The organism is Paraburkholderia unamae (genome assembly GCF_003268775.1).
Classification (GTDB): domain Bacteria; phylum Pseudomonadota; class Gammaproteobacteria; order Burkholderiales; family Burkholderiaceae; genus Paraburkholderia; species Paraburkholderia unamae.
Genome location: NZ_QLSU01000029.1, coordinates 1 through 55101, shown reverse-complemented (window position 1 = coordinate 55101; position 55101 = coordinate 1). Strand labels below are relative to the sequence as shown.

Below are 55101 nucleotides of genomic sequence, written 5' to 3'. Positions count from 1 at the left end.
AAGGTGGCCGTGGCGATGCGCTACGTCGACCACCGCGGTCAGGCGACCGAAGGCTATCCGTTCAACCCGAACGGTTCGCCGCAAGGCATCACCTCGGTCACGACCGACGACGGCCGCTTCACGGTGCTCATGCCGCACACCGAGCGCGTGCAGCGCACCGTGACGATGAGCTGGCACCCCGAAGCCTGGGGCGAGGCGAGCCCGTGGATGCGTGCGTTCCAGAACGCGCGCAAGTGGGTGGGCTGATCGGCTAGCCACCACGCGGACGTTCGGCGCCAGGGCGGCTAGCTCTGGCGGAAAACCCCGGCCAAGCCTGTCATACGGGCGCTGGCCGGGGTTTTTTACATTGTGGCGCGGCGTCAGCGAGCCCATCCGGCCGGCGCAAACCGGGCCTTGCGGTGAATACCGACGTTAATCGCCGCATATTTTGCGGCGATTAACTTGTGCGTGCGGCGAATACGCCTCATAATCGCCGCATGAATAGCGGCGAATATACCTACATCTGGCAAGCCGGCGACTGGCCTCGATGGCGCGTCGATCTGACGGAGCTGGCCGAGCCCATGGCCGAGGTCAGTCGCGCCCAGGGCTTGCTGGCAGGCCGTCTGGCCGATGTCGGCATGGCGCTGCGCGATCAGGCCAGCCTCGCGGCCCTGACGGAGGACGTGCTCAAGACCAGCGAGATCGAGGGCGAGCAGCTCAATGTCGCCTCCGTGCGTTCGTCCATCGCGCGGCGCATGGGGGTGGACATCGGGGCGCTCGCGCCCGTGGATCGCCACGTCGAAGGCGTGGTCGAGATGGTGCTCGACGCCACCGCCAACAGTCAGGCGCCGGTCACGCGCGAGCGCCTGTTCGGCTGGCATGCCGCGCTCTTTCCCACCGGCTACGCGGGTCTGTCGCGTATCAACGTCGGGGCCTGGCGCGACGACGCGAGCGGGCCCATGCAGGTGATCTCGGGGCCGATCGGCCGTCAGCGCGTGCACTTCGAGGCGCCGCCCGCCGACCGCATCGAGGCCGAAACGCGCCGTTTTCTCGACTGGATCAACAGCCCGCCGAAAGAGCCGCCGCTCATTCGCGCGGCGCTCGGTCATTTGTGGTTCGTGACCTTGCACCCGTTCGACGACGGCAACGGCCGCGTGGCGCGCGCCATCGGCGATTTGCTGCTTGCGCGCGCGGATGGCGGCACGCAGCGCTTCTACAGCCTGTCCGCGCAGATCCAGCGCGAGCGCAAGGCTTACTACGACATTCTGGAGCGCACCCAGAAGGGCTCGATGGATGTCACGCCGTGGCTGGCCTGGTTCTTCGACGCGCTGCATCGCGCCGTCGATCAGGCGCAGGTCACGCTGGACGCGGTGCTCGCCAAGGCACGCTTCTGGCGCCACTGGGCCACGACGCCGTTCAACGAGCGCCAGGTGAAGCTGCTCAACAAGCTGCTCGACGGCTTCGAGGGCAAGCTCACGAGCGGCAAGTGGGCCGCCATCGCCAAATGCTCGTCCGATACCGCGCTGCGCGACATCAACGATCTGCTGGCGCGCGGCGTGCTGCGCAAAGCGGAGGGCGGCGGGCGCAGCACGGGCTACGAGCTCGACGCCTCGCCATTGCCGTGAGCCGCGCATGGCGGGGCGTTCGTTGTTGACGCAACGATCGAGCCAGAACGCAAAAAAGCCGCCCGAGGGCGGCTTTTTCATGTCGTGAGGCCTGGTCGTGAGGCCTGTTGGAGCCTTACTGAATCTTCGCTTGCTTGCGCAGATTTTCTTCGAACGCTTGCAGCTTTTCCTGCTGGATCTGCTGGACGATCTGCGGGCGCACCTGCTCGAGCGGCGGGGGCGTGACCGGGCGGATGTCGTCCACACGGATGATGTGCCAGCCGAACTGCGTGTGCACCGGCGTATCGGTGATCTGGCCTTTCTGGAGATGCGTGGCCGCAGCCGCGAATTCCGGCACATACGCCTTCGGATCCGACCAGTCGAGGTCGCCGCCGTTCTTGGCCGAGCCCGGGTCCTTCGAGAATTGCTTCGCGAGGTCTTCGAAGCTTGCGCCGGCCTTGATCTTGGCGATCAGGTCCTTGGCTTGCTGCTCGTTGTCCACGAGGATATGGTGCAGGTGGTACTCGCTGCCGCCCGCGTCCTTGATCAACTGGTCGTAGCGCGCCTTGACTTCGGCGTCGGTCGGCTGGTTGGTCTTCACGAAGTTCTCGATCAGCGCGCGCAGCACGACGGTCTGCTGCGCCACGGCGATTTGCGCCTTCACGTCCGGCTTGTTCGGAATGCCTTCGCGAATGGCTTCCTGCATGAGGATTTCGCGGTTCACGAGCTCTTCGCGCACGGCCATTTGCAGCTGCGGCGAATCCTGCTGGCCTTGATGCACGAGCTGGTCGACCAGCGCGTCGGCGCGCGCTTTGGGAATCGGCGTGCCGTTCACGACGGCGATGTTCTGCGCAAACGCGGGAGCCGCCGCGCACGCAGCCAGCAACACCCAGAGACGGGTTTTCTTCAAGGTCATCGGAAAGTCCTAACGGGGCGAACCAAAATGGCGAACAAAAAGGTCGAAATCTAACGTGGGCCTACCGGGGCAGCGCCGCGGCTTCTTCGGGCGTGAGCGCCGTGATCGCGAGTGCGTGAATGCCGCGCTGCATGGCCTCGGCCAGCGCATCATACACCATGCGATGCCTTGCCACGCGGGCTTTCCCCGCGAATGCGGGCGCAACGATCGTGACATGATAGTGACCGCCGGCAGCGGCGCCCGCGTGTCCGGCGTGCTGCGCGCTGTCGTCGCGTACGACGATCGACTCGACGGGCGCAAGCGCCGCGGTGAGGCGTGTTTCGATGAGCGCCATGCGCTCGGCCGGGCTCGCGTTGAGAAAAACGTCGCTCATTCTTCTTCCTTCATGTAACGCGAAAGCCACAGGCTCTGGCCGACGATGAACACCACGAGGATGCCCGTTGCGCCGAACAGCTTGAAATCGACCCACGCGTCGGTGGAGAAGTGAAACGCCACGAAGAGATTGAGGATGCCGAGCAGCGCGAAGAAGATCGACCAGACGAAGTTCAGTTGCGTCCAGATGCGCGGCGGCAGCGTGATCTGCTTGCCCATCATCGCTTCGATGAGGTTCTTGCCGAAAGCCACCTGCGAGACCAGCAGCACGACCGAGAACGCCCAGTAAAGCACGGTGGGCTTCCACTTGATGAAGGTTTCGTCGTGCAGCATGAGCGTCGCGCCGCCAAACACGACGACGATGCCAAGCGAGAGCCACAGCATGGGGTCGACCTTGCGGTGACGGAACGCCACCCACGCGATCTGCACGAGCGTCGCTCCGATCGCCACGGCCGTCGCCGTGAAGATGCCCCACAGCTTGAAGGCGACGAAAAAGAGGATGATCGGGAAGAGATCAAACAGGAATTTCATTATCGGCCTGAAGGTTTACGAAATGAGCCGCTACAAGACGGCGTGACGTTTTCAAGGCCGCATTGCGCCCCGCGCGGGGCGCGGGGCTGCCTTGCCAACGCTCACTTGGGCTCGAATTGTAGCGCAGCCGAATTGATGCAATACCGAAGTCCGGTTGGGGCCGGACCATCCTCGAACACGTGGCCGAGATGCGCGCCGCAGTTCTTGCAGCGCACCTCGATGCGCAGCATGCCGTGCGTGCGGTCGGTTTTCTCCTCGATCACCTCGCCGTTGATCGGCCGGAAGTAGCTCGGCCAGCCGCAGCCCGCGTCGAATTTCGTGTCGGACTCGAAAAGCGGGGTGCCGCAACACACGCAGTCGTAGACGCCCCGGTCGAAATGATCCCAGTACTTGCCGGTGAAGGCGCGCTCCGTGGCCGCGTGGCGCGTGACCTGGTACTGCGTGGAGTCGAGTTGCTCGCGCCATTGCTCGTCGGACTTGTAGCCTGGGTAAGCGGGGGAGTTGTTGTCGTCCTGGCTCATGTCGGGTTCCTGTCGGGTGGAAAACAAGGATCACGTAGATGGGGGCGCGCTCACGAAGAGCAACTGACTTCGAGCGAACTCGCCCAGTCGGGCGGCAGGCCCGCGTACGCCTCGTGTTCCGGTTGGTCGTCGTACGGGCGCTCCAGCACTTTCGCGAGGCGCTCGACTTCGCTGAAATCCTTTTGCGCGGCCCGCTCGATCGCGGTTTGCGCGAGGTGGTTGCGCAGCACGTACTTCGGGTTCACGCGGTTCATTGCCGCCGCGCGCGCGGCGTCGTCGCGCGGCTCGTGCGCGAGGCGCGCGCGGTAGTCGGCGGCCCAGGCGTCGAAGGCGGCGCGCTCGAGAAACAGATCGCGCACGGACGCGTCGCCGCTCGCGTCATGTTTCGAAACGCGCGCGAGATGGCGGTACGTGAGCGTGAAATCGGCCCGGTTGGCATGCATGATTTCGAAGAGCTTGTTCGCGAGCGCGTCGTCGCCTTCCCGCTCGTGTTCGAGGCCGAGCTTCGCGCGCATGCGCGCTTCGAGCGCGGGCGCGAAATGCCCCTTGAAGCGTTCGAGCACGCCTTGCGCATCCGCCACCACGCGCTCGCCGCGCTTCTTCTCGTCGGCGATGTCGTAGTGCGCGCCGAAGAGCGGCACGAGCGCCTGAGCGAGGCAGAAGAGATTCCAGTAGCCGATCTGCGGCTGCATGCGATACGCGTAGCGGCCCTGCGAATCGGAGTGGTTGCAGATGTGATTGGCGTCGAAGCCGTCCATGAAGCCGAACGGACCGTAGTCGATCGTGAGGCCGAGAATCGACATGTTGTCGGTGTTCATCACGCCGTGGCAAAACCCGACCGCCTGCCATTCGACCATCAGCGCCGCCGTGTTGCGCACCGCTTCGTCGAGCAGCGCGAGATACGGGTCGTCGGCTTCGCGCAGTTGCGGGTAGAAACGCGCGATCACGTGGTCGGCCAGGGTGCGCAGCGCGTCCACGTCGTCGTGCGAATAGAAGTGCTCGAAGTGGCCGAAGCGCACGAAGCTCGGCGACACGCGTGCGACCACGGCCGCCGTTTCGATGTCTTCGCGGCGCACCGGCTGGTCGGAGCCGATCACCGTGAGCGCGCGCGTGGTCGGAATGCCGAGGTGATGCATGGCTTCCGAGCACAGGAACTCGCGAATCGACGAGCGCAGCACGGCGCGGCCGTCACCCATGCGCGAGTAGGGCGTGCGGCCCGCGCCCTTGAGCTGCACTTCGTTGCGCGCGCCGTCATGCTCGACTTCGCCGAGCGTGAGCGCGCGGCCGTCGCCGAGCTGGCCCGCCCATACGCCGAATTGATGCCCCGAATAGACCGTGGCATGCGACATCGTCGAAGGTGAGCGCTCGCGCGTGAAGTTGCCGCTGAAGAACGCCGCGAACGCGGGATCGGCAACGGCCGACGGGTCGAGCCCGAGCTGCGCGGCCACGGCGTTCGAAAAGCCGACCACGTAAGGCGCGGGCAGCGGCGCGCCGGGCAGCCGCGTATAGAAGCGCGCGCCCAGCGCGGCGAAGGCGTCGTCGCGCTGGGCGGTCAAGGCGCGTTCGAAGTCGGCGAGCGGGCCCGAGGCGGGCATGGGCGAGGCGGCAGCGCCGCCTTGAGATTCGGTAGTGCCTGGTGAAAACGACATATTGAGGGCCTTTTGAATACTCGATATTGTAAGTCGGCACCCGCCGGCGTGCTGGGAGCCGCTTGAATACCCTTCGAATGCCGCGGGAAAGCTGCCGCCGCGCCTGCGCCGTACAAGAAGACACACGAACACACACAACGACAACGTCGATCAACGCGAGGAGACCGCTACCGATGAGTGCGCCGCTGCTGGGTCAAATGATGGATGTGCCGCTGCAAGTGTCGTCGTTGATCGCGCACGCGGCGCGCCATCACGGTAGCGCGCAGATCGTCTCGCGCCGCATCGAAGGCGATATCCATCGCTACACGTACCGCGAGTGCGAACTGCGCTCGAAGCAGCTTGCGCAGGCGCTCATGACGCTTGGCGTCGCGCCCGGCGAGCGCGTAGGCACGCTGGCCTGGAACGGCTACCGGCATCTCGAGGCCTATTTCGGCGTGACCGGCTTCGGCGCGGTCTGCCACACCATCAATCCGCGGCTCTTTCCCGAGCAGATCGCCTGGATCGTCAATCACGCGGACGACCGCTATGTGCTGTTCGACATTACGTTCGCCGCGCTCGTCGATACGCTCGCGCCGCAGTGCCCGAACGTGCGCGGCTGGATCGCGCTGTGCGACGAGTCGCATCGGCCGCAGATGCGCACCGAGGTGCTCTGCTACGAAGCGCTGCTCGCCGCGCAGGACGGCCACTTCGACTGGCCGATGCTCGACGAGCGCAGCGCGTCGAACCTTTGCTACACGTCCGGCACCACGGGCAACCCGAAAGGCGCGCTGTATACGCACCGTTCCTCCGTGCTGCACGCCTATGGCGCATCGCTGCCCGACGCCATGGGTCTTTCGGCGCGCGACGCGATTCTGCCCGTCGTGCCGATGTTCCATGTGAACGCCTGGGGAGTGCCGCACGCGTCGCCCCTCACGGGCGCGAAGCTCGTGCTGCCCGGCAAGGATCTGGACGGCAAGTCGCTCTATGAACTCATGGAAGCGGAACGCGTGACCTGCTCGGCCGGCGTGCCGACTGTCTGGCTCGGGTTGCTCTCGTACATGCGCGGCGCGCGCGTGCGGTTTTCCACCCTCAACCGCACGGTGATAGGCGGCTCGGCGTGCCCGCCCGCGATGCTGCGCAGCTTCGAAGACGACTACGGCGTGCAGGTGATCCACGCCTGGGGCATGACGGAGATGTCACCGCTCGGCACGCTCTCGAAGCTCAACTGGGAGCAGTCGCAGCGGCCGCGCGAGCAGCAGCAGGCGCTGCTCGAAAAGCAGGGGCGCGTGATTTTCGGCGTGGACATGAAGATCGTCGGCGACGACGGGCGCGAGTTGCCGTGGGACGGCGTGCAGTTCGGCGACCTGCACGTGCGCGGGCCGTGGGTGATCGACCGGTATTTCCGCCAGGAAAGCGGCTCGCCGCTCGTGGACGGCTGGTTCCCGACCGGCGACGTCGCCACGATCGACCCCGACGGCTTCCTCCATATCACCGACCGCAGCAAGGACGTGATCAAGTCGGGCGGCGAATGGATCAGCTCGATCGATCTGGAGAACATCGCGGTGGCGCATCCGGCCATCGCCGAGGCCGCCTGCATTGCGTGCGCGCACCCGCGCTGGACCGAGCGCCCGCTCATCGTCGCGGTGAAAAAGCCCGGCGCCGAAGTCACGCGCGAGGCGCTGCTGGCGTTCTTCGAGGGCAAGGTGGCGAAGTGGTGGCAACCCGACGACGCCGTCTTCGTCGACGCATTGCCGCACACGGCCACCGGCAAGCTACAAAAGCTCAAGCTGCGCGAGCAGTTCCGCTCGTACGTGCTGCCGACGGCGCTCGCGGTGGAAGGGTGTCCGCTCGATCCGGCGCATGACGCCGCGAGCGAGGGCATCGCGGAGGCTTCGAGCGCGAAGCACCAATAAGGCCCGAGGCGCAAACGCGCAGAAACACGCAGAAGGGCAAAGTTCTCCGGCGCAGCCAACTGGCTGCGTTTTTTTTCGTCTGATTTTTGGTAGTCGCCCGGGAAATCGAGGCGCTTGGTACAAACCCCGATGTCCGCAGTGCAGCAAAAAATTGAACGAACGTTCTTTTTTAGGTATTCTGCCTGCTGGCAGGGAATGTCGGACAATGAACCGGCCGGCGCATGAACGCGACGCGGCCCGCAAGCATGGAGGCAGGCAAATGGCAGTGGACTACACGACTCGCGACGGCGTCGCCGTCATCACGCTCAACAATCCGCCCGTCAACGGCCTTGGGCATTCGACCCGAGCCGGGATCGTCGACGGCCTCGCGCGCGCCGCGAGCGACGCGGCGGTCACGGCCATCGTCATCACGGGAGGCGGCAAGGCCTTTTCGGGCGGCGCGGACATCACCGAATTCAATACGCCCAAGGCGACGCAGGAGCCCACGCTCCACACCGTCATCAAGGAAGTCGAGAAGAGCGCGAAGCCGGTCGTGGCCGCGATCCACAGCGTCGCGATGGGCGGCGGTCTCGAACTCGCGCTCGGCGCGCACTACCGCATCGCCGCGCCGGGCGCGCAGATCGCGCTGCCCGAAGTGAAGCTCGGCATCCTGCCGGGCGCGGGCGGCACGCAGCGTCTGCCGCGCGCCATCGGTCTCGAAGCCGCGCTCAACATGATCGTCACGGGCGTGCCGGTGTTGAGCGAAAAGCTCGCGAATTCGGGCCTTTTCGACGCGATGGCCCAAGGCGACCTGCTCGAGGAAGCCATTGCCTTCGCGCGCAAGGCCGCTGACAAGCCCGGCCCGTATCCGCTCGTGCGCAACCGCAAGATCGAACATCCGAACGCTGAAGGCTTCCTCCAGTTCTCGCGCAACACGGTGGCCGCGATGTCGAAGCACTATCCGGCGCCGGTGAAGTGCGTGGACGCCGTTGCGGCGGGCGTGCAGCAGGGCTTCGACAAGGGCCTCGCGTACGAGCGCGAGTGCTTCCTCGAACTCGTGCAGACGCCCGAAAGCCACGCACTGCGCCATGCGTTCTTTGGCGAGCGCGCCGCGAGCAAGATTCCCGACGTGCCGTCCAGCACGCCCACGCGCGACATCCAGAAGGTGGCCGTGATCGGCGCGGGCACGATGGGCGGCGGCATCACCATGAACTTCCTCAACGCGGGCTTGCCGGTCACGCTGCTCGAAACGAAGCCGGAAGCGCTCGATCGCGGTCTCGCCACGATCCGCAAGAACTACGAAGCGCAGGTCAAGAAGGGCAAGCTCTCGGCGGAAAAGCTCGAAGCGCGCATGGCCCTGATCCGCCCGACGCTCACCTATGACGACCTGAAGGAAGCGGACCTCATCATCGAAGCCGTGTTCGAAGAGCTCGGCGTGAAGGAGCAGGTGTTCAAGCGGCTCGATGAAGTCGCGAAGCCGGGCGCGATTCTCGCCTCGAATACCTCGACGCTCGACGTCGACAAGATCGCGGCGTTCACGAAGCGGCCGCAGGACGTGGTGGGCTTGCACTTCTTCAGCCCCGCCAACGTGATGAAGCTGCTCGAAGTCGTGCGCGGCAAGGAAACGGGCAAGGACGTGCTGGCCACCGTCATGCAGGTCGCGAAGAAGATCCGCAAGACGGCCGTGGTCTCGGGCGTGTGCGACGGCTTCATCGGCAATCGCATGGTCGAGCAGTACATCCGGCAGGCGCTCAATATGCTCGAAGAGGGCGCGCTGCCCGCGCAGGTCGATCGCGCGATCGAGAAGTTCGGCTTCGCCATGGGCCCGTTCCGCATGAGCGATCTGGCCGGCAACGATATTGGCTGGGCGATCCGCAAGCGCCGCTATCAGGAGCAGCCGGATATGAAGTACTCGAAAGTCGCGGACCGCCTGTGCGAGACCGGCCGCTTCGGGCAGAAGACCGGCGCGGGCTGGTACGACTACAAGGCGGGCGAGCGCAGCGCGCTGCCTTCGAAGCTCGTGGACGAGATGATCGTTGCGTATTCGAAGGAAGCGGGCGTGGAGCGCCGCAAGATCGGCGACGAGGAGATCGTCGAGCGTCTCGTGTTCGCGCTCGTGAACGAAGGCGCGAAGATTCTCGAAGAGGGCATCGCCTCGAAGGCTTCGGACGTCGACATGGTTTATCTCACGGGCTACGGTTTCCCGCTGTGGCGCGGCGGCCCGATGCTGTACGCCGACACGGTCGGCCTCTACAACGTCGAGCGCGCCATTCGCCGCTACACGCAGCAGCCCAACGGCGACGCGTGGGAGATCGCGCCTTCGATCGTCGAACTGGCCGCGAAGGGCGGTACGTTCAACTAAGTTTCAGCTTCGGACGAACATCATGAGAAACGCGGACGACGTGCTTCTGCTGATCGACCTGCAATACGACTTCATGCCGGGCGGGGCGCTTGCCGTCGCGCGCGGCGATGAAGTCGTGCCGGTGGCGAACCGGCTCGCGCAGGGCTTTGGCCACGTGGTGCTCACGCAGGACTGGCACCCCGTGCGGCACGTTTCGTTTGCGGCCAACCACGCGGGGCGCACGCCGTTCGAGACGGTCGCGCTGCCGTACGGCGAGCAGGTGTTGTGGCCCGTGCACTGCGTGCAGGGCACGGAAGGCGCGGCGCTGCATCGCGACCTGGACGTGCCGCATGCGCGCGCGGTGATTCGCAAGGGCCATCACGCCGACGTGGACAGCTATTCCGCGTTTCTCGAAGCCGATCGCAAGACGCCCACGGGGCTCGCGGGCTACCTGCGCGAAGTGGGTGTGAAGCGCGTGTACTGCTGCGGGCTCGCGACCGACTACTGCGTGGCGTGGTCCGCGCTCGACGCGCGCGCCGCGGGCTTCGAGACCGTGCTGATCGAGGACGCTTCGCGCGCCATCGACCTCAACGGCTCGCTCGCCACCGCGTGGGACCAGTTGCGCGCCGCCGGTGTGAAGCGCGCGCAGTCGGCCGACGTGCTGGCGTTGTCCGTCTGAATCGTCCGTCTGAAGACTCAATCAAAGACATCCGCAGGATCCCAATTTCGTAGCAGGAGACACGCATGACCGACGCCGTAATCGTATCGACCGCCCGCACGGGCCTCGCCAAATCGTGGAAGGGCGCCTTCAACATGACGCACGGCGCCACCCTTGGCGGCCATGTGGTTCAAGCCGCCGTCGAACGCGCGAAGATCGACCCCGCGCGCGTGGAAGACGTGATCATGGGTTGTGCGAACCCCGAAGGCGCAACCGGCGCGAACATCGCGCGCCAGATCGCGCTGCGTGCGGGCCTGCCCGTGAGCGTGGCGGGCATGACGGTGAACCGTTTTTGTTCTTCCGGACTCCAGACGATTGCGCTCGCCGCGCAACGCGTGATCGCCGGCGAAGGCGACGTGTTCGTGGCAGGTGGCGTGGAGTCGATCTCGTGCGTGCAGAACGAGATGAACCGCCACATGGTGGCCGAAGGCTGGCTCAATCAGCACAAGCCGGAAATCTACTGGAGCATGCTGCAAACCGCCGAGAACGTCGCGAAGCGCTACGAAATCTCGAAGGATCGCCAGGACGAGTATGGCGTTCAGTCACAACTGCGCGCGGCCGCCGCACAGGCCGCGGGCCTCTTCAACGACGAAATCGTGCCGATGACGGTGCTCGCGGGCGTGGCCGACAAGGCCACGGGCCAGCTCGTCACCAAAGAAGTGACGATCGCCGCTGACGAGGGCATTCGCGCCGACACCACGCTCGAAGGCGTGGCGAAGATCCGCACGGCGATGCCGGGCGGCGTCATCACGGCGGGCAACGCGAGCCAGTTCTCGGACGGCGCGAGCGCCTGCGTCGTGATGAACGCGAAGGTCGCCGAGCGCGAGGGTTTGCAGCCGCTCGGCATCTTCCGCGGTTTCGCGGTGGCCGGTTGCGAGCCGGACGAAATGGGCATCGGCCCCGTGTTCGCCGTTCCCAAGCTGCTCAAGCAGACGGGCCTGAAGGTCGAGGACATCGGCCTGTGGGAACTGAACGAAGCCTTCGCCGTGCAGGTGCTGTACTGCCGCGACAAGCTTGGCATTCCCGCCGACCGCCTGAACGTGAACGGCGGCGCGATTGCCGTTGGCCACCCGTACGGCGTGTCGGGCGCGCGCCTCACGGGCCACGCGCTGATCGAAGGCAAGCGTCGCGGCGCGAAGTTCGTCGTGGTGACGATGTGCATCGGCGGCGGCCAGGGCGCGGCGGGCCTCTTCGAAGTCGTCTGACGCACGGGGCGGCGGACCGGCTCGTCCGCCGCCGTCACGACGCCCGCGCGCTGGCGCGGTTTTAGGCGCGTCGGGGCGCTCTCGCGCTCGCGCCGCTGCGGGTATCATGACGGCTGTCGGCGCGCGCGCGGCGCAGCGCCTGTTCCCATGCAGACAGAAAGAGGTGTATTCGTGATTCGTCATATCGTGATGTGGAAGCTCAAAGAGTCGGCCGAGGGTGCGACGCGTGCGGAAAATGTCGTGAAGTTCAAGGCGCTGCTCGAAGGCTGCCGCAATCTCGTGCCGGGCACGCTGCACCTGGAAGTTGGCGTGGCCGAGCCGGGCCCCGCATCCACGTATGACCTCGTGCTGGTTTCCGACTTCGCCGACCAGGCTGCGCTCGACGGCTATCAGGACCACCCCGAGCATCTCGTCGTGAAGCAGTTCGCGAAGCTCGTGGTCGAATCGCGCCAGTGCGTGGATTACGTGGTCTGAAGCGCATCATGATCGGTACCGCAGATCAATCCCAGGGCGACGGCACGCCGCAAGGCGAAAGCACGCAAGCCCCGCAAACGGCGCTCACGATCATCGAGAGTCCGTTCGTCGAGCATCTCGGCGCGCAACTCAAGAGCGCGCGTGACGGCGTGAGCGAAGTCGTGCTGCCGCTCGCGGAGCGGCACATGAACACGTGGGACGTCGCTCACGGCGGCGTGACGATGACGCTTTGCGACATCGCGCTCGCCATGGCGGCGCGCAGCGTGGCGGCCGATGGCGTGGGCGTCGTCACCGTCGAGATGAAAGTGAACTTCATGCAGCCTGGGCGCGGCGAATTGCGCGCCACCGGCCGCGTGCTGCACCGTTCCACCACGATGGCCTATTGCGAAGGCGAGATTCGCGACAGCGAAGGCCATTTCGTCGCCAAGGCGCTTGGCACGTTCAAGTACATGCGCCGTCTCGCAGTGGGCCGCGACGTGGCGCGCCAGCGCCTGCGCAGCGACCCCAACGCACGGCCGGGCCCGAGTGACGGCTGAAAACCCCATACGTGCGGCCGGGAGCGCGAGCGTAGGCGCGCGCTCCCGATCGCTCTTTTTCCTCGCGGCCGGCGAGCACCGCCAGAAGCACTGCCAGGCCGCGCCCAACGAAGCAACACGGACGCCATGACCCAGACCAATCGCCAGATCCTGCTCGCTTCGCGCCCGGAAGGCGCCGCGAGCGTCGATAACTTCCGTCTCGTCGAAACGCCGCTCGCCCCGCTCGAAGAGGGCCAGGTGCGCGTGCGCAATCACTTCCTCTCGCTCGACCCCTATATGCGCGGCCGCATGAACGACAGCAAGTCGTACGCGGCGCCGCAACCGCTCGACTCGGTGATGATCGGCGGCACGGTGGGCGAAGTGGTCGAGTCGCGCAACGCGAAGCTCAAGGCCGGCGACAAGGTGGTCGGCATGTTCGGCTGGCAGGAGTACGGCACCTCGGACGGCAGCGATCTGCATGTCGTCAATACGACGCATGTGCCGCTCTCCGCCTATCTCGGACCGGTGGGCATGCCGGGCGTCACGGCGTGGTACGGGCTGAACCGCATCATCGCGCCGAAGGCTGGGCAAACGGTGGTCGTGAGCGCGGCGAGCGGTGCGGTGGGCAGCGTGGTCGGTCAGCTCGCGAAACGCGCGGGCTGCCGCGCGGTGGGCATCGCGGGCGGCGCGGACAAGTGCCGCTACGTGGTCGAAACGCTGGGTTTCGACGCCTGCGTCGACTACAAGGCGGGCAATCTGTATCAGGACCTCAAGGCCGCGACGCCCGACGGCGTGGACGGCTACTTCGAGAACGTGGGCGGCGAAGTGCTCGACGCCACGCTCGCGCGCATGAACGCATTCGGGCGCATCGCGCTGTGCGGCATGATCGCGGGCTACGACGGCCAGCCGATGCCGCTCAAGTATCCGCAACTGCTGCTCACGCAACGCCTGCTCGTGCAGGGCTTCATCGTGAGCGAGCATATGGACGTGTGGCCGCAGGCGCTCACGGAACTCGGGACGCTCGTCGCCAGGCAGCAGCTTGCGTATCGCGAGACCGTGGCCGAAGGGCTCGAAAACGCGCCAGGCGCATTCCTCGGCATGCTCAAGGGCCAGAATTTCGGCAAGCAACTCGTCAAGCTGATCTGATCGCCTGACCGGCTCACGCAAGCGCCCGGAACGGGCGCTTCGTTTTTCCGCACGCAGCATTCACCGCAGGATTCGCAATGTCCGAACCGTTCGAGTTCGACGGCCGCGTGGCCGTCATCACCGGCGCGGCGAGCGGCTTTGGCCGCGCGTTCGCGCAGCACGCCGCCGCGCTCGGCATGAAGCTCGTGCTCGCCGATGTCGATCAGGCGCTGCTCGATGAAACCGTCGCCGCGTTGCGCGAAGGCGGTGCACAGGCGATTGGCGTGCGCACCGATGTGCGCGATCCCGCCCAGGTCGACGCGCTTGCGAAGGCGGCGCTCGACGCCTGGGGCAAGGTCCATCTGCTTTTCAACAACGCGGGCGTGGGCACCGGCGGCTTCGTGTGGGAAAGCAGCGCGAAGGACTGGGACTGGGTGTTCGGCGTGAACGTGATGGGCGTCGCCAACGGCGTGCGCAGCTTCACGCCGATCATGCTCGCGCAGGGCGAGCGCGCGCACATCGTCAACACGGCCTCGGTCGCGGGCCTGCTTTCGCCGCCCGCGATGGGCGTGTACAACGCGTCGAAGCATGCCGTGGTCTCGCTCACCGAAACGCTGTATCACGATCTCAAGAACGTGAGCGAGCAGGTGAGCTGCTCGCTGCTGTGCCCGGCCTTCGTGCCGACCGGCATCGCGAACGCCGAGCGCAGCCGCCCCGGCGACTTGCGCAACGATGTGCCGCTCACGCGCTCGCAGCAGGCCGCCGACCTGCAATTGCAGCGCGCGGTGCGCTCGGGCAAGCTCACACCGGCCGACGTCGCGAAGGCGACTTTCGACGCCGTGCGAGAAGGGCGCTTCTATATCCTGACGCATACGCAGATTCTCGCTTCGGTGAAGCTGCGTCATGAGGATATCGAAACATTGCGCAACCCGACCGATCCGCTCTCGCTCAAACCCGAAGTCAAGCAAGCGCCGCAATAAGCGGCGCACGGGGAACTGTGCCATGCCACTCACCGCGAAGATCGCTCTCGTGCTCGACATGGTGGCCCGCGCGGACCGCGCGCCTTATCACGAGCAGACGCCGCAGCAAGCACGCGCCGAGTACGAAAAGAGCGCCTCGGTGCTGGAGATTCCGGCCGCGCCGATGCATGCCGTGGAGGACCTTCAGGTGCCGGCGCGCGACGGCTCGACAATCCGCGCGCGTCTGTACTTGCCTGTCGAGCCCCAGTGGGCCGAGCCGCTGCCCGTGCTCGTCTACTATCACGGCGGCGGCTTCACGATAGGCAGCGTGGACACGCACGACGCGCTCTGCCGCATGTTCGCGCGCGACGCGCGCTGCGCGGTGTTCTCGGTGGACTATCGGCTCGCCCCCGAGCATCGCTTCCCGAGCGCCGTGCACGACGCCTTCGACGCCTATGCGTGGCTGCACGCGCACGCGGCCGGGTATGCGCTCGATGCGTCGCGCTTCGCCGTGGGCGGTGACAGCGCGGGCGGCACGCTCGCCACCGTTTGCGCCGTGCTCGCGCGCGACGCGGGCATCGCCCCCGTGCTGCAACTGCTGATCTATCCGGCGGTGAGCGCGCATCAGCAGACCGAATCGCACGCGCGTCTGGCCGACGGCTATCTGCTGACCGCCACGACCATTCAGTGGTTCTTCAATCAGTACGTACGCGACGTTTCAGACCGCGACGACTGGCGCTTCGCGCCGCTCGACGGCGCGCGCGACGCGCCGGATTTTCGCGGCGTCGCGCCCGCATGGATCGCCGTGGCCGAATTCGATCCGCTCGTGGACGAGGGCGAGGCTTACGCGCGGAAGCTGCGCGAGGCCGGCAATGAAGTGACGCTCGTGCGCTACGCGGGCGTGATCCACGAGTTCATCAAGATGGGGTCGTTCGTCGACGAGGCGCGTCTCGCGCAGCAGCAGGCTGCCCAGGCGTTGCGCGTGGCGCTGGGAACCGGCGACTGAGCCAGCGCTGTCAGCCCGCCGCAACCGTGAACGCTTCCTCACGCTCGAACGCGCCCGGGCGGACGATGCGGTGCGAGCCGTCGTCGTCGCTGCGCTCCAGCGCTTCCACATCCAGTTGCGCGCCGCGCACGCTCACGCGCAGCGCCGTCGTGCCGCGCGTGCCGTAGTCGGGCGTTTCGATGAACGCCGCCGAGAGCGCGCGTTCGCGTTCGAGGGGAATGCCCGTGGCGGGCAACTCGCGGTCGGGTGCGACGCGCGGGTCGCGCATCATCTCCACGAGCCGCGTGAGCGGCGCCTGCGTTGCGCTCGCCGCCAGTTCGGCGAGTTCCGCGCGCTTGCGCACGAGCTTGGGCCACGGCGTGTCGAGCACGGCGTTCGAAATGCCGTGCGTGCCTTCGGGCAGCAGGGCGGGTGCGCGATCCGCACGGTTGCAGTACCAGGCGAGTTCGCGCCGCGCCCAGTCGCCGACGATCAGATTGAAGCCGTTGTACAGATCGCCCGAGCGCGCCACCTCGTCGAGATAGCCGAGCGGCGTCGTGGGCAGACCCTGTGCGCCGGTGAGCCAGCGCGAGACGAGCGTGCCGCGCGTGGGCGCGTCCGGGCGCATGTCGTTGGGCGCGCGATAGTTCGTGAGCGCCGCGAAGCGGCCGCCGCGCGTCATGCCGAGCCAGGTGCCACCGCCCACGAGATCGCGGCCCGCCAGCACGCCCTCGGGGGAGCTGCCCGGCGACGTGATGTCGTCCGTGGCGCGCCACCAGTGCAGCGGCTCGGCCGTGCGGCGCAGGAATTCGTCGCGGTTGGCCGCAAGCGTGAAGAGCGCGCCCGCGCTCGCGTGCGGGCGCCAGTCGAAGACGATCAGGCACATGGGATGGGCCCTTGCAGGGTCGGGGGTGGCGCCGCGCCAGCACCGCGCGGGACGCGAGGCGCCGCGTGCGCGGACAGCGCGGCGAGTATCGTCAAACTTCGGTTGGCAGTGCGTACGGCAGCGGCAGCATGCGCAGCGCGGGGCCGTCTGCGGCGCCCAGGTGCACGGTGCCGGTTTCGAGCGCGGCAAGCTTGATCTCGGCAAGCAGATCGACCCCGCCTTCGGGGGCGGCCGCCGCGTTCACGACCATGCCACACGGCTGGCCCGGATCGTCGGAATGGAACAGCTCGACGCCCGGATGCACGACGTCAAGCCCGGCCGCGACGTTGGCGAGCGCGGTGCGGCGCTTGATCGTTCCGCGGTACTGGCTGCGCGCCACGATTTCCTGGCCCGGATAGCAGCCCTTGCGGAAGTTCACGCCGCCCAGCACGTCGTAGTTGACCATTTGCGGCACGAACTGCTCGCTCACCGCCTGGGTGATGCGCGGCTCGCCCGCGCGGATGTCGAGCCAGTCCCACACGGCGGGAGACACGCGCGTGAGCGCCCCGTCGAGCTTCGCGAGGCGCGCCTCGACGGCATCTTTGGGGCCGACCCACAGGTAGCGCAGGCTGCCGGCCGCGTCGGGCATGCGGATCAGCGTGCCAGAGGGGTCGTCCACCTTCACGTGCACGCCGTCGGGCAGCGCGTCGAATTCGGCCGCGAGCGCGCCGCGCACGTCGCCGGCAAGGCCTACCACGAGCAGCTTGTCGCTGTCGTCCGTGAGTTTCGCCTTGGCGCGCAGCACGAACATCGAGAGGCGCTTTTGCACGGCCGGCTGCACGTCCTTCGAAATCAGCAGGCGGATCGTGTCGCCGGTCTTCCAGGTGAGGAACGAGGCGAGCAGGCGGCCCTTGGGCGAGCAGTAGCCCGCGAGGCGCGCGCCGGTCACGTCGAGATGCTGGATGTCGTTGGTGAGCTGGCTATGCAGGAAGCTCGCGGCGTCGTCGCCATTGGCGTCGATCACGCCGAACTGCGGCAGGATCGCGTAAGCGCCGCCCTTCAGGGCGGCATCGAAGTTCGCCGCGGCGTGGGTCGCGGATTCGGGGGCGGAAAGCGTGGATGCGGGATCGAGCGATGAGTTCATGGATTCGGGGAACAGTCAATCCTGACTTTAGCGAAGGCAAGCAGTTATTATATGAGGTCCCCCTGAGTCGTGTTTCCATGTCCCTCCTGAAGAAATGCCTTGTTGCCGGCGCCGCGCTAGTCGTGATTGGCGCCGCCGCGGCGGGCGGCGTCTGGCGCTGGGCCACCACGCCGCTCGAGCTTGCCACTCCACAGCTCGACGTCACCATCAAGCCGCACAGCACCGTGCGCAGTGTCACCTTGCAGTTGCGGCGCGGCGGCGTGCCCGTGCAAACGCAGCTTTTCGTGCTCATGACACGCGCGCTCGGGCTGCAAAGCCAGCTCAAATCGGGCAACTACGAATTCAAGGCCGGGATCACGCCCTATGACGTGCTCCAGAAGATGGCGCTCGGCGACGTGAACGAGTCGGTGGCCACCATCATCGAAGGCTGGACCTTCAAGCACATGCGCGCCGAACTCGACGCGAATCCGGCGCTGAAACACGACACGGCGGACATGAGCGACGCCCAGCTGCTCGCCGCGATCGGTGCGCCGAGCGCGCCGAACGGCAACGGCGAGGGCCTGTTCTTTCCCGACACCTATCTGTTCGACAAGGGTTCGAGCGATCTGGGGGTGTATCGGCGCGCTTACAAGCTGATGCAGACGCGTCTCGCCGAGGCGTGGGCCGCGCGCGCGCCGGGCCTGCCGCTCAAGTCGCCCTACGAGGCGCTGACGCTCGCCTCGCTCGTCGAGAAGGAAACCGGGCGGGCGGGCGACCGTGCGCTCGTGGCGGCGGTATTCTCGAACCGTCTGAAGGTTGGCATGCCCTTGCAGACCGATCCGGCCGTGATCTATGGCCTTGGCGACAGCTACGCCGGGCATTTGCGCAAGCGCGATTTGCAGTCGGACACTCTTTACAATACTTACCTGCGCCTCGGTTTGCCGCCGACTCCGATCGCGCTGCCCGGCGTGGCGGCGCTTCAGGCGGCGCTCAATCCGGCATCGACGGCGGCGCTGTACTTCGTGGCGCGCGGCGATGGCAGCAGCGTTTTTTCTGACAATCTCGTCGACCACAACAAGGCCGTCGACAAATACATCCGGGGTAACTAAATGGCGCGGGGCCGATTCATCACGTTCGAGGGCATCGACGGCGCGGGCAAGACCACGCATCTCGCCTGGTTTCGCGACCAGCTCGCCCAGAAGCTGGCGCCCTCGGGCCGCACGGTCGTCATGACGCGCGAGCCGGGCGGCACGCCGCTTGGCGAGGCGGTGCGCGAGATCGTCCTGCATCAGCCGATGGACCTCGAAACCGAGGCGCTCCTGATGTTCGCGGCGCGCCGCGAGCACCTCGCCAAGGTGATCGAGCCGGCGCTCGCGCGTGGCGACTGGGTGCTCTCCGACCGCTTCACCGACGCCACCTTTGCCTATCAGGGTGGCGGCCGGGGCCTGCCGCGCGACAAGCTCGAAACGCTGGAGCGCTGGGTGCAGGGCGGTTTCCAGCCCGACCTCACGGTGCTGTTCGACCTGCCGCCCGACACGGCGAGCGAGCGGCGCGGCGCCGCGCGCGAGCCGGACCGCTTCGAGAGCGAAACCGACGCGTTCTTCGTGCGCACGCGCGCCGAGTACCTGCGCCGCGCGGAAGAGGCGCCGTACCGTTTCGCGATCGTCGATTCGTCGCAAGGCATCGAGGCGATTCGCAAAAAGCTCGAACACGTGATTGCAGACCTTTGATTGCAAAGCGGCATCGCGTTCTCCTATAGGTCGCGCGAGCTTCGCCCAAACGCTCGCGAAGCTCGCCTAACCGGTTGATTCAAAAGATGATCTATCCCTGGCAAACCGACGACTGGCAACGCTTGCAGCAATTGCGCAGCCATTGGCCGCACGCGCTCCTGCTGCACGGTCAGGCGGGCATCGGCAAGCTCCAGTTCGCGCAGCATCTGGCGAAGGGCCTGTTGTGCGAATCGCCGCAGGCCAACGGCGAGCCCTGCGGCGCGTGCGCGGCGTGCCACTGGTTCGAGCAGGGCAATCATCCCGACTACCGGATCGTCGTGCCCGAGGCGCTGGCCGGTGAGATCGGCCCGGCCGGCGAGGACGACGCCAAAGCCGAAAAAGCCGACAAGGGCGAGGGCGAGGAAGGCAAAAAAGGCCGCGCGCCGAGCAAGGAAATCCGCATCGAGCAGGTGCGCGCGCTGCTCGATTTCACGAGTGTGGGCTCGCACCGGGGCGGGCTGCGCGTGGTCGTGCTGTACCCGGCCGAGGCGCTCAACGTCGCCGCCGCCAACGCACTCCTGAAAACGCTCGAAGAGCCGCCCGCGGGCGTGGTGTTCCTCGTGGTGTCGGCGCGCATCGACCGGCTGCTGCCCACCATCATCAGCCGTTGCCGCCAGTGGCCCATGGGCACGCCCGCGCCCGAGGCCGCCACGGCGTGGCTCGCGCAGCAGGGCGTGGACGACGCGCCGGCGCTGCTGGCCGAATCCGGCGGCGCGCCGCTCGCGGCGCTCGCGCTCGCCAGCGACGCCAACCGCACGCTGCGCGACTGGACGCTCGCCCAGCTCGCGGCGGGCCCTTCCTGCGACGCTTTCGCGTGCGGCGAGACGCTCCAGAAGCTGCCGGTGCCGCTCGTGCTCGGCTGGCTGCAACGCTGGGTCTACGACCTGCTGGCCGAGCGCACGGCGGGCCGCCCGCGCTATTTCCCGCAGGCGGGCGCGGGGCTCGCGCGCTGCGCCGCGAAGCTCGACGCGGCGGCGCTCGCGCGCTACATGAAGACCGTCACGCGCCAGCGCGCCGTGGAGAACCACCCGCTGAATGCGCGCCTCGTGTTCGAGGAACTCTTTCTCGGCTATCGTGAGCTCTTTGCCTGAGCCGACTCATCCATCGCAGGACCACCCATGTTTGTCGATTCGCATTGCCACATCAACTTCGAAGGCCTCGGCGACCGCTTGCCGCAGGTGCTCGAGAACATGCGCGAGAACGCCGTCACGCACGCGCTCTGCGTCTCGGTCGATCTCGAAACGCTGCCTTCGGTGCTCGATATCGCGAGCCGCTATGAGAACGTCTATGCCTCGGTGGGCGTGCACCCCGACCACGAGCACATGCGCGAGCCGAGCGTGACCGAACTGGTCGAGCTGGCCGCGCACCCGAAGGTGGTGGCGATCGGCGAAACGGGGCTCGATTACTTTCGCCTGGGCGAGCGCACGATCGCCGACATGGAGTGGCAGCGCGAGCGCTTTCGCACGCATATCCGCGCCGCGCACGCCACGGGCAAGCCGCTCATCGTGCACACGCGCGCAGCCTCGGACGACACCCTGCGCATCATGGAAGAGGAGCGCGCGGGCGAGCCCGGCGGCGTGATGCACTGCTTCACGGAGCCGTGGGCGATTGCCGAGCGCGCGCTCGCGCAGAACTTCTACATTTCGCTTTCGGGCATCGTCACGTTCAAGAGCGCGACCGATGTGCAGGAGGTCGCGCGGCGCGTGCCGATCGAGCGCCTTTTGATCGAAACCGATTCGCCTTACCTTGCGCCCGTTCCATTTCGTGGCAAACCCAATGAACCTGCGTACGTCAGCCATGTCGGAAGATTCATTGCGCAGCAACGCGGATTGCCGGACGCCGAACTCGGCGCTGTCACCACGCAGAATTTTTTCCGGCTCTTCAAGATCCCGCCGCAGGCCTGAGCACCGGTCGCATGCTGTCAATTTTGTTAGATATCAACGAGATAGCAGATAACGTTAAGGCTTGACATGAACTCAAAACCGCTTTCGCACACCAATCCCGCCAGGAACGCCGTTCGCCGCACCGCCGCCGCGCTTGCGCTCGGTGTCGCCGCCACGCTGTTCGGCGCGGCCGCGGCACATGCCGCGCCGATCGACTCGCTCGTGAAGAGCGTCAAGTTCGACGACGACAAGGGTGTCCAGAAAGCGCTCGCGAACGGCATGGACCCGAACGCCACCGACGACCAGGGCATGCCGCTCCTCGTGCTGGCCGCGCGTGAAAAATCAGACAAGGTCGGCGCGATCCTGCTCGATAACCCGAAAACGAACATCGCTGCCGAAGACCGCGCGGGCGAAAACGCGCTGATGCTGGCCGCGCTCAACGGCGACGTCGACTTCGTGAAGCTGCTCATCACCAAGGGCGCCGAGGTCAACAAGAAGGGCTGGACGCCGCTGCATTACGCGAGCGCGAACGGCAACGACGACGTCGTGAAACTGCTGATTGGCTATTCGGCCGACGTCAATTCGCTCTCGCCCAACGGCACGACGCCGCTCATGATGGCGGCGCGCGGCGACCATCTCACGACGATCCAGATGCTGCTCGAACGCGGCGCGACGCTCGGGGCCAAGAACCAGATCGGCATGACCGCGCTCGATTTCGCGCGCCAGTACAAGGCGCCGGACGCGATCAAGGACCTCACGGCGCGCATGACCCAGGCCGGCTTGCCCACGGCGAGTACGGCAGCGCCGCAAAACAGTGCAAAATAATGGGGTTAAAGGCGGCCGCGCCGAAGAGGCGCGGCCGCCTTGCGGCGCGCGAAGCGCCGCTCCCCACGACAATTCAAGGAGAACCATGCTGCGGGTTCTGATCTGTGCGGGCGCGATGGCGTTGCCGCTCTCCGCTTTTGCATTCACGGCAAGCGACCTCAATCGCCTTTGCACGAAGACCGACGTGGCTTCGCGCAGCGCGTGCGCGGCGTATATCGAAGGCGCCGCCGACGGCATCTTCAACACCATCGACGCGATCGGCGGGACCACCGGGCCGCGCGTCGGGCAGTACTTCTGCCTGCCGCCGGACGCCCGTTCCGCGCAGCTCACCGACGCGGTGCGCAAGTACATCGCCGACAACCCCAACGTGGCCGGCTACAACGCGAGCACGGCCATTTCGCTCGGGCTCGGCAAGGCGTTTCCCTGCAAGACCGGCAACGGGAGCTGATGCCGCCCCGTTCGCCATCACGCTGTCACTAGCTGCACGTAGCAAGCGCGGCGCGGCGGATTGCCTTGCCGCGCCGCAATCTTCGAGGCCACGCTGCCACCGGTTCCCGGCGGGCGGCGGCGGCCAGGGCGCACAAGGACGCTCGTCTTCCGAAAGAGGCGAGCCGCGCCGCTTCCGTCCGCGGGCCTGCGCCCGTGCCGTTTCCAGGAGTTGCCGTATCGCTCAGGAGGAACAGGCCGCAGATGCCGACACTCGACGACTTCTCCCGTCTCGCCGACGGTCCGCTGCAAAACTGGTTCGGTACGCTGATCGTGAGCGGCTTCGCGCTCGTCTTCGCGGTCGCCGTGCACTGGCTCGGCAAACGCGTCATGCGGCGCATCGCGCGCCCGTATCCGCGTGTGAATGCGTTCGTGCGCTACGTGCAAAAGCCCGCGCTGGCCGTGCTGGTTGTCCTCGCGCTGGAGTTCGTCTGGTGGCAGGCGCCCGATACGCTACGCTTCATCGGCAGCCTGCGTGAGCTCTGCGCGTTCGCATTGATTGCGGCGATGACGTGGTTCTCCGTGCGCTGCGCGGCCGCCATTGGCGAGGCGATCATTGCCGCGCATCCGCTCGACATCGCCGACAACCTCCAGGCCCGCCGCATCCACACCCAGGCCCGCGTGCTCGCGCGCACGGTGATGGTACTCATCATCATCGTCGGGCTCGGGTCGGCGCTCATGACCTTCCCGAACGTGCGGCAGATCGGCGCGAGCTTGCTGGCCTCGGCGGGCGTGGCCGGTCTCGTCGCCGGTATCGCGGCACGCCCCGTGCTAGGGAACATGATCGCCGGTTTGCAGATCGCGCTTTCGCAACCCATCCGGCTCGACGACGTGGTCGTGATCCAGGGCGAATGGGGGCGCATCGAGGAAATCACGGGCACCTATGTATCGGTACGGATCTGGGACCAGCGGCGGCTCATCGTGCCGCTGCAATGGTTCATCGAGAATCCGTTCGCGAACTGGACGCGCAGCAGTTCGCAGATCATCGGCACGGTCTTTTTGTGGCTCGACTACCGTATGCCGCTCGCGCCGCTGCGCGAGGCGCTGGCGCGTATCGTCGATGGCGCCCCCGAATGGGACCGCCGCGTGCAGGTTTTACAGGTCACCGACGCCAACGAGCGCGCCATGCAGGTGCGCGTGCTGGTGAGTTCGCGCGATTCGGGCCTGAACTTCGATTTGCGCTGCCGCGTGCGCGAAGGGCTGCTGGACTTCGTGAACGAGCACTATCCGCAATTTCTGCCACGGGCGCGCGCCGAGGTTTCGGCGGAGCTCGAAAGCAGCGCGGACGAACTGCCGGCCTTTGCGCGACGCCCGGCGCGTCAGGCGGCCTCCAGCACGGCGGCGCATACCGAGGCCGATCCGGTCACGGGTACGCGCGTGCCGGGCGCGGGCGAACACGATGGTCCGGTGGGGCAGCCCGCCGCCGCTCCGAAGCACGCGCAGGCTGAATCCGGCGCGCGTGAGCCGGTGGCGGAGAGCCGCCGCGGGGACGGTTGAGATGTCGTTGCATGAACAACGATAAGGGAACACCAAACGACAGCGCCGCACGCTGCCGGGGCAGACGATGCGGCGCGCGCAAGACTGGAGGAGGAACCGCAAGATGGGCAGACTGATAGTCGTCTCGAACCGCGTGGCCACGCCGACGGAAACCAAAGGCTCTGCGGGCGGACTCGCGGTCGGCGTGTTTGGCGCGCTCAAGGACGCGGGCGGCGTATGGTTCGGCTGGAGCGGCGACGTGGTGAGCGAGACGGTGGCGAACGCGGGACCGACGCTCGTCGAAGACGGCCATGTCACCTTCGCGACGGTCGGCCTCACGCGCAAGGACTACGATCAGTACTACCGGGGTTTTTCTAACGCCACGCTCTGGCCGGTGTTCCATTACCGCAACGACCTCGCGCGCTACGAGCGCGACGAATACGCGGGCTACCGGCGCGTGAACGCCTGGCTCGCGCACAAGCTCATGAAGCTGATTCACCCGGACGACAACATCTGGGTGCACGACTACCACCTGATCCCGTTCGCCGAGGCGCTGCGCTCGGAGGGCGTGCGCAACCGCATCGGCTTCTTCCTGCACATTCCGTTTCCTTCGCCGCAGGTGTTGCAGACCATCCCGCCGCACGACGAACTCGTGCGCTCGCTGTGCTGCTACGACATGCTCGGCTTCCAGACGCGCAACGACCAGCAGGCGTTTCACGACTACATCGTGCGCGAGTCGCACGGCAAGGTCACGGAGACGGGCGGCGACCACGAGCACGGCGAGGCGCAAGCCTACGGCCGCAAGCTGCGCACGGGGGTCTATCGCATCGGCGTGTTTCCCGACGAGATCGCCGCGCAGGCCGCGCGCTATGAAAGCCGCCAGCACGTGCTCGACCTCAAGCAAAGCCTCGAAGGGCGCAAGCTCATCATGAGCGTGGACCGGCTCGATTACTCGAAAGGGCTCGTCGAGCGCTTCCATGCGTTCGAGCAGTTGCTGGAGACGTCGCCCGAGTGGCGCGGCAAGGTCACGCTCGTGCAGATCGCGCCGCCCACGCGCTCGGACGTCGCGAGCTACAAGGTCATACGCGAGGAACTGGAGCGGGAGGCGGGGCGCATCAACGGCCGCTATTCCGGCCTCGATTACACGCCGATCCGCTACCTGAGCCAGCAGTACGACCGCTGGAAGCTGATGTCCTTGTTCCGCGAATCGCAGGTGGGTTACGTGACGCCGCTGCACGACGGCATGAACCTCGTCGCCAAGGAATACGTGGCCGCGCAGAATCCCGACGATCCGGGCGTGCTCGTGCTCTCGATCTTCGCGGGCGCGGCGGCCGAACTCACGGGCGCGCTGCTCGTGAATCCGCACGATGCGACCGGCATGTCGGAAGCGCTGGAACGCGCGCTCTCGATGCCGGTCGAGGAGCGCCGTGCGCGCTACCAGACCAACATGGAGGCGCTCAGGCGCAACGACCTCGGCGTGTGGCGCGACAACTTCCTGCGCGATCTCGCGGCGGTGCCGCAGCCGCGCTGACCCTTGGCGCATGCCGCCCTGACGCAGGCCGCGCCCCAGCACGCGCTTGCGGCTCGATGCCTCGATGTCTTTGCGCGATTGCGTATGATGCTGCGTTGGCTTCCCACGGCACTTACCCCGCACGTTCATGCTCACCACGCTCGCCATCGCCAATTACCGCTCGCTGCGCGAGCTTATCGTGCCGCTCGGCGCGCTCAATGTCGTGACCGGCCCGAACGGCAGCGGCAAGTCCAATCTCTATCGCGCGCTGCGCCTGCTCGCGCTCACCGCGCGCGGCGGCGTGATTCCGTCGCTCGCCAGGGAGGGCGGCCTGCAATCCACCCTATGGGCCGGGCCCGAGCGCTTTTCGCGCGCGGTCGCCGCGGGCGAGTACGCGGTGCAGGGCACGGTGCGCAAGGATGTGGTGAGCCTGCGCCTGGGCTTTGCGGGCGACGCCTTCGGCTACGCGATCGATCTGGGCTTGCCGCTGCCTTCATCGACCTCGCAGTTCTCGCTCGATCCGGTGATCAAGCGCGAATGCATCTGGAACGGGCCGTTGCTGCGGCCCTCGGCGCTGCTCGTCGACCGCCAGGGGCCGATGATCCGCATTCGCGACGAGAGCGGAGAGTGGACCACGCTCGCGCAGCCCGTGGCGAGCTTCGACAGCATGATGACGGAGTACGCCGACCCGCGCGGCGCGCCCGAAATGATCGCAGTGCGCGAGCAGATCCGTTCATGGCGCTTCTACGACCACTTCCGCACCGACGAACATGCAAGCGCGCGCCAGGTGCAGATCGGCACGCACTCGCCCGTGCTCGCCGACGACGGCGCGAATCTTGCCGCCGCGTTGCAGACGGTCCGCGAAATCGGCGACGGCGCGGCGCTCGACACCGCGATTGGCGACGCCTTTCCGGGCGCGCGCGTGGAGATCGTGAATCACGACGGCCGCTTCGAGGTGGCGCTGCGCCAGGAGGGGTTGCTTCGGCCGCTGCGCGGCGCGGAGCTCTCGGACGGCACCTTGCGTTATCTGCTGCTCACGGCGGCGCTGTTGAGCCCGCGCCCGCCGGGACTCCTCGTGCTCGACGAGCCCGAGACGAGCCTGCACCCGGACCTGCTGCCGTCGCTCGCGAGACTCATCGCGCGGGCGTCGCAGCACTCGCAGGTCATCGTCGTTTCGCACGCGGCGAGGCTCGTTGCCGCGCTGGAGCGCGAGGCGGCGAGCCAGTCCATCGTGCTCGAACGGCGGCTCGGCGCAACGGGGTTCGCCGACCCTGACACGGTTGACGCCCCCGCATGGAAGTGGCCCGCGCGGTAGTGTTTAGCCCGGTTGTTTCGGCATGTAACACCGTATAGAAATTGAAAGAGCCGAAGCATGGACGCGCAGCTTGTCGAATAATTGGGAAATCACGCTGTGCGGCCCACAGCGCTGAGCGCTGTTTGCGTCCGACCCCGTTTGCATCGCGCCCCCGCGCGGGCGCGGTAATTGTCGGGCCTGGAATGACCGGCCAACTGACAGGCCAACGCCGAGAGAAGGGACACCGCGGCCCCGTTTTCTGGAGACACCTATGAGAATTGCGCAGATCGCCCCGTTGACCGAGTCGGTACCGCCCAAGCTCTACGGCGGCACCGAGCGCGCCGTGTCGTACATCACCGAGGCGCTGGTCGAACTCGGGCACGATGTCACGCTGTTCGCGAGCGGCGATTCGCTCACGAGCGCGAAACTCGAACCCGTGTGGCCGCGCGCGTTGCGGCTCGACCCCGGCATTCGCGACCGCATCGCGCCGCACATGCTCCTCATGGAAATGGTGCGCCGTCAGGCCGACCAGTTCGACGTGCTGCATTTCCATATGGACTACTACTCGTTTTCGGTGTTCAAGCGCCAGGAAACGCCGTTCGTGACGACGCTGCACGGCCGCCTCGATCTGCCCGAGCAGCAGCCGGTGTTCGATACGTTCAATACCGCGCCCGTCATCTCGATCTCGAACGCGCAGCGCCAGCCCATGCCGCAGGCGCGGTGGCTGCGCACGGTCTACCACGGCCTGCCCGAGATGCTCTACACGCCGCAGCCCGTCGAGCAGCGCTATCTCGCGTTTCTCGGCCGGATTTCGCCGGAAAAGCGCGTCGATACCGCCATACGCATTGCCGGGCGCTGCGGTCTGCCCATCCGTATCGCGGCCAAGGTGGACGAGGCCGACCGCGAGTACTTCGAGCGCGACATCAAGCCGCTGCTCGCGCTGCCGTACGTCGAATTCGTCGGTGAGATCAACGACAGCCAGAAAGCCGAATTCCTCTCCGGCGCGCATGCGCTGCTGTTTCCGATCGACTGGCCCGAACCGTTCGGCCTCGTGATGATCGAGGCGATGGCGTGCGGCACGCCCGTGGTCGCGTTCAATCGCGGCGCGGTGCCGGAAGTGGTGGACGAGGGCGTATCGGGCTATATCGTCGAGGACGAGATCGGCGCCGTGGCGGCGGTCAATCGCATTGGGCGTATTTCACGTGCGGGCGTGCGCCGCCGCTTCGAGGAGCGCTTCACGTCGCACCGCATGGCGCAGGAGTACGTGCAGGCGTATCAGGCGGTGATTCGCGCGAACAAGCGCTCGCGCTTCAAGGTGATCGACACGTCCACGAGCTGAGCGCGCAGACGTGCGATGAACCGGGGCGAGACTTAGAGCGCGAGCTTCGTGATCTTCGTGCCGCCGAGCGAGAGATCGCCGATCAGGCCGCTGTTGGTGAGCACGAAGACTTCCACCGGATGGGTGCCCGTGGTGGTGTCGATGGTGCCGTTCGCGCCGACCTTCACGAGTGCGACCGAAGCGTCGCCGCCCACGGCCCAACCGTTCGAATTGCGGAATTTGTCGAGCGCTTCCTGCGTCATGAAGAGATAGATGACGGACTTCGACTGCACGCCGAGCGTCGCGCCGACCGAGGCCGACGAGGTGCTGAAGTAGCCAACCGTGCTGCCGCCCACGCGCAGCGCGCCGTCGCCGTGTTCGCCGCCCACGCCGATACCGGCCTGGATCACGCGCGGGAAGACGAGAATGCCGCGGGCCTTGCCAACGAGCTCGCGCGAACCCGGCACGGTCTGGAACAGGCGCGACAGCGCGGCGTCGGTGTCGGAGTCGATTGCCTGCGCGCGGGAGGCGTTCGTGGCGGCGCTGGGTGCGTCGCTGCCGGTGGTGGTACAACCCGAGAGTGCTGCCGCGCCAATGGCGATTGCTACAGAAGTCTTCAAAATGAAGCGGGATGCGGTCATCTTGTTCTCCGTTCTGGTTGCCGTGCGCCGCAATGCAGCGACGCTGCTCGCGTTATAACACGAACGTTTCCTTCCGCACTTTGAGGTTGCGCAGAGCAAGCACGCAGCAACGCCATATGGGATAAGCGCTAGCGTTCCGGCACCGGTTTTGCCGCCGGGCGGCGCAGTGCGCGGCGCACGCCGCCGAGCAGCACGCCGATGCCGAGCAGCACGGCCGCCGGCACGACCCAGTAGCCGACGAAGGCGTGCCACAAGTAGCTTGCGAGCGTCGAGCGCCGCATCGCGTATTCGTTGCGCGCCTCCTGCTGGCGCTGCGCGTTCGCTGCAAGCACCGCGGCGGGACAACCGGCCGCACGCGCGGTTTCGGGCGTGCCGTGGCAACGTAGCGGGGCGCCTGCGGCGCGCTCGGCGTCGCTGAACGTCCAGGTGGTCAGCGCGCGTTGCAGGTCCGCGCGGTTATAGGCCATTTCGTCCTGAATCTCGCGTACAGCGACGATCATCACCGGCACCAGCCAGAAGACCATCACCAGCAGCCAGCGGCGAAACCAGCGGTTCTTGTGTCTCCATGCCATCTGCGCCTCCGTTCGATGCCTTTGGCATCAACGTCAACGCGGCGCGCCCGATGGCTTGTGTGTGATTGTGCGAGGGAAGGGAACGCCGCTGGAGCCATCATAGGAGAAAAACGGCGCGGCCGAATGAGGGCGACTACGTGGGGCAGCTGCGTGGGACTGCCAGGAATCGTGCTTCAACGTGATGATTCGCACAACGGATTACCTGTGCGAGCCATGCGGCCAGTCGCATTGCAGCGCACAAAATCCGCGCGCAAAAAAACGCCGCAGCACAGGCTGCGGCGCGCGGTTACTGCGGACGAGGCCGGTGTCGCTTAGCTCTTCGTCGAGAGGCACTGCTTCATGAACGCCTTGCGGTCGTCGCCCTTCTTGTCGGCGGCCTGGGTGTTGCACGCCTTCATGCGTTCCTGCTGGCTCATCGTCGGCGCCGGGACGCCCGCGGCCGAGAGGCACTGCTTCATGAACGCCTTGCGCTCGTCGCCTTTCTTGTCGCCGGCCTGGGTGTTGCAGGTTTTCATCTTGTTCTGCTGGCTGTTCGCGGCGGGCGCCGAAGCGGGCGCGGCGGTTTGCGCGAACGCTGGCGCGGCCAGCACGCCGCCCAGCACGATTGCAGCAATGACGGATTGCATCTTCATCGTTCACTCCCTTGGATTTGGACGTTGTCGGTAGACGTGCGGCCATGCCGTAATGGCAGGTGCGCTTCGCGCGGCCATCATTATGGCAAAGCCGCCATTAAAACGACGCGGCCATGTGTTCGGTTGACGTGCGCGCTGCTGCACAATGTCCGCTACCGGCCGGCATGCGGGTTTCGCCGTGGCCGCAACGCCTGGGAGAGCACATATGCACTACCTCTTGATGTACGAACTCACCGACGACTATCTCGAGCGCCGCGCCGAGCACCGCAGCGCGCATCTGGCGCTGGCGTGGGCCGCCGCCGGGCGCGGCGAGCTGCTGCTCGCGGGCGCGATTGCCGAGCCCGTGGACAATGCGCTGCTGCTTTTTCAGGGCGACAGCCCGGCCGCCGCCGAGGCATTCGCACGCGCCGATCCTTATGTGCTCGCGGGGCTCGTGAAAAGCTGGCGCGTGAGGCCGTGGCAGACCGTGGTGGGCGAGTACGCCGCGAATCCGGTGCGCTAGAGCCCGGCTCAGGCGGGCCCGGCTGCGTTGCCGCCGTCGTCAGCGGCGGCTGCGTCCAGCAGTTCACGCACCGTTTCGTCGTCGACCTGGTCGAAGTCGAGATAGAACTGACCGACGCTGTAGAACGTCGCGGGCATGCGCGCGCAGACGAATTCGTCCACGGCGCCGGTGAGGCGGTCTTGCGAGCCCGCCGGCGCGACGGGCAGGGCGGCGACGATGCGCGCGGGGCCGAGCGTCGCGAGCGCATGGGCCGCCGCCTTGAGCGAGGCGCCGGTGGCCATGCCGTCATCGACGACAATCGCCACGCGTCCCGCCACCGCGAGCGGCGCGCGCTCGCCGCGATAGCGCGCCTCGCGGCGGCCAAGCTCGATGCGCGCGAGCGCCATCGCGCTTTGCAGTTGCGCTTCGCTCACGCCGGCGGTGCGCACGAGCGCGCTGTCCACGTACTGCGCGCCGTTCGACGACAGCGCGCCCATGGCGAGTTCCGGCTGCCAGGGCAAGCCGAGCTTGCACACGGGCAGCACGTCGAGCGCGACCCGCAGCGTCCGCGCGATTTCGTAGGCCACCGGCACGCCGCCGCGCGGCAGGGCGAGCACGATCACGTCGCGTCTGCCGGCATAGGCCGAAAGCTGGGCGGCGAGCAGGCGGCCCGCTTCTCGCCGATCGGTATAGGGGCGTTCCATCAGGCATGTCTCCCATCAATTCCCGTGCAACGCAGTGCCGGGCGGAACGATGCGCCCAGTGTGCCACGCACTGCCGGACAAGGGTTGCGGGGTTTTGCATAGTGGGCGCGAAAAATCGCGCGCAGCGGGCCGGGCGCGCATGCCGCCATTCGCGCAATCCAATGGCGCACGACGCTCATTTGCATACGCGGATTTCTCGTTTGGCGCGCGCGCGCCGCCTCGCTACGATGAAGTCGATCCCGCCACTGACGAGGTCCCGACATGTCCGAATCCGCTTCCTTCAAGCCGCGCGTCGTCGAACCGGTCGCGCCCGATGCGCCCGACGGACTGGGGCTCGCCGTCGAGCTTTGGCTCGCGCGCCCGGTCGAGGGCATCGCGGGGCATGCGCTGCGCATCCATTTGCGCCACGGTGCGCGCATGGAGCAGGCCGAAACGCTGCGCGACCTGCTGCACGCGGTAGGCACGGATATTGTCGTGTCCTGAGGCCGGCGCAGGAATGCGCGAGTCAGCACCAGTCAGCGGAAGCGCGTTCAGTCGAGCGGCGTCGCAAAGAGCGCGTCGAGCAGATTCGAGGACGAGGTGTCGGCGAGCCGCGTGAGCGATTCGACCATGCGCACCTGGCAGTCCGCGAGCGGCAGCATGCGGATACGCCTCGACTCGCCGAATTCCGCATGCGCGATCACGCCCACGCCCACGCCCTGCGCGATGGCCGTTTGCAGGGCCTCGCGGCCGTCCACATACAGCACGGGCTGCACCTGTAGCCCTTTGCACACGAGTTCGGCTTCGAGCAGTTGCTGCGTGACCGAATGCGTTTCGCGAAACACCATCGGCTCGCGCACGAGTTCCTCATAGGTCATGCGGCGCTTTTTCGCGGCGGGGCTGTCCGTGGGCACGACCGCCACGAGCGGTTCCTCGCGCAGCACGCGCGCCTGGAGCCGGCTATGCACCTGGCGCGCGGCCGTAATGGCGGCGTCGGCCTCGCTCGCGAGCACGCGGCGCATGCATTCGGTCGCATTGGCGATCGAGAGCTTGATCACCACACCGGGATAACGCCGCCGGAACGCGCCGATCAGCTTGATGGCGAGATCGGGCGCGTCGGCGGCGAGGGCGAGCTCGCCCGATTCGAGCGCGCCCGCCGCTTCGAGCAGGCGCCGCGCGTCGCGCTCGCAGCCCACCATCTGACGCGTGACCGCGAACAGGCGCCGCCCGAGTTCGGTCAGCTCGACGCTGCGCGGCCCGCGCTCGAAAAGCTTGACCCCGAAATCCTGTTCGAGCCGCCGCACATGGTCCGACACGGCCGGCTGCGTGAGCGAGAGCGCCTGCGCGGCGCGCGAAAACCCGCCATGTTCGGCGACCGCGTGAAAAGCGCGCAACTGGGCGTATTGCATGTCGAAGCACTCCGCAAGATGGTCACGAAAAAGTCATAAAAGTGCCGGGCGCGACCGATAAGTAAGGCTTATATCGACATCGATTATATCGATTTTACCGATGCATGGCGCTGCGCTAACGTGTCGGCATCGACTGTCCTGATGCCCACCGGAGCCCGCATGACCCTCCCCGCCGAGCCGTATCTCCTGACCCCCGGCCCGCTCACCACGGCGGCCTCGACCAAGGCCGCGATGCAGCGCGACTGGGGCTCGTGGGACGCCGACTTCCGCGCCATGACCGCACAGTTGCGCCGCGCGCTGCTCGACATCGCGGGCGACGCGCAGGGCGACTACGACTGCGTGCCGATGCAGGGCAGCGGCAGCTACTGCGTGGAGGCGATGCTCGGCAGTTTCGTGCCGCGCGACGGCCACGCGCTCGTGCTCGCCAACGGCGCGTACGGCAAGCGCATCGCCTCGACGCTGCGCTACCTGGGCCGCCGGCACACCGTGCACGACACCGGCGACTACCTGCCGCCGCGCGCCGCCGACGTCGAGCGCCTGCTCGACGCGAACCCGGACATCACCCACGTGGTCGTGGTCCACTGCGAAACCAGCTCGGGCATCCTGAACCCGATCGAGGAGATCGCCGCGGTGACGGCGCGCCACGGCCGGCGCCTGTTGATCGACTCGATGAGCGCGTTCGGCGCCGTGCCGCTCGACGTGCGCACGCTGCCGTGCGACGCGTTCGTGTCGTCGGCGAACAAGTGTATTGAAGGCGTGCCGGGCTTCGGCTTCGTGATCGCGAAGCAGAGCGTGCTGCGCGAGGCCAAAGGCGTGAGCCACTCGCTCGCGCTCGACGTGCACGACCAGTGGGACGTCATGAACCGCACCGGGCAGTGGCGCTTCACGCCGCCGACGCACGCGGTGGCCGCGTTCATCGAGGCGCTGCGCCTGCATGCGCTCGAAGGCGGCCAGCCCGGCCGGCTCGCGCGCTATGCGCACAACCGCGACGTGCTCGTCGAAGGCATGGGCGCGCTCGGCTTCGAGCCGCTGCTCACCGAAGGCTGGCGCTCGCCGATCATCGTCACGTTCTTTTCGCCCGCCGATCCGGCATTCGACTTCGCGCGCTTCTACGAGCTCATGAAGGCGCGCGCTTTCATCATTTATCCGGGCAAGCTCACCAGCGTGGAGAGTTTTCGCATTGGCTGCATCGGCGCGCTCGACGCAAGCGTCATGCGCCGCGTGGTGGAGGCCTGCGGCGAAGCGCTGCGCGCGCTCGGCGTGGCGAGCGCCGCGCCCGCGACGGCCGACCTCGGCGCGCGCGAAGCCCTCGCGGCGTGATCCGGCTATGCGTTCGCCTCAACGCATGGGCGGCGCAACGACTTCACAGCATCGATTTTTTGCAGGACGCAAGCAATGAAACATGTCAAGGCAGTGATCTTCGACTGGGCCGGCACCGTGGTCGACTACGGCTCGCGCGCGCCGATGGGCGCCTTTGTCGAGACCTTCGAGGAGTTCGGCGTGCCGGTCACGATCGACGAGGCGCGCGGCCCGATGGGCATGGCCAAGCGCCCGCACATCGCGGCGCTGATGGCGCTGCCCCGTGTCGCCGCGGCGTGGGAAGCGCGCTACGGCCACTTGCCGGGCGAGGCCGACATCGACGCCGTGTATGACGTCTTCGTGCCGAAGAATGTGGCCGTGGCCGCACAGTACAGCGACGTGATTCCGGGCGTGGCCGCCGTGACGGCCGCGCTGCGCGCCGACGGCGTGCGCATCGGCTCGACCACGGGCTACACGCGCGAGATCATCGACCAGATCGTGCCGGGCGCGAAGGAACAGGGCTTCGAGGCGGACAGCATCGTCTGCACGGGCGACACGCCCGAGGGCCGCCCGTCGCCCTACATGATCTACCGCACGCTGCCGCAACTCGGCGTGTGGCTCGCGCGCGATGCAATCAAGGTGGACGACACCGAAGTCGGCATCGAGGAGGGCATCAACGGCGGCACGTGGACGGTCGGCGTGGCCGTGAGCGGCAACGCGTTCGGCCTGACCGAGGAAGAAGTCCACGCGCTCGCGCCCGACGAATTCGCGCGCCGCCGCGCGGCGGCCGTGGAGCGCCTGCGTGCGGCGGGCGCGCACTACGTGATCGACAGCGTGGCCGACCTGCTGCCCGTGGTGAGCGAAATCGAAGCGCGGCTCGCACGCGGCGAGCGGCCCTGAAGTGCCGGGATAGATCGAGGTTCGAGGCGCGTTGGTGTCGGGAGCGCCCGGGCCTTCTGCGTTACCATGGGCGCCCCCGCCATCCGGCCGCCACCCATGAAGACGTTCCTGCTTTTCGTCGTAACCGCGCTCGCCGAGATCGTTGGCTGCTATTTGCCGTACCGCTGGCTGCGCGAAGGCGCGAGCGTGTGGCTGCTCGTGCCCGCCGCGGCCTCGCTTGCGCTTTTCGCGTGGTTGCTCACGCTCCATCCCACGGCCGCCGGGCGCACTTATGCGGCCTATGGCGGCGTTTATGTCTGCGTCGCGCTGGTGTGGCTCTGGGCCGTCGAGGCGATCCGGCCGAGCGCCTGGGACTGGGCCGGCATGGCGTTCACGCTGGCCGGCATGGCGCTCATCATGTTCCAGCCGCGTTGAGCGCCGTTCGGCTCGACGTCGCGCGTCAGCCCACGGTATTCACGAGCGGAAACTTCTCGCGAAACGCTTGCGGCATCGGCACGACCTTCTTCGCCTCGTAATCGAAAAACACGAAACCGGACTTCGCCATGGCGACGAGCGCGCCGTCGGCCGGACGCGTGATGCGGAAGATGATGTCGCCGCCGTACCTGTTGAAATCCATGATGCCCACTTCGAAGCACAACTGGTCGCGCGCGTAGGCTTCGGCGCGATAGGTCGTCGCGAGGTCGGTGACGATGATGCTCGTGTGCGCGTCCTTCATGCCCTCGATGCCCGCATCGAACAGGAAGCGCGCGCGGGCCTCGGAGATCATCGAGATCATCGAATCGTTGGCGAGGTGATTGGCCGAATTGATGTCGGTGACGCGCACCGTGAGGTGGGTCGAGTAATAGAACTGGTCTTCGGGAAACTGGAGCTGGATGCGGGCCATGGTGCGATGCGCGAGGTTGCGGGGTCGGATGGCGCCCAGCCTTGCGCGGCGAGGGGCCGAGCGCGATTGTAACGGCTCACGCGGCGCGGGCGGGGTGGGCCCGGCAGCGCGCCGCGGCGCTAGAATGCGCAAGCACCCGGTGCGGTGCGCGCGAATTTCCTGCCACCTCTGTTCAACCCAAGCCGCCATGACTGGCCACACCAACGCGACTTTCCCGTCCGCGCCCGATTCCCTGCCCACGCTTACCGGCCGCGTGATCGAACTGCGCCCGCTGTGCGCACAAGATGCCGCGAACCTGGTCGCCGCCGCGTCGGACGGCGAACTCTGGAACCTCAAGGTCACGGTCGTGCCGGGGCCTGAAACCGTCGAAGCCTGGATCGCCGCCGCGCTCGCGGGCGTGCAGGCGGGCACTGTGATCCCGTTCACGATCCGGCTGCGCGAGAGCGGCCGGGTGGTGGGCAGCACGCGCTTCTGGAAAGTGGACCGCGTGAACCGCAAACTGGAGATCGGCTCCACGTGGCTCGCCGCGTCGGCGCAGCGCACGGTTGCCAACACCGAGGCCAAATTCCTCATGCTGCGCTACGCGTTCGAGACGCTCGACTGCGTGCGCGTGCAATTCACGACCGACGTCCTCAACGCGAAATCGCGCGCCGCCATCCTGCGCCTGGGCGCGAAGGAAGAGGGCGTGGTACGCCGCGAGCGCATCATGCCGGACGGCCGCAAGCGCGACTCGGTGCGCTTTAGCATCATCGAGGACGAATGGCCCGAGGTGAAGTCGGCCTTGCTGCATCGGCTCCAGACCGCAGGTTGAGCGCATTCGTCTGACGTGACACGCGGCGCGAAAGCGCACATGCATGCCCCCGCGCGCCCGGCCGGGCGCGCAAAATGCGCCAGGGCCTGCGCCCCTCCGGAGGGCGCGAAGGCAGGACGCCGACCACAAGCCGCTGCGGGAGCGCACTACCGATGACCGCTGAACCGAACGAGAACGTCCACGCCTCTTTGCAGGCCGCGTCGACGGTGGTGTCCATGTCCGCACCCGCGACCGCACAGGCGCCGCCCGGCATGGCCGAGATGGTGCGTGACTTCGACTGGTCCGCGACGCCGCTGGGCAACGCCGCGTCGTGGTCGCGCAGTCTGCAAACCGTCGTGCGGCTCATGCTCGGCTCGCGCTACGCAATGTGGCTCGCCTGGGGGCCCGAGCTGACCTTCCTTTGCAACGACGCCTACCGGCCGACGCTCGGGGTCAAGCAGTGCTTCATCGGCGCGCCCGCACGCGAGGTTTGGGCCGAGGTCTGGCAGGAGGCGGGCTCGCGCATCGAGTACGTCCTGAGCACGGGCGAGGCGACCTGGGACGAAAACCTGCTGCTGATTCTGGAGCGCAACGGCTTCAAGGAAGAAACCTGGCACACCTTTTCGTACAGCCCGGCGCACGGCGACAGCGGCCGCGTGGAAGGCATGTTGTGCGTCGTGACCGAGGACACCCGGTGCGTGCTCTCCGAGCGGCGGCTCGCCACGGTGGCGCAGCTTTCCGGCGCGGCGCGCCATGCGCAGACGACGGCCCTTGCTTGCGAGGAAATGCTCGCCGTGCTCGGCGAGAATCGCCGCGACCTGCCGTTCGTCGGGCTCTATCTCGCAGGCGCGCAGGAGCCGGGCGCCGCGTTCGCGCGCTGCGCGGGCTCCACGCACCCGCTGGCCGCGAATCTGCCCGCCGACGCGGCGCACGCGTGCGCTGCGCGCGATGCCGCAGGCGCGGGATATGGTGGTGGTGGCGCTCACGGGCTGGGGGCAGGACGAGGACCGGCGCAAGACGATCGCGGCGGGCTTTGACTGGCACATCGAAGCCTGCCGACCCGGACCAGATCAAGGCGTTACTCGGCTGCTCGCGCGGCGAACTGCAAGCCGCCCGCAATGCGGGTTTCGCGCTGCCGCCGCACGGTGGTTCGGAGCGTTAGGCAAACGTGCCGCGGCACGCGATCTGCTGGGAAAGGGCATCGACAATCCCCGACAAGGAGGACGCGATGACCAGCACGCTCGACCCCGACAACGACGACCTGCCGCAAGCGGGCCCACCCGGACACGACATCGATTCGCTCGGCCCCGGCGACGCGTCGGACACGGGCAGCGATACGCGCGGCGCGAAGCGCCACGACTTCGACCGCGACAGCGAACTCGACAATCACGCGCTCGAAGAGGGCAAGACCGAGGCGCAAAGCGACACGGATCGCACGGGCACGGGCGAGCGCCTCGCCGCCGATGGCGACGCCTTGCTCTCGCCGGACGGCGACGTGCTGCCCGATCGTATCGATTCGTATCCGCTCGCGGACAACTTCGACGACCTCGATTTGCCCGACGAAGAGGAGCCGCCCAGGCGCTAAACCGGCCCGCTAGCGCAGGCGCTCGGGCGGTGCCTCGGGCGGCGGGTCGCCCGCGGGCACCGGGGGCGGTTCGCTGTCCGGCACCCGAGGCGGAGGCGGCGGGCGGTGCGGGTCGTTGGGCTCCTCCGTTGGCAGATGCGCCTCGGGCGTGCGGTGTAGAAGGCATGCAGCAGGTAGCGGGCGAGGGGAACTCAGCGGGTTCGAAAGCATGGACCTCTCCAGGTTGCGCGAAGCGTGCGCCGGATATTCGGCGCACGCGCGCATCCGTATGCACCCGTTACAGCAAGCACTGTGCCGCGTGGCGTCGTCCATCTGGCGTTTTTCCCGGCGGGCGCCGCCGCAGGCGCTTCAGTCGCCTTTCAGTTACCTGGCGTTACCTGGGATCGCGAATCGATTTTCCTGCGATTCACGCGTGCGCGGCGGCCCGGTACGCAGGTTGCTGCGTGAGGCATGTGAAGTCCATTTACGCGCCACAAGCCGCAAGGAGGATGGCCGATGAATCTGCACACCGCGTTGAGGATGGCTTTCCTCGCCGCCGCTTCGGCGCTCGCAGGCGTGGGCGCCGCGCACGCGCAGGACAATAGCGGCGCGGATCGTCCCACCACGGCGCCGGCCACGGAGTCAAGCGGTGCCAAGGCCAACGGCGTTTATCCCGCGCCGACCCACGGTGTCGAGCAAGGCGTGCCTGCCGGCAAGCGTGGACAAACCACGCAAACGACACATTCCGCGAACCATAAACCGCATCACGCGAAGCAACCGGCGAGCGACGCAATGAGCGCGACGAAAGCGATGAAAGCGACGACCGCACATGGCGCGTCGGGCGCGGCCGGGCGCGGCGATGCGAAGGGGCAGTGACGATGCACGAACATGACGCATTGCATTCATTCAACACGCCGCATCAATCTCGCAAGCCGGCCGAACGCCGTGCGCCTGAGCCCGCAGGCGGCGTGGAAGCGTTCCATCTGGGCCCGCACGGTTGGGTGCCGAACAACGCGCGGCTTCCCGTGGTCGTCTATCGACGCGCGCTCGCGCCGGGCACGCAGGATCTCGCGCGGGCATTCACCGAGCGCTTCGAAGCGAACGAATGGCCGGTGCAATGGTTGGACGGCGTATTCGACTATCACCATTTCCACTCTACGGCGCACGAGGTGCTGGGCGTGTACGCGGGCACGGCTGAGCTGATTCTCGGCGGGCCGGGCGGACGCGTGCTGCGCGTGCACGCGGGCGACGCGTTGTTGCTGCCTGCCGGCACGGGGCATTGCCTGCTTTCGCTGGCCGGCGGATTTCACGTGGCGGGCGGCTACCCGCGCGGGCAGCAGTGGGACATCCGGCGCGACGCGCTCACGGCCGCGGAACTGCGCGCGATGCAGGCGCTGCCGTTTCCCGCGCGCGATCCGCTTGATGGCGAACACGGGCCGCTCCTCGACCATTGGGCGACGCCTGCCTGAGCGGGGCCAGGGACGCCGCCGGGCATAGCGTTTGCAATGGTCCGGTATCCATCGCGAATTCGCAGGAGGGAGGGGATACCATGACGACACAATCGCAACGCCCGCTGAATTTGCGCCGCCTGCTTGCACGTCATGCTGCGGTGCTTGCTGTCGCCCTGAGTTGCGGGCCGGGGTTCGTCACCTTGGCGCCGGCCCAGGGCGCGCCGCAAAACATCGCAGTGCAGCGTATGGCGACGGTTCAGTCGGGCACCGGCTTTCGCGCCTCGAAGCTCGTGGGCTCGGAGGTGTACGACAACAGCGGCAGCAAGATCGGCGCGATCGACGACATCGTGCTCGAATCGCCCAACGACGGCGCCTTCGCGATTCTCTCGGTAGGCGGCTTTCTCGGCATGGGCAAGCATCTCGTGGCCGTACCGTTCAACGATCTGCGCATCAGCAGCCGGCAGATCGTGCTACAGGCGGACAAGGCCCAGCTCAAGGCCATGCCGGAGTTCAATTACGCACACGATTGAGGCGCGTATTCGAGGCGCGCCGACGAGCGCACACCTGTTCGATGTCAACGCTATCCGGGCTTAGCCCAAAGTCCTATTGCGCGATCAATTTTCGCCCACCATAGTGGATAGATCCGCCTCGTGGGAGGCGAATTTCGCGTGGAGCGACTCCATGGCAAAAAAACAGGAAGTGAAAGCTGAGCACACGGAAGAGCCGGTCGAAAAACTCAGCGAGAAAGCGTACCAAAAGGAACTGACGCGGTTGCATGGCGAGCTCGTCCGCTTGCAGGAATGGGTCGTCAAGAATCGCAAGCGCGTGTGCATCTTGTTCGAGGGGCGCGACGGCGCGGGCAAGGGCGGCACCATCAAGGCGCTCACCGAGCGCGTGAGTCCGCGCGTGTTCCGCGTGTTCGCGCTGCCGGCGCCCACCGAGCGCGAAAAGTCGCAGATGTACTTCCAGCGCTACCTGCCGCATCTGCCCGCCGCCGGCGAAATCGTCGTGTTCGACCGTAGCTGGTATAACCGCGCGGGCGTGGAGCGCGTGATGGGCTTCTGCACGGAGCAGCAGGTGCACGAGTTTCTGCGCGGCGTGCCGCTCATCGAGCGCGCCATCATCGACTCGGGCACGATCCTCATCAAATACTGGCTCGAAGTGAGCCAGAAAGAGCAAACCCGGCGTCTCGAGTCGCGCATCAACGACCCGCGCAAGATCTGGAAGCTCTCGCCCATGGACCTCGAATCGTATCGGCGCTGGTACGACTACTCACGCGCGCGCGACGAAATGTTCGACATGACGGATACGCCGGAATCGCCATGGTTCGTAGTCCGATCCGACGACAAGAAACGGGCGCGCCTGAACGTCATCAATCATCTGCTGAGCAGCATTCCGTACGAGCCGCTGCCGCGCGAAAAGATCGTGTTGCCCGCCCGGCAGAAGGCTCAGGGTTATGTGGACCCGGGCTATCCCTACCGGTACGTGCCGGATACCGTCTGATCGCCCGCGCCTGGGCCCGCACGTGGGCTTGGGCCGCGAAACATGGAATGCGCGAACATGCTCGATGCCCAACCGTGGGTGGCCGTGGTGGACGACGACGAATCTGTCGGCCGCGCGCTGCAACGCCTGTTGCGCACGGCAGGCATCGGCGCGCGGATCTTTCGTAGCGGCGAGGACTTTCTGGGCGCGCTCGGCCTGCTCGCAGCGCAGTCTGCCCAGTCCGGCGCACATGGGCCGCAACCGGGCTGCGCCGTGCTCGACGTGCAGTTGCCCGGCTTGAGCGGCCTGGCGGTTCAACGGCGCATCGCGCATACGGGGATGCCGGTGATCGTCATCACCGCGCGCGACGAAGCCGGTGTGCGCGACGAGGCCTATGCATCCGGCGCCGTTTCGTACCTGCACAAGCCCTTCGACGGCGCGCACTTCATTCATGCCGTGCAAGCGGCGCTGGGCATCGTGCCCGCGGGTTGAGGCGAGGTCCGGCGCGGGTTTTGCGCGGGTTTTGCGACGGCACGCGCGGATTCACGCGGTTTGTCGTCACACCGGGCCAATCCACACTATCATCACGAATGAACGCACACTAGGGGTAGACCATGGCCGACCTGCTGTTGGGAAATATCGACGAACACGTCTCGGACGCTGAAATCAACGAGTTTCTGGAGCGCTACGGCTTTCCGCCGTTCGACGCCATCGAGCGCATTGAAGGCGCGGGGCGTCCCGCCGCATTGCTCACGTTTCACAGCGCGAGCGAAGAGGGCCTGCGCCGCTTGCAGAGCCGCATCCACAATTTGTTCTGGCGGGAGCGCACGATCAGCGCGCAGGTTATGCCGCCGGCGCGCGAAGAGTAGGGAGCGTCCTGGAAGCGCGTCAAACAACCGCGCGCGCCGCAGCCGGTTTTGCCGCAGGCGCGCGCCCTGATTACGCAGTCAGGCTCACTCAGTTAGCCACACTCAGTTAGCCACACTCAGTTAGCCTCGCTCAGTCAGGCAACAGGCCTAATAGAAAACCAAACCGGGCTTTGCGGTGCTCACGCGCGTGCCCGCCTTGCCCTGGGTGATCGCCACGATATCGGCCAGCGCGCCAATCACCGCATCTTTGCCGGTGTTGCGAGCGAACTCGGCGGCCGCCATCACTTTCGGACCCATCGACCCGGCCGCGAATCCCAGTTTCTCCAGCTCGTCGGGATGCGCGCTCGCAATGGCCTTTTGCGTCGGCTTGCTCCAGTCGATATAGGTCGCGTTCACGTCGGTCGCGATGATCAGCACGTCGGCTTCCAGCTCCTGCGCGAGCAACGCCGAGCAGAGGTCCTTGTCGATCACGGCCTCCACGCCGCCCAGCTTGTGGCCTTCGCCATAGAGCGTCGGAATGCCGCCGCCGCCCGCGCAGATCACGATCGTGCCGCGCTCCAGCAGCCATTTCACCGGGCGGATCTCGAAGATGTGCTTGGGTCTCGGGCTTGCCACCACGCGGCGGAATTTGTCGCCGTCCGGGGCAATGCTCCAGCCACGCTCGGCGGCGAGCGTCTCCGCCTGCTCCTTTGTGTAGACCGGGCCGATCGGCTTGGTCGGATGCTGGAACGCCGGATCGTTCGCGTCCACTTCGACCTGGGTGAGGATGGTCGCGAAAGGCACCTCATACGGCAGCAGGTTGCCCAGCTCCTGCTCGATCATGTAGCCGATCATGCCTTCGGTTTGGGCGCCGAGCACGTCCAGCGGGTAGCCCGGCACGTCCTTGTAGGCTTCGCCCTGGAGCGCGAGCAGGCCCACCTGCGGCCCGTTGCCGTGAGCGATCACGAGTTCGTTGCCCTGCGCGATCTGCGAGATCTGGGTGGCCGCGAGGCGCACGTTCTCGCGCTGGTTTTCCGCCGTCATCGGCTCGCCGCGACGCAGCAGCGCGTTGCCGCCAAGCGCAATCACGATTCGCATGGTGTACTCCCGAGGTTATGCGTGTCGTTGAAGCGGAGCACGCGCGAGGCGACCGGGTTTGAAGCCCGGCCGCGCGGTGCGCGTGCCCCGTCAAGCCGTGCGGCTCAAATGTCGGCGAGCGTCGAAACGAGGATCGCCTTGATCGTGTGCATGCGGTTTTCCGCCTGCTCGAAAGCGAGGTTCAGCGGCGACTCGAACACTTCTTCCGTGACCTCGATGCCGCCCTTGAGCTCCGGATACTTGTCGGCGATCTGCTTGCCCACCACGGTCTCGCTGTTGTGGAAGGCGGGCAGACAGTGCATGAAGCGCGTTTGCGCGCTGCCGCTCGCCTTCATGAGCGCCATGTTCACCTGGTAGGGCAGCAGCAGCTTGATCCGCTCGCCCCAGGCTTCCACCGGCTCGCCCATGGAAACCCACACGTCGGTATGCACGAAATCCACGCCGTTGACCGCGGCCTTCGGGTCTTCGGTGAGCAGGATGCGCGCGCCGCTTTCCTCGGCGAACTTCTTGCAATCCGCCACGAGATCGTCGTGCGGCCACAGCGATTTCGGCGCCGCGATGCGCACGTCCATGCCGAGTTTCGCGCCGATCAGCAGCAGCGAATTGCCCATGTTGTTGCGCGCGTCACCGAGGTACGCATAGCTGATCTGCGTGAGCGGCTTGTCCGAATGCTCGCGCATGGTGAGCACGTCGGCGAGCATCTGCGTGGGGTGGTATTCGTCGGTGAGACCGTTGAACACGGGCACGCCGGCGAATTTCGCGAGTTCTTCGACGATCTCCTGCTTGAAGCCGCGATACTCGATCGCGTCGTACATGCGCCCGAGCACGCGCGCCGTGTCCTTCATGCTTTCCTTGTGGCCGATCTGCGAGGAGTTCGGGTCGATATAGGTGACGTTCGCGCCCTGGTCATAGGCCGCGACTTCGAACGCGCAACGCGTGCGCGTGGACGTCTTTTCGAAGATGAGGGCAATGTTCACACCCTTGAGATGCTGCTGCTCCGTGCCCGTGTACTTGGCGCGCTTGAGGTCGCGCGAGAGGTCGAGCAGATAGCGTAGTTCGCGGGTGTTGTGGTGCATGAGGCTGAGCAGGCTGCGGTTGCGCAGGTTGAAAGCCATGTCGGTTCTCCGTTGCGAAATCAGGTGAATGCGCTTGAGTGCGCTTGAATGCGCTTAAGTGCGAATGTTCAGGCCTCGGCGGCTCAATACTCCACCGCGTCGCGTACGATCGGGCAGGTCATGCAGTGACCGCCGCCGCGCCCGCGGCCCAGTTCGCTCGCCGTGATCGTGATGACTTCCACGCCCGCCTTGCGCAGCAGCGTATTCGTGTAGGTGTTGCGGTCGTAGCCGATCACGACGCCCGGTTCCACGCACACCACGTTGTTGCCGTCGTCCCACTGTTCGCGCTCGGCCGCGAACGCGTTGCCGCCGGTCTCGACAATGCGCAGACTCTTCAAGCCCAGCGCTTCGGCCACGACGTCGACGAAGGGCTTTTCCTCGCGGCGCAGTTCGAGCTTCGACGGGCTCTTGTCGTCGGGGCGGATCGAGAACGGCACGATCTCGCCCACCACTTCGGGGAAGATCGTCACGAGGTCGCGGTCGCAGAAGCTGAACACCGTGTCGAGGTGCATGGCGGCGCGAGACTTCGGCAAGCCCGCGACGATCACGCGCTCGGCGCCGCCCTTGGCGAAGAGGTTTTGCGCGAGCCGACCGATGGCCTGGCGGCTCGTGCGCTCGCCCATGCCCACCAGCACGACGCCGTTGCCGATCGGCATCACGTCGCCGCCTTCCAGCGTGGCCGCGCCGTGGTCCTCGTCGGGGTCGCCGTACCACACCTGGAAGTCCTTGCCGGCGAATTCCGGGTGATAGCGATAGATGGCCGTAGTGAGCAGCGTTTCCTGGCGGCGCGCCGGCCAGTACATCGGGTTGAGCGTGACGCCGTTGTAGATCCAGCAGGTGGTGTCGCGCGTGAAGGTGCTGTTCGGCAGCGGCGCGAGCACGAAGCTCGAATAGCCCAGATAGCGGCGGAATTCCTTGAGGATCTTGCTTTGATCGGTGTCCGGAATATCTTCGGCCACCACGCCGCCAATCAGGAATTCCGCGACTTTGCGCGGTTCGAGCCCCTGGAGCCAGCTAGTCACCTCGCCCGCGAGCGACACGCCCACGGTTTCGGGGCGAACCTTGCGATCGAGGATGTACTTGAGCGCTTCCGGGTTCTGCACCGTTTCCGTGAGCAGATTGTGCATCTCGAGGACGTCCACGCCACGCTCGCGCATTTTCGTCACGAAGTCGAAGTGGTCGCGCTTCGCCTGACTGACCCAGATGACGTCGTCGTAGAGAAGCTCGTCGCAATTGCTGGGCGTGAGGCGTTGATGCGCGAGGCCCGGTGCGCACACCATGACTTTGCGCAGCTTGCCCGCCTCGGAGTTGACGCCGAAGGCGACAGTGTCCGTACTCATATGTGACTCCTCGAATCAGAGGGTGAGAAAGCCCTTGTACAGGCCGAAAGCCGCCACCAGCGCACCGAGCAGCACTGCGGCGAAGACGAACTTCTCAATGGTCGTGAATACGGGCTGGCCGATCTCGCGTTTCGCGCGCGCGAACAGCACCACGCCAGGCGCATAGAGCAGCGCGGAGAGCAGCACATACTTGAGGCCGCCCGCATAGATGAGCCAGACGGCGTAGATCACGGCGATCAGCGCAATGATCAGATCCTTGCTGCGCTCGCGGCTGTCCTTCTCATAGGTCTCGCCGCGCAGCGTGAGCAGGAGCGCGTAAGCCGCCGACCAGAAGTAGGGCAGCAGGATCATCGACGTCGCGAGATAGATCAGCGAGAGATACGTGCCCTTCGAAAACAGCGTGATGATGAGGAACAACTGGATCATGCCGTTCGTGAGCCACAGCGCATTGGCCGGCACCTGCTTGGCGTTCTCCTTGCGCAGGAAGCTCGGCATGGTGTGGTCGCGCGCGGCCGAGAAGATGATCTCGGCGCACAGCAGCACCCACGAGAGCAGCGCGCCGGCAAGCGACACCACGAGACCCACGCTGATCAGAATCGCGCCCCAGTGGCCCACCACGCGTTCCAGCACGCCCGCCATCGAAGGGTTCTGCAAGGCGGCGAGCTGAGGTTGCGTGAGCACGCCCAGCGAGAGCACGTTCACGAGCACGAGCAGGAGCAGCACGCCGACGAAGCCGATGACCGTCGCCTTGCCGACGTCGCTGCGCTTCTCGGCGCGCGCCGAGAAGATACTCGCGCCTTCGATGCCGATGAACACCCACACCGTCACGAGCATCATGTTGCGGACCTGGTTGGTCACGCTGCCGAGCTTGGGATTCATTTGCCCCCAGAAGTCGGTGGTGAAGATGCCCGAGCGGAACGCAAATGCGCAGAGGATGATGAAGAGGCAAAGTGGCACCATCTTCGCCACGGTGGTGATCTGGTTGACGAACGCCGCTTCCTTGATGCCGCGCAGCACGAGGAAGTGCAGCGCCCAGAGCAGCACCGACGAACAGATGATTGCAATCGGCGTGTTGCCCTCGCCGAAGATCGGGAAGAAGTAGCCGAGCGTACTGAAGAGGAGAACGAAGTAGCCGACGTTGCCGAGCCACGCACTGATCCAGTAACCCCACGCCGAGCCGAAACCCATATAGTCGCCGAAGCCGGCCTTGGCGAAGGCGTACACCCCGCCGTCCAGCTCGGGCTTGCGCAGCGCCAGCGTCTGGAACACGAACGCCAGCGTGAGCATGCCGACCGCGGTGATTGCCCAGCCGATCAGCACGGCGCCGGCGTCGGCGCTGACCGCCATGTTCTGCGGCAGGGAGAAGATGCCGCCGCCCACCATCGACCCCACGACGAGGGCGGTGAGCGCGCCGAGCCGCAGCTTGGTGGCGGTGGCCGGCGCGGCTGCGCTGTCGGGCGCGGCGGCAGGACGAGGCGATGCGGAATCGGACATGGGCGATCTCCATTACGAACTGGCCTCGGCGCAACTTTCGTGTGACGCGCCAACCCGTGAGCTTGCGGCGTATCGACAGCGCGGATATCGCATGCGAAAAAAGTGCCCGCGCTGCTACTCGAATAATCTGCTAGGGGGCGCACAATCTGACAATAAGACTTTAGTCCGATAGGGACCCTGAATCGGCGGCATCTTCGGGATTAAGCGCCGCCATTGCATGTCATCTTTCATGCGGCGTTATGCGAATTGCGTACGACAATATGCCGCGCAAGTGCGGCATTACGGCATTGCGCACCGAATAAGCTTTCCCGCGCAAATTGCTTACAATCATGTCGTGGCAGTCAGCGCTTGAACCGGACGGGATCGCGCCGTTTCGGCAAATCGCTATCCCTATGCAAACCTTGGTGCCTGGAGATCCCGCCGAGGCATATCGCGGGCGCGCCGCACCGGCGCGGGGGCCGTGAATGCGGCGAATAACGCGGCAAATCGGAGATGCACGTCATGAGTATCGATATGCCGGGATGTTGCATTGCGCAACTTCTCGCGCTCGCGACAGCGTTTTGGTTGTTCGGGAATGATTTCGCGCTATTTCATCGACGCGGATATTCCATTAATTCGCGAGATAGTATTCGACCGAAAAGGGTTTCAATTCCGCCGTTTATTCAAAATACTGCAAAAAATCACAATATGATGGAATCCGCGAGCCGTCAGCAGGACATCGGCGCGAATGCGGGCAATAACGGCTTTTCGCAGGCAAGCGGCGAAAAGCGCGCCGATAAGCGCCTCGAAAAGCACACTGAAAAGCGTGCCGAAAAGACCGCGAGCCGCCCGCGCAAGGGCCGGGCGAAGCCGCGCGAGACCGTGCCGCCGCCCACACCGTTCGACTTGCCGCCGCAGCCGGAGGTCGCCCATTTGCTACGCGTGTCGACGCTTGGCGAACTGGCAGGCTCGCTCGCCCATGAAATCAATCAACCGCTCACGGCGATACTGAGCAACGTGCAGGCAGCGCAACATTATCTGGAGAACGAAACCATCGATCGCGACGAGTTGCGCGAGACGTTCGCGGACATTGCCGCCGACGGCTTGCGCGCCGCCGGCATCGTCAGCCGTATCCGCGCGCTCGTGAAAAAGGGCCAACTCGACATGCAGCCGCAGGAACTCGGCCAACTGGTGCGCGACGTGGCGGCGCTCGTGCATGGCGACGCCGCGCAGCGCAACGTGCGCGTGGCTGTCGAGATCGAAGGCGGCCCGCATGTCGTGCATGGCGATCGCGTGCAGTTGCAGCAAGTCGTGCTCAATCTGATGATGAACGCGCTCGACGCGGTTGAGGCGTGTACGGCAGACGACCGGCTCGTGACGGCGCGGGTGAGCGGCGAAGGGCCGCAAACGGTGCGCGTGTCGGTGAGCGATCGTGGTGAGGGCATCGCCACGCAACCGCTCGACGCCGTGTTCACGCCGTTTTTCACCTCGAAGCCGCAGGGGCTTGGCCTTGGCCTCCCCATTAGCCGCAATATCGTGACGCTGCACGGCGGGCGGCTATGGGCCGAGAACAATGCCGCGCGCGGGGCGACCTTCCATGTGTCGCTGCCGCTCGAACGCGAAGCGCACGCAACGGCCGCGCGGGTGCGCTGATGAGCGAGTCTGGCATGGTGTTCGTGGTCGACGACGACGAGAGTGTGCGGCGCGCGCTCGCGCGCCTCCTTCATGTCGCGGGCTATTGCGTGCAAACCTGGCCGGACGGCGCCTCGTTCCTGAGCGAGGCCGACCTGGATTGCGGCCCGGCCTGTCTCGTGCTCGACCTGCATTTGCCCGATTGCAGCGGGCTCGCCGTGCAGGAGCGCCTGCGCGCGACCTTGCCCGTGGTGTTCGTGAGCGGTGACGGCGACATTCTCTCGACGGTCGACGCCATGAAACATGGCGCAACCGATTTCCTCGTCAAGCCGCTCGACGAGGCGCGGCTCCTGCCGGCCGTCGCGCGTGCACTGGCGCTTTCGGCCAGCGCCTGCGCGCGGCACGAGGAGCTCGAACAGATCCACGCCTGCGTCGGCACGCTCACGCCGCGCGAGCGCGAGGTGATGGCGCTCGTCGTCACGGGACTCCTCAACAAACAGGTGGCAAGCGTGCTCGGCACGGCCGAAAGCACCGTGAAGATCCACCGTGCGCGCGTGATGGAGAAAATGCGGGCGCGCTCGTTCGCCGAGCTGATCCGCCTCGCCGACAAGGCGGGCATGGGCGAACCGCAGGCCGCGCTCATGCGGGGGTAGCGCCGCGCGCGTTCCACTGGTTTCCCTTAATTGTTCGATGCGCGCCGGCTCCGGCACCATGGGCTCAGACAAATTCACAAGAGCCTTCGCATCGAGATGAACGAAACCGTGCCGGAAAGCGCACCCGCCTGGACGCCCACGCCGCAGCAGATCGAGTCGGCGCGCATCACCCAGTTCACGACATGGCTGGCCGAAGCGCGCGGCCTGACGTTCGACGACTACGACGCGCTATGGCGCTGGTCGGTCGAGGACGTCAACGGCTTCTGGTGCGCGCTGTGGGACTGGGCGCAGATTCCCTCGCGGCAGCCGCGCGGCGCAGCGCTCGCCGACGCCGCCATGCCCGGCGCGCGCTGGTTCCCGGGCGTCGAGCTCAATTACGTCGAGCAGGCGCTGCGCCTCGCGAGCGACGCCTCGCCCGCGATCGTTTCGCGCAGCGAGAGCGGGGCCTTGGCGGGGCGCACGCGCGAAACGAGCTGGGCCGAGTTGCGCCGCCAGGTCGCGGCCTGCGCGGCGACATTGCGGCGCCTTGGCGTCGCACGCGGCGACCGCGTCGCGGCCTTCATGCCGAACACGCCCGAGACCGTGGTGGCCTTTCTCGCCACGGCGAGCGTGGGCGCGATCTGGTCGGTCTGCTCGCCCGACATGGGACCGCTCGCGGTGCTCGACCGATTCCGCCAGATCGAGCCGAAGGTGCTGATCGCGGCTGACGGCTATCGCTATGGCGGCAAGCCGCACGACCGGCGCGAACTGATTCACCATCTGCTGCGCGAATTGCGGAGCGTGGAGCAGCTCCTGTTCGTCGCGCAACTCGACCCCGAGGCGAGCGCAAGCGAATACCCGCGCGCCACGGCGTGGCGCGACGCGGTTGCCGGCGACGCATCGCTGCAAATCGAGAGCGTGCCGTTCGATCATCCTCTGTGGATCGTCTATTCGTCGGGCACGACGGGCATGCCCAAGGCTATCGTGCATTCGCATGGCGGCGTGGTGGTGGAGCACGTGAAGCTCACCGCGCTGCATCTCGATCTGCATCCCGGCGACCGCTTCCACTGGTACGCGAGCACGAACTGGATCATGTGGAACTGCCAGATGGCCGGGCTGCTCGCGGGCGCGACGCTCTGTCTCTACGACGGCAATCCCGCCTGGCCCGACGCGCAAGCGCTTTGGCGCTTCGCGGGCGAGACCGGCGTCACGTTCTTCGGCGCCGGGGCCGCGTATTTCCAGGGCTGCCTGAAGGCGGGCGTCGAGCCGCGCGCGGCGTCGGATCTCTCGCGCCTGCGCGCGGTGGGCTCCACCGGTTCGCCGCTGCCGCCCGAGGCCTACGTGTGGATTCTGGAGCACGTAGGCCCCGTATGGATCGACGCGATTTCGGGCGGCACCGACTTCGCAGGCTGCTTTCTCGCGGGCGTGCCGACCTTGCCTGTGTATCCCGGCGAGATGCAGTGCCGGTGCCTCGGCGCGCGCGTCGAGGCGTTCGACGAAGCGGGGCGCGGGCGCATCGACGAAGTGGGCGAACTGGTCTGCACCGCGCCCATGCCGTCGATGCCGCTCTACTTCTGGCGCGACGAGCAGAACCGGCGCTACCGCGAGAGCTATTTCGACATGTACCCTGGCATCTGGCGCCACGGCGACTGGCTGCGCATCACGCCCACGGGCGGCGCGGTCATCTACGGCCGCTCGGACGCGACTATCAACCGCCACGGCATCCGCATGGGCACGAGCGAGCTGTATCGCGCGGTGGAGTCGCTGCCCGAAGTGCTCGACAGCCTCGTGGTCGATCTGGAGTACCTCGGGCGCGCCTCGTCGATGCCGCTCTTCGTGGTGCTGCGCCCCGGCGTCGAGCTGGACGATGCGCTCGCGCAGCGCATTCGCGCGCGCGTGCGCGAAGCGCTCTCGGCGCGCCACGTGCCCGACGAGATCCATCAGGTGCAGGCGGTGCCGCGCACGCTCTCGGGCAAGAAGATGGAGGTGCCGATCAAGCGCCTCCTGCTCGGACAGCCGCTGGAGAAAATCGCCAATCCCGACACCATGGCGAACCCCGAGAGTCTCGCGTGGTTCGCCGCATTCGCGCAGGCGCGCGGGCAGGGCGACGCGGCCTGATTGCGGACTTTGGGGCGCGATGCGCGCGGCCGTTCTAGAATGGCGGGCGGGCCGTGTTGAATGGCGCGTGCGCGCCAATACGCCGACCGCCCTGTTCGAGCCGCCTCACGTCGCCATCGCATGCCATCGCCCAGCGCCACCGTTCCCATTTCCCTCGTCAACGGCTTTCTCGCCGGTGCGCACGCTCAGCCCGCCGTGATCCGCCGTTACCTCAACGAGGCCGGCATCGCGCTGGAACTGCTCGCCAAGCCCGGCGGGCGCGTGACGGAGGAGCAGTTCTCCACGCTCTATCGCACGCTCGCCATCGAGCTCGACGACGAAATGCCCGGCATCTTCAGCCGGCCGTTTCGCAGCGGCACGCTCAAATTCCTCTGCCTGAGCCTGCTCGACGCGCGCAACCTCGAAACCGCGCTGCATCGCTTCGATCAGTTCTTCCATATCGTGCTCGACGATTTCCGGCTCGAATCGCGCCGCCAGGGGCTCGTTGCGCAAGTCGCGCTGCGCGCCAACCCGGCGTACGGCGCGATCGGTCCGCTCGGCCAGGAATTGATGCTCAAGCTGGCGCACGGCGTGTCGTCCTGGCTCATCGGCCAGCGCATCGCGCTCTTGCAGGTGGATTTCGCCTGCGAGCAGCCGGCGCACGCGCTCGATCACCGTTACTTCTTCTCGGGGCCGGTACGCTTTGGCCGCGAGGCCACGCTGATGCGCTTCAGCGCCGACTATCTCGACATGCCGATCCGGCAGAGCAAGCGCAACCTGCGCGCGTTTCTCGCGCGCTCGCCCGGCGACTGGATCTTCGAGTCGTTCAGCGAGCAGCTCGTGAGCCACAACGTGCGCCAGTACCTGGCCGCGCAACTGCCCGACCTGCCGACCATCGAGCAGGCGGCGCAAAGCCTGCACTGCTCGGTGCGCACGCTCTGCCGCCGGCTCTCGGCGGAAGACACCTCCTTCCAGGTGCTCAAGGACGATTTGCGCCGCGACGTGGCGATCCAGCGCCTGACCGACACCCAGGACACCATCGCCGCCATCGGCGGGGATCTGGGGTTCGACGATCCGAGCGCCTTTCATCGCGCCTTTCGCCACTGGACCGGCAGCACGCCCGGCACCTACCGGCGCCGCGGCTGAGCGCGAAGTGGGGACGCCCACCCATGACGGGTGGGCACAACCGCCGATAGCGTGGCCAGAATTGTCACCATGTGGTCCGGTTTCGCCAGTGGCGAGGCAGCCGTTTGACGCTACGATCCGTGCTGTATTGCCGCATGGTGGCCACATTTGCACCTCCTGGCCGGGCGGCGTCTTGTTATCCCTGTTTGAGTGGAAGAGATCATGAGCTATACCGCCCCCGTCAAGGACATGCTGTTCGTGCTGAAAGAACTGGCCGGCATCGACGCCGTCGCAACCCTGCCGGGTTTCGAAGACGCCGGTTTCGACACCGCGCAGGCGGTGGTCGAAGAATGCGCGAAGCTGTCCGGCGAAGTCATCGCCCCGCTGAACGTGGAGGGCGACCGCGCCCCGAGCGCGCTCGCCAACGGCAAGGTCACGGCCACGCCGGGCTTCGCGCAGGCGTTTCGCCAGTACGTGGAAGGCGGCTGGCAGGGCTTGCAGCACCCGTCCGAATTCGGCGGCCAGGCGCTGCCCAAGCTGATCGCCACGCCTTGCATCGAAATGCTCAACGCGGCGAACCTGTCGTTCGCGCTGTGCCCGCTGCTCACCGACGGCGCCATCGAGGCGCTGCTCACGGCAGGCAGCGACGAATTGAAGTCGCGCTATGTGCCCAAGCTCATCTCGGGCGACTGGACCGGCACGATGAACCTCACCGAGCCGCAGGCGGGCTCCGATCTCGCGCTCGTGCGCACGCGCGCCGAGCCGCAGGGCGACGGCACGTACAAGGTCTTCGGCACGAAGATCTTCATCACTTGGGGCGAGCACGATATGGCCGAAAACATCGTCCACCTCGTGCTGGCGCGCACGCCGAACGCGCCCGAAGGCGTGAAGGGCATTTCGCTTTTCGTCGTACCGAAGTTCCTCGTGAATGATGACGGTTCGCTCGGCGCGCGCAACGACGTCGAGTGCGTCTCGATCGAGCACAAGCTCGGCATCAAGGCGAGCCCGACCGCCGTGCTGCAATACGGCGACAAGGGTGGCGCGATCGGCTACCTGGTGGGCGAAGAGAATCGCGGCCTCGAATACATGTTCATCATGATGAACGCGGCGCGCTTCGGCGTGGGCATGCAGGGCGTGGGCGTGGCCGAGGCCGCCTACCAGAAGGCCGTGGCCTACGCGAAGGAGCGCGTGCAGAGCCGCCCCGTCGACGGTTCGCTCAAGCAGTCGGCCACCATCATTCACCACCCCGACGTGCGGCGCATGCTCGGCACGATGCGCGCGCTGACCGAAGGCGCCCGTTCGCTGGCCTATGTCGCGGCGGCGTACAGCGACAACGCGCACTGCCACGCCGACGCCGACGTGCGCGCGCGCAACCTCGCCATCTATGAATTCCTCGTGCCGATCGTGAAGGGCTGGAGCACGGAGATGGTCAACGACGTGGCGAGCCTTGGCGTGCAAGTGCACGGCGGCATGGGCTTCATCGAGGAGACGGGCGCGGCGCAGTTCTACCGCGACGCGCGGATTCTCGCCATCTACGAAGGCACCACGGCGATCCAGGCGAACGACCTGATCGGCCGCAAGACGGTGCGCGACGGCGGCGCGGTCGCGAAGGCCCTGATCGGCGAGATCCAGAGGACTGCCGAGGAACTCGGTCAGGCGGGCGGCGCGGCGGCGGCATCGTTGCGCACGCAACTGGAGAAAGGCGCGAGCGCGCTTTCGAATGTCGTCGACTACGTGCTGGCGAACGTCAAGCGCGATCCGAACGCGGTGTTCGCCGGCAGCGTGCCGTATCTCAAGCTCGCGGGCATCGTGCTGTGCGGCTGGCAAATGGCGCGCGCCATGCTCGTCTCGCAGCGCGAACTCGCGAACGATCCCGAGTTCCACGGCACGAAGATCGCGATCGCGCAGTTCTACGGCGAGCACATTCTCGCGCAGGCAGGCGGCCTCGAAACCTCGATCCTGGCCGCGAAGGGTGATGCAGGCGTGCTCGCGTTGAGCGAAGTGCAGTTTTGACAGGGCGCCGCAAGGCGCTGAACAAGCAAGGAAGGACGAGGATATGTCGTCGGAAGATTGGATTGCGCAGTACGGCCCTCGCGAGTCGATGGAGTACGACGTGGTGATCGTGGGGGGCGGCCCGGCCGGGCTTTCCGCCGCGATCCGCCTGAAGCAGCTGGCCGCGGAGAAAGGCGCCGAAATTGGCGTGTGCGTGCTGGAAAAAGGCTCGGAAATCGGGGCGCATATCCTCTCGGGCGCGGTCATGGATCCGCGCGCCTTGAACGAGTTGATTCCTGACTGGAAGGAACAGGGCGCGCCGCTGAACGTGCCCGTGACCGAAGACAAGTTCCTTTTCCTCACGGAAACGGGCGCGAAGGGCGTGCCGAACTGGGCGCTCCCCGATAACTTCAAGAATCACGGCAACTACGTCATCAGCCTCGCGAACGTCACGCGCTGGCTGGGCCAGCAGGCCGAGGCGCTGGGCGTGGAAATTTTCCCCGGCTTTCCCGCCGCCGAAATTCTCTACAACGAAGACGGCTCCGTTCGAGGTGTCGCCACCGGCAACATGGGCGTGGGCAAGGACGGCGAGCCGACCGAGAACTTCCAGCTCGGCATGGAGTTGCACGCGAAGTACACGCTGTTCTG

At 66.6% G+C, this 55101-nt stretch carries 59 protein-coding genes (1 of these 59 only partly in view); 42 read left to right on the top strand and 17 right to left on the bottom strand.

Annotated elements, in window-relative coordinates; genetic code table 11:
* Positions 1-246, top strand: the end of a protein-coding gene (purL, locus tag C7401_RS34245) for a phosphoribosylformylglycinamidine synthase (protein WP_112176346.1). It extends 3831 nt beyond the left edge of the window; the window shows 246 of its 4077 coding nt (coding positions 3832-4077); its start codon lies beyond the left edge, outside the window; it ends in the stop codon at positions 244-246.
* A 230-nt stretch (positions 247-476) separates the two neighbouring features.
* Positions 477-1604: a Fic family protein gene (locus C7401_RS34240; RefSeq protein WP_112176343.1), complete on the top strand. Its 1128-nt coding sequence runs from the start codon at positions 477-479 to the stop codon at positions 1602-1604.
* 115 nt (positions 1605-1719) lie between these two features.
* Here the strand turns inward: C7401_RS34240 and C7401_RS34235 are convergent, their stop codons facing one another.
* The 5 genes from C7401_RS34235 to C7401_RS34215 all read right to left on the bottom strand — a co-directional run bounded on the left by C7401_RS34235 (position 1720) and on the right by C7401_RS34215 (position 5572).
* The gene (locus tag C7401_RS34235; protein ID WP_112176341.1) at positions 1720-2499 is read right to left on the bottom strand and encodes a peptidylprolyl isomerase; all 780 of its coding nucleotides are present in this window, start codon (positions 2497-2499) and stop codon (positions 1720-1722) included.
* A 61-nt stretch (positions 2500-2560) separates the two neighbouring features.
* Entirely contained in the window at positions 2561-2872 is a 312-nt protein-coding gene (locus tag C7401_RS34230) for a BolA family protein (protein ID WP_112176340.1), read from the bottom strand.
* Positions 2869-3402, bottom strand: a complete 534-nt coding sequence (locus tag C7401_RS34225; protein ID WP_042269484.1) for a septation protein A — start codon at positions 3400-3402, stop codon at positions 2869-2871. Before C7401_RS34225 ends, C7401_RS34230 begins: the two co-directional genes overlap by 4 nt.
* A gap of 101 nt (positions 3403-3503) precedes the next feature.
* Positions 3504-3923, bottom strand: coding sequence for a peptide-methionine (R)-S-oxide reductase MsrB (gene msrB, locus C7401_RS34220; RefSeq protein ID WP_112176338.1), 420 nt, complete (start codon positions 3921-3923; stop codon positions 3504-3506).
* Positions 3924-3973: 50 nt separating this feature from the next.
* Positions 3974-5572: a protein adenylyltransferase SelO gene (locus C7401_RS34215; protein WP_112176336.1), complete on the bottom strand. Its 1599-nt coding sequence runs from the start codon at positions 5570-5572 to the stop codon at positions 3974-3976.
* Positions 5573-5745: 173 nt separating this feature from the next.
* Between C7401_RS34215 and C7401_RS34210 the strand changes: the two genes are divergently transcribed.
* The 9 genes from C7401_RS34210 (at position 5746) to C7401_RS34170 (ending at position 15786) form a co-directional block, all read left to right on the top strand.
* On the top strand, positions 5746-7464 hold the full coding sequence (locus tag C7401_RS34210) for a 3-(methylthio)propionyl-CoA ligase (protein ID WP_112176334.1): 1719 nt from the start codon (positions 5746-5748) through the stop codon (positions 7462-7464).
* A gap of 259 nt (positions 7465-7723) precedes the next feature.
* A complete protein-coding gene (locus C7401_RS34205) occupies positions 7724-9805 on the top strand; it encodes a 3-hydroxyacyl-CoA dehydrogenase NAD-binding domain-containing protein (RefSeq protein ID WP_112176332.1) in 2082 nt (693 codons plus the stop codon).
* A gap of 22 nt (positions 9806-9827) precedes the next feature.
* A complete protein-coding gene (gene pncA, locus C7401_RS34200; RefSeq protein WP_112176330.1) occupies positions 9828-10463 on the top strand; it encodes a bifunctional nicotinamidase/pyrazinamidase in 636 nt (211 codons plus the stop codon).
* 65 nt (positions 10464-10528) lie between these two features.
* Complete coding sequence (locus C7401_RS34195; RefSeq protein ID WP_112176321.1) at positions 10529-11707, top strand: acetyl-CoA C-acyltransferase; 1179 nt, start codon at positions 10529-10531, stop codon at positions 11705-11707.
* Between the two features lie 171 nt (positions 11708-11878).
* The gene (locus tag C7401_RS34190) at positions 11879-12181 is read left to right on the top strand and encodes a Dabb family protein (protein WP_224041456.1); all 303 of its coding nucleotides are present in this window, start codon (positions 11879-11881) and stop codon (positions 12179-12181) included.
* A gap of 89 nt (positions 12182-12270) precedes the next feature.
* The gene (locus C7401_RS34185) at positions 12271-12717 is read left to right on the top strand and encodes a PaaI family thioesterase (RefSeq protein WP_224041458.1); all 447 of its coding nucleotides are present in this window, start codon (positions 12271-12273) and stop codon (positions 12715-12717) included.
* A 126-nt stretch (positions 12718-12843) separates the two neighbouring features.
* The gene (locus C7401_RS34180; protein ID WP_112176315.1) at positions 12844-13842 is read left to right on the top strand and encodes an NADP-dependent oxidoreductase; all 999 of its coding nucleotides are present in this window, start codon (positions 12844-12846) and stop codon (positions 13840-13842) included.
* 77 nt (positions 13843-13919) lie between these two features.
* Positions 13920-14801 carry an SDR family oxidoreductase gene (locus C7401_RS34175; protein WP_112176313.1) on the top strand — a complete coding sequence of 294 codons (882 nt, stop codon included), beginning with the start codon at positions 13920-13922 and terminating at the stop codon, positions 14799-14801.
* A gap of 22 nt (positions 14802-14823) precedes the next feature.
* Positions 14824-15786, top strand: coding sequence for an alpha/beta hydrolase (locus tag C7401_RS34170; RefSeq protein WP_112176312.1), 963 nt, complete (start codon positions 14824-14826; stop codon positions 15784-15786).
* A gap of 10 nt (positions 15787-15796) precedes the next feature.
* Here the strand turns inward: C7401_RS34170 and C7401_RS34165 are convergent, their stop codons facing one another.
* Positions 15797-16651 (bottom strand): NRDE family protein, encoded by an 855-nt coding sequence (locus tag C7401_RS34165; protein WP_112176310.1) that lies wholly within the window; start codon positions 16649-16651, stop codon positions 15797-15799.
* Between the two features lie 91 nt (positions 16652-16742).
* Positions 16743-17774, bottom strand: coding sequence for a CAF17-like 4Fe-4S cluster assembly/insertion protein YgfZ (gene ygfZ / locus C7401_RS34160; RefSeq protein WP_112176308.1), 1032 nt, complete (start codon positions 17772-17774; stop codon positions 16743-16745).
* A gap of 77 nt (positions 17775-17851) precedes the next feature.
* Here ygfZ and mltG point away from each other — a divergent pair, with 77 nt between their 5' ends.
* From mltG to C7401_RS34110, 10 genes are all read left to right on the top strand, one after another.
* Positions 17852-18862 carry an endolytic transglycosylase MltG gene (mltG, locus tag C7401_RS34155; RefSeq protein ID WP_112176306.1) on the top strand — a complete coding sequence of 337 codons (1011 nt, stop codon included), beginning with the start codon at positions 17852-17854 and terminating at the stop codon, positions 18860-18862.
* The gene (gene tmk / locus C7401_RS34150; protein ID WP_112176305.1) at positions 18863-19483 is read left to right on the top strand and encodes a dTMP kinase; all 621 of its coding nucleotides are present in this window, start codon (positions 18863-18865) and stop codon (positions 19481-19483) included.
* A gap of 86 nt (positions 19484-19569) precedes the next feature.
* Complete coding sequence (locus tag C7401_RS34145; protein ID WP_112176303.1) at positions 19570-20613, top strand: DNA polymerase III subunit delta'; 1044 nt, start codon at positions 19570-19572, stop codon at positions 20611-20613.
* Positions 20614-20640: 27 nt separating this feature from the next.
* Positions 20641-21426: a TatD family hydrolase gene (locus tag C7401_RS34140; protein WP_112176301.1), complete on the top strand. Its 786-nt coding sequence runs from the start codon at positions 20641-20643 to the stop codon at positions 21424-21426.
* A 66-nt stretch (positions 21427-21492) separates the two neighbouring features.
* On the top strand, positions 21493-22230 hold the full coding sequence (locus tag C7401_RS34135) for an ankyrin repeat domain-containing protein (RefSeq protein WP_112176299.1): 738 nt from the start codon (positions 21493-21495) through the stop codon (positions 22228-22230).
* Positions 22231-22315: 85 nt separating this feature from the next.
* Complete coding sequence (locus tag C7401_RS34130) at positions 22316-22678, top strand: Rap1a/Tai family immunity protein (protein ID WP_028207010.1); 363 nt, start codon at positions 22316-22318, stop codon at positions 22676-22678.
* Positions 22679-22920: 242 nt separating this feature from the next.
* Complete coding sequence (locus C7401_RS34125) at positions 22921-24213, top strand: mechanosensitive ion channel family protein (RefSeq protein WP_112176297.1); 1293 nt, start codon at positions 22921-22923, stop codon at positions 24211-24213.
* Positions 24214-24316: 103 nt separating this feature from the next.
* Entirely contained in the window at positions 24317-25723 is a 1407-nt protein-coding gene (gene otsA, locus C7401_RS34120; protein WP_112176295.1) for an alpha,alpha-trehalose-phosphate synthase (UDP-forming), read from the top strand.
* Positions 25724-25850: 127 nt separating this feature from the next.
* A complete protein-coding gene (locus C7401_RS34115; RefSeq protein WP_112176293.1) occupies positions 25851-27017 on the top strand; it encodes an AAA family ATPase in 1167 nt (388 codons plus the stop codon).
* A 250-nt stretch (positions 27018-27267) separates the two neighbouring features.
* Positions 27268-28335 carry a glycosyltransferase family 4 protein gene (locus C7401_RS34110; RefSeq protein WP_112176292.1) on the top strand — a complete coding sequence of 356 codons (1068 nt, stop codon included), beginning with the start codon at positions 27268-27270 and terminating at the stop codon, positions 28333-28335.
* Positions 28336-28367: 32 nt separating this feature from the next.
* On the opposite strand, the gene C7401_RS34105 is transcribed toward C7401_RS34110, so the two are convergent.
* The 3 genes from C7401_RS34105 to C7401_RS34095 all read right to left on the bottom strand — a co-directional run bounded on the left by C7401_RS34105 (position 28368) and on the right by C7401_RS34095 (position 30159).
* Positions 28368-28955, bottom strand: coding sequence for a BPSL1445 family SYLF domain-containing lipoprotein (locus C7401_RS34105; RefSeq protein ID WP_112176290.1), 588 nt, complete (start codon positions 28953-28955; stop codon positions 28368-28370).
* Positions 28956-29083: 128 nt separating this feature from the next.
* On the bottom strand, positions 29084-29527 hold the full coding sequence (locus C7401_RS34100) for a hypothetical protein (RefSeq protein WP_112176288.1): 444 nt from the start codon (positions 29525-29527) through the stop codon (positions 29084-29086).
* A 311-nt stretch (positions 29528-29838) separates the two neighbouring features.
* Positions 29839-30159 (bottom strand): PsiF family protein, encoded by a 321-nt coding sequence (locus tag C7401_RS34095; protein ID WP_112176286.1) that lies wholly within the window; start codon positions 30157-30159, stop codon positions 29839-29841.
* 205 nt (positions 30160-30364) lie between these two features.
* On the opposite strand from C7401_RS34095, the gene C7401_RS34090 reads away from it, so the two are divergent.
* Complete coding sequence (locus tag C7401_RS34090) at positions 30365-30661, top strand: YciI-like protein (RefSeq protein WP_112176284.1); 297 nt, start codon at positions 30365-30367, stop codon at positions 30659-30661.
* Between the two features lie 8 nt (positions 30662-30669).
* Here C7401_RS34090 and C7401_RS34085 read toward each other — a convergent pair whose 3' ends face one another.
* Positions 30670-31344 carry a phosphoribosyltransferase gene (locus tag C7401_RS34085; protein ID WP_112176282.1) on the bottom strand — a complete coding sequence of 225 codons (675 nt, stop codon included), beginning with the start codon at positions 31342-31344 and terminating at the stop codon, positions 30670-30672.
* A 261-nt stretch (positions 31345-31605) separates the two neighbouring features.
* Here C7401_RS34085 and C7401_RS34080 point away from each other — a divergent pair, with 261 nt between their 5' ends.
* Positions 31606-31827, top strand: coding sequence for a hypothetical protein (locus C7401_RS34080; protein ID WP_112176280.1), 222 nt, complete (start codon positions 31606-31608; stop codon positions 31825-31827).
* Positions 31828-31874: 47 nt separating this feature from the next.
* Here C7401_RS34080 and C7401_RS34075 read toward each other — a convergent pair whose 3' ends face one another.
* Positions 31875-32732: a LysR substrate-binding domain-containing protein gene (locus C7401_RS34075; RefSeq protein WP_112176278.1), complete on the bottom strand. Its 858-nt coding sequence runs from the start codon at positions 32730-32732 to the stop codon at positions 31875-31877.
* 159 nt (positions 32733-32891) lie between these two features.
* Here C7401_RS34075 and C7401_RS34070 point away from each other — a divergent pair, with 159 nt between their 5' ends.
* From C7401_RS34070 to C7401_RS34060, 3 genes are all read left to right on the top strand, one after another.
* Positions 32892-34052, top strand: a complete 1161-nt coding sequence (locus tag C7401_RS34070; protein ID WP_220092886.1) for a 2-aminoethylphosphonate--pyruvate transaminase — start codon at positions 32892-32894, stop codon at positions 34050-34052.
* A 75-nt stretch (positions 34053-34127) separates the two neighbouring features.
* A complete protein-coding gene (gene phnX, locus C7401_RS34065) occupies positions 34128-34931 on the top strand; it encodes a phosphonoacetaldehyde hydrolase (RefSeq protein WP_112176274.1) in 804 nt (267 codons plus the stop codon).
* A 96-nt stretch (positions 34932-35027) separates the two neighbouring features.
* Positions 35028-35345, top strand: coding sequence for a YnfA family protein (locus C7401_RS34060; RefSeq protein WP_112176272.1), 318 nt, complete (start codon positions 35028-35030; stop codon positions 35343-35345).
* A gap of 25 nt (positions 35346-35370) precedes the next feature.
* On the opposite strand, the gene C7401_RS34055 is transcribed toward C7401_RS34060, so the two are convergent.
* Positions 35371-35814 (bottom strand): thioesterase family protein, encoded by a 444-nt coding sequence (locus C7401_RS34055; RefSeq protein WP_112176270.1) that lies wholly within the window; start codon positions 35812-35814, stop codon positions 35371-35373.
* Positions 35815-36001: 187 nt separating this feature from the next.
* Between C7401_RS34055 and C7401_RS34050 the strand changes: the two genes are divergently transcribed.
* From C7401_RS34050 to C7401_RS34010, 10 genes are all read left to right on the top strand, one after another.
* Entirely contained in the window at positions 36002-36625 is a 624-nt protein-coding gene (locus tag C7401_RS34050) for a GNAT family N-acetyltransferase (protein ID WP_112176268.1), read from the top strand.
* Positions 36626-36777: 152 nt separating this feature from the next.
* Positions 36778-37641: a PAS domain-containing protein gene (locus C7401_RS34045; protein ID WP_112176267.1), complete on the top strand. Its 864-nt coding sequence runs from the start codon at positions 36778-36780 to the stop codon at positions 37639-37641.
* Entirely contained in the window at positions 37638-37766 is a 129-nt protein-coding gene (locus C7401_RS45785; protein WP_258397340.1) for a hypothetical protein, read from the top strand. The genes C7401_RS34045 and C7401_RS45785 overlap by 4 nt, the downstream gene beginning before the upstream one ends.
* Positions 37767-37832: 66 nt before the next feature.
* Positions 37833-38189: a chemotaxis protein gene (locus C7401_RS34040; RefSeq protein WP_112176265.1), complete on the top strand. Its 357-nt coding sequence runs from the start codon at positions 37833-37835 to the stop codon at positions 38187-38189.
* Positions 38190-38684: 495 nt separating this feature from the next.
* Positions 38685-39044, top strand: a complete 360-nt coding sequence (locus C7401_RS34035) for a hypothetical protein (protein ID WP_112176263.1) — start codon at positions 38685-38687, stop codon at positions 39042-39044.
* Positions 39041-39637 (top strand): cupin, encoded by a 597-nt coding sequence (locus C7401_RS34030; RefSeq protein ID WP_373864477.1) that lies wholly within the window; start codon positions 39041-39043, stop codon positions 39635-39637. The genes C7401_RS34035 and C7401_RS34030 overlap by 4 nt, the downstream gene beginning before the upstream one ends.
* A gap of 80 nt (positions 39638-39717) precedes the next feature.
* Positions 39718-40149 carry a PRC-barrel domain-containing protein gene (locus C7401_RS34025; protein ID WP_112176261.1) on the top strand — a complete coding sequence of 144 codons (432 nt, stop codon included), beginning with the start codon at positions 39718-39720 and terminating at the stop codon, positions 40147-40149.
* A gap of 151 nt (positions 40150-40300) precedes the next feature.
* Positions 40301-41122 carry a polyphosphate kinase 2 gene (ppk2, locus tag C7401_RS34020; RefSeq protein ID WP_112176259.1) on the top strand — a complete coding sequence of 274 codons (822 nt, stop codon included), beginning with the start codon at positions 40301-40303 and terminating at the stop codon, positions 41120-41122.
* Positions 41123-41179: 57 nt separating this feature from the next.
* Complete coding sequence (locus C7401_RS34015; protein ID WP_112176257.1) at positions 41180-41593, top strand: response regulator transcription factor; 414 nt, start codon at positions 41180-41182, stop codon at positions 41591-41593.
* A 122-nt stretch (positions 41594-41715) separates the two neighbouring features.
* A complete protein-coding gene (locus C7401_RS34010) occupies positions 41716-41970 on the top strand; it encodes an RNA-binding protein (protein WP_112176255.1) in 255 nt (84 codons plus the stop codon).
* 147 nt (positions 41971-42117) lie between these two features.
* On the opposite strand, the gene arcC is transcribed toward C7401_RS34010, so the two are convergent.
* From arcC to arcD, 4 genes are all read right to left on the bottom strand, one after another.
* The gene (arcC, locus tag C7401_RS34005) at positions 42118-43047 is read right to left on the bottom strand and encodes a carbamate kinase (protein ID WP_112176253.1); all 930 of its coding nucleotides are present in this window, start codon (positions 43045-43047) and stop codon (positions 42118-42120) included.
* 104 nt (positions 43048-43151) lie between these two features.
* Positions 43152-44162: an ornithine carbamoyltransferase gene (locus C7401_RS34000; RefSeq protein WP_112176251.1), complete on the bottom strand. Its 1011-nt coding sequence runs from the start codon at positions 44160-44162 to the stop codon at positions 43152-43154.
* An 83-nt stretch (positions 44163-44245) separates the two neighbouring features.
* Complete coding sequence (gene arcA / locus C7401_RS33995; protein ID WP_112176250.1) at positions 44246-45502, bottom strand: arginine deiminase; 1257 nt, start codon at positions 45500-45502, stop codon at positions 44246-44248.
* A gap of 15 nt (positions 45503-45517) precedes the next feature.
* Positions 45518-46885 (bottom strand): arginine-ornithine antiporter, encoded by a 1368-nt coding sequence (gene arcD, locus C7401_RS33990; protein WP_258397341.1) that lies wholly within the window; start codon positions 46883-46885, stop codon positions 45518-45520.
* Positions 46886-47683: 798 nt separating this feature from the next.
* On the opposite strand from arcD, the gene C7401_RS33985 reads away from it, so the two are divergent.
* From C7401_RS33985 to C7401_RS33960, 6 genes are all read left to right on the top strand, one after another.
* Positions 47684-48628 (top strand): sensor histidine kinase, encoded by a 945-nt coding sequence (locus C7401_RS33985; protein WP_181565768.1) that lies wholly within the window; start codon positions 47684-47686, stop codon positions 48626-48628.
* A complete protein-coding gene (locus C7401_RS33980) occupies positions 48628-49260 on the top strand; it encodes a response regulator transcription factor (RefSeq protein ID WP_112176244.1) in 633 nt (210 codons plus the stop codon). Before C7401_RS33985 ends, C7401_RS33980 begins: the two co-directional genes overlap by 1 nt.
* Before the next feature lie 96 nt (positions 49261-49356).
* A complete protein-coding gene (locus C7401_RS33975; RefSeq protein WP_112176242.1) occupies positions 49357-51357 on the top strand; it encodes an acetoacetate--CoA ligase in 2001 nt (666 codons plus the stop codon).
* Between the two features lie 60 nt (positions 51358-51417).
* Positions 51418-52482: an AraC family transcriptional regulator gene (locus C7401_RS33970; RefSeq protein WP_372460416.1), complete on the top strand. Its 1065-nt coding sequence runs from the start codon at positions 51418-51420 to the stop codon at positions 52480-52482.
* 201 nt (positions 52483-52683) lie between these two features.
* Complete coding sequence (locus C7401_RS33965) at positions 52684-54474, top strand: acyl-CoA dehydrogenase (RefSeq protein WP_112176238.1); 1791 nt, start codon at positions 52684-52686, stop codon at positions 54472-54474.
* Between the two features lie 43 nt (positions 54475-54517).
* A partial coding sequence (locus C7401_RS33960) for an NAD(P)/FAD-dependent oxidoreductase (RefSeq protein WP_146758047.1) occupies positions 54518-55101 on the top strand: 584 nt, incomplete at its 3' end.

What these genes read in the sequence shown, in the direction of transcription:
- C7401_RS34240 (WP_112176343.1), top strand. Translation starts at nt 477, where the DNA reads ATGAATAGCGGCGAATATACCTACATCTGGCAAGCCGGCGACTGGCCT.
- C7401_RS34235 (WP_112176341.1), bottom strand. Translation starts at nt 2,499, where the DNA reads ATGACCTTGAAGAAAACCCGTCTCTGGGTGTTGCTGGCTGCGTGCGCG.
- C7401_RS34230 (WP_112176340.1), bottom strand. Translation starts at nt 2,872, where the DNA reads ATGAGCGACGTTTTTCTCAACGCGAGCCCGGCCGAGCGCATGGCGCTC.
- C7401_RS34225 (WP_042269484.1), bottom strand. Translation starts at nt 3,402, where the DNA reads ATGAAATTCCTGTTTGATCTCTTCCCGATCATCCTCTTTTTCGTCGCC.
- msrB (WP_112176338.1), bottom strand. Translation starts at nt 3,923, where the DNA reads ATGAGCCAGGACGACAACAACTCCCCCGCTTACCCAGGCTACAAGTCC.
- C7401_RS34215 (WP_112176336.1), bottom strand. Translation starts at nt 5,572, where the DNA reads ATGTCGTTTTCACCAGGCACTACCGAATCTCAAGGCGGCGCTGCCGCC.
- C7401_RS34210 (WP_112176334.1), top strand. Translation starts at nt 5,746, where the DNA reads ATGAGTGCGCCGCTGCTGGGTCAAATGATGGATGTGCCGCTGCAAGTG.
- C7401_RS34205 (WP_112176332.1), top strand. Translation starts at nt 7,724, where the DNA reads ATGGCAGTGGACTACACGACTCGCGACGGCGTCGCCGTCATCACGCTC.
- pncA (WP_112176330.1), top strand. Translation starts at nt 9,828, where the DNA reads ATGAGAAACGCGGACGACGTGCTTCTGCTGATCGACCTGCAATACGAC.
- C7401_RS34195 (WP_112176321.1), top strand. Translation starts at nt 10,529, where the DNA reads ATGACCGACGCCGTAATCGTATCGACCGCCCGCACGGGCCTCGCCAAA.
- C7401_RS34180 (WP_112176315.1), top strand. Translation starts at nt 12,844, where the DNA reads ATGACCCAGACCAATCGCCAGATCCTGCTCGCTTCGCGCCCGGAAGGC.
- C7401_RS34175 (WP_112176313.1), top strand. Translation starts at nt 13,920, where the DNA reads ATGTCCGAACCGTTCGAGTTCGACGGCCGCGTGGCCGTCATCACCGGC.
- C7401_RS34170 (WP_112176312.1), top strand. Translation starts at nt 14,824, where the DNA reads ATGCCACTCACCGCGAAGATCGCTCTCGTGCTCGACATGGTGGCCCGC.
- C7401_RS34165 (WP_112176310.1), bottom strand. Translation starts at nt 16,651, where the DNA reads ATGTGCCTGATCGTCTTCGACTGGCGCCCGCACGCGAGCGCGGGCGCG.
- ygfZ (WP_112176308.1), bottom strand. Translation starts at nt 17,774, where the DNA reads ATGAACTCATCGCTCGATCCCGCATCCACGCTTTCCGCCCCCGAATCC.
- mltG (WP_112176306.1), top strand. Translation starts at nt 17,852, where the DNA reads ATGTCCCTCCTGAAGAAATGCCTTGTTGCCGGCGCCGCGCTAGTCGTG.
- tmk (WP_112176305.1), top strand. Translation starts at nt 18,863, where the DNA reads ATGGCGCGGGGCCGATTCATCACGTTCGAGGGCATCGACGGCGCGGGC.
- C7401_RS34145 (WP_112176303.1), top strand. Translation starts at nt 19,570, where the DNA reads ATGATCTATCCCTGGCAAACCGACGACTGGCAACGCTTGCAGCAATTG.
- C7401_RS34140 (WP_112176301.1), top strand. Translation starts at nt 20,641, where the DNA reads ATGTTTGTCGATTCGCATTGCCACATCAACTTCGAAGGCCTCGGCGAC.
- C7401_RS34135 (WP_112176299.1), top strand. Translation starts at nt 21,493, where the DNA reads ATGAACTCAAAACCGCTTTCGCACACCAATCCCGCCAGGAACGCCGTT.
- C7401_RS34130 (WP_028207010.1), top strand. Translation starts at nt 22,316, where the DNA reads ATGCTGCGGGTTCTGATCTGTGCGGGCGCGATGGCGTTGCCGCTCTCC.
- C7401_RS34125 (WP_112176297.1), top strand. Translation starts at nt 22,921, where the DNA reads ATGCCGACACTCGACGACTTCTCCCGTCTCGCCGACGGTCCGCTGCAA.
- otsA (WP_112176295.1), top strand. Translation starts at nt 24,317, where the DNA reads ATGGGCAGACTGATAGTCGTCTCGAACCGCGTGGCCACGCCGACGGAA.
- C7401_RS34115 (WP_112176293.1), top strand. Translation starts at nt 25,851, where the DNA reads ATGCTCACCACGCTCGCCATCGCCAATTACCGCTCGCTGCGCGAGCTT.
- C7401_RS34110 (WP_112176292.1), top strand. Translation starts at nt 27,268, where the DNA reads ATGAGAATTGCGCAGATCGCCCCGTTGACCGAGTCGGTACCGCCCAAG.
- C7401_RS34105 (WP_112176290.1), bottom strand. Translation starts at nt 28,955, where the DNA reads ATGACCGCATCCCGCTTCATTTTGAAGACTTCTGTAGCAATCGCCATT.
- C7401_RS34100 (WP_112176288.1), bottom strand. Translation starts at nt 29,527, where the DNA reads ATGGCATGGAGACACAAGAACCGCTGGTTTCGCCGCTGGCTGCTGGTG.
- C7401_RS34095 (WP_112176286.1), bottom strand. Translation starts at nt 30,159, where the DNA reads ATGAAGATGCAATCCGTCATTGCTGCAATCGTGCTGGGCGGCGTGCTG.
- C7401_RS34090 (WP_112176284.1), top strand. Translation starts at nt 30,365, where the DNA reads ATGCACTACCTCTTGATGTACGAACTCACCGACGACTATCTCGAGCGC.
- C7401_RS34085 (WP_112176282.1), bottom strand. Translation starts at nt 31,344, where the DNA reads ATGGAACGCCCCTATACCGATCGGCGAGAAGCGGGCCGCCTGCTCGCC.
- C7401_RS34080 (WP_112176280.1), top strand. Translation starts at nt 31,606, where the DNA reads ATGTCCGAATCCGCTTCCTTCAAGCCGCGCGTCGTCGAACCGGTCGCG.
- C7401_RS34075 (WP_112176278.1), bottom strand. Translation starts at nt 32,732, where the DNA reads ATGCAATACGCCCAGTTGCGCGCTTTTCACGCGGTCGCCGAACATGGC.
- C7401_RS34070 (WP_220092886.1), top strand. Translation starts at nt 32,892, where the DNA reads ATGACCCTCCCCGCCGAGCCGTATCTCCTGACCCCCGGCCCGCTCACC.
- phnX (WP_112176274.1), top strand. Translation starts at nt 34,128, where the DNA reads ATGAAACATGTCAAGGCAGTGATCTTCGACTGGGCCGGCACCGTGGTC.
- C7401_RS34060 (WP_112176272.1), top strand. Translation starts at nt 35,028, where the DNA reads ATGAAGACGTTCCTGCTTTTCGTCGTAACCGCGCTCGCCGAGATCGTT.
- C7401_RS34055 (WP_112176270.1), bottom strand. Translation starts at nt 35,814, where the DNA reads ATGGCCCGCATCCAGCTCCAGTTTCCCGAAGACCAGTTCTATTACTCG.
- C7401_RS34050 (WP_112176268.1), top strand. Translation starts at nt 36,002, where the DNA reads ATGACTGGCCACACCAACGCGACTTTCCCGTCCGCGCCCGATTCCCTG.
- C7401_RS34045 (WP_112176267.1), top strand. Translation starts at nt 36,778, where the DNA reads ATGACCGCTGAACCGAACGAGAACGTCCACGCCTCTTTGCAGGCCGCG.
- C7401_RS34040 (WP_112176265.1), top strand. Translation starts at nt 37,833, where the DNA reads ATGACCAGCACGCTCGACCCCGACAACGACGACCTGCCGCAAGCGGGC.
- C7401_RS34035 (WP_112176263.1), top strand. Translation starts at nt 38,685, where the DNA reads ATGAATCTGCACACCGCGTTGAGGATGGCTTTCCTCGCCGCCGCTTCG.
- C7401_RS34025 (WP_112176261.1), top strand. Translation starts at nt 39,718, where the DNA reads ATGACGACACAATCGCAACGCCCGCTGAATTTGCGCCGCCTGCTTGCA.
- ppk2 (WP_112176259.1), top strand. Translation starts at nt 40,301, where the DNA reads ATGGCAAAAAAACAGGAAGTGAAAGCTGAGCACACGGAAGAGCCGGTC.
- C7401_RS34015 (WP_112176257.1), top strand. Translation starts at nt 41,180, where the DNA reads ATGCTCGATGCCCAACCGTGGGTGGCCGTGGTGGACGACGACGAATCT.
- C7401_RS34010 (WP_112176255.1), top strand. Translation starts at nt 41,716, where the DNA reads ATGGCCGACCTGCTGTTGGGAAATATCGACGAACACGTCTCGGACGCT.
- arcC (WP_112176253.1), bottom strand. Translation starts at nt 43,047, where the DNA reads ATGCGAATCGTGATTGCGCTTGGCGGCAACGCGCTGCTGCGTCGCGGC.
- C7401_RS34000 (WP_112176251.1), bottom strand. Translation starts at nt 44,162, where the DNA reads ATGGCTTTCAACCTGCGCAACCGCAGCCTGCTCAGCCTCATGCACCAC.
- arcA (WP_112176250.1), bottom strand. Translation starts at nt 45,502, where the DNA reads ATGAGTACGGACACTGTCGCCTTCGGCGTCAACTCCGAGGCGGGCAAG.
- arcD (WP_258397341.1), bottom strand. Translation starts at nt 46,885, where the DNA reads ATGGTGGGCGGCGGCATCTTCTCCCTGCCGCAGAACATGGCGGTCAGC.
- C7401_RS33985 (WP_181565768.1), top strand. Translation starts at nt 47,684, where the DNA reads ATGATGGAATCCGCGAGCCGTCAGCAGGACATCGGCGCGAATGCGGGC.
- C7401_RS33980 (WP_112176244.1), top strand. Translation starts at nt 48,628, where the DNA reads ATGAGCGAGTCTGGCATGGTGTTCGTGGTCGACGACGACGAGAGTGTG.
- C7401_RS33975 (WP_112176242.1), top strand. Translation starts at nt 49,357, where the DNA reads ATGAACGAAACCGTGCCGGAAAGCGCACCCGCCTGGACGCCCACGCCG.
- C7401_RS33970 (WP_372460416.1), top strand. Translation starts at nt 51,418, where the DNA reads ATGGCGCGTGCGCGCCAATACGCCGACCGCCCTGTTCGAGCCGCCTCA.
- C7401_RS33965 (WP_112176238.1), top strand. Translation starts at nt 52,684, where the DNA reads ATGAGCTATACCGCCCCCGTCAAGGACATGCTGTTCGTGCTGAAAGAA.